Here is a 56,905-nt window from a genome sequence, read left to right as displayed (position 1 = left end):
ACAGGCACAGGGCAAACCAGTGATGCTGGATCTATACGCCGACTGGTGTGTAGCCTGCAAAGAGTTCGAGAAATATACCTTCAGCGATGCAGCAGTACAGGCTAAGCTGGCCAACGTGGTATTGCTACAAGCAAACGTGACCGCCAATAACGCCGAACAAGCAGCGTTGCTGAAACGCCTGCGAGTCATTGGGTTACCAACTATTTTGTTCTTTAACGGTACTGGCCAAGAGCTGGCCGACCAGCGAATTACCGGATTTATGGATGCACCAACGTTCAACGCACATTTGCAAAAAACGGGGCAATAAGTACGGAACCGAATGGAAAGAAGCAGAATGCAACGCAAAGATACAGCATGAGGCTAGCGGCCTGCTGCGCGAAATGGACACCGATACGGTAGCACAGCAGATAGAAATGCTGCCTGAAAAAACTGTGGGTAAAGCACCAGATCCTAGACGTATTGGCCGCCAAACGGCTGGCCGAATATATCTTGCAAATGGGGCGCAGTACCGCAGAAACAGCGCGCTAAGCGGAGAGAACGGATCATGCTGACAGGCCAAAGCGGTGATTCATACGCTCTTTGACTGAAAAACCAGCAACCGTATGCATTTTTACACTTTTAGCACATAAAACCGTTGACGCTTCCCGGCCAATACGGTTTAATGCGCCCCGTTGCCCGGATAGCTCAGTCGGTAGAGCAGGGGATTGAAAATCCCCGTGTCCTTGGTTCGATTCCGAGTCCGGGCACCATCTTCAGAGCCTGGTCGTTAGGGGATGAGATCCCTAACGGGCATGACAGTGGTCCCCAGCATGATGTTGGTAGTTTGCTTACCGCACCATAGTTGAACACGGGACTGTAAAGTCTGGAGGATGTTACGTCCATCCTCCAGACTTCTCACGTCCATTAAATACACATCATAAATGTGTTTACCCTCAGATCATCTCTATGTCAATCCTTTGTAAAGGATTAAATCACTTTATCCCTAGGCTGCATCGATTTGTTCAAGCAAACTTCTAACCTTATTAATGTCGCTCTGTACGTACTGGAGTGTAACTGCAGGAGTGGAATGCCCCAGCAGATCCTGAGCCATCTTAAGATTTCGTTCGGGCAGGCTCATCAGGTTTGTGGCAATCGTATGCCGGAATCGATGAGGACTTACCACAAACCCGCACTCGTTGGATAGACGCCTGAAAAAAGCCCTTAACGGTGGATGATCCATATTTGCGCTAGTTTCTATCTTACGTCCGTCGAAACGAGATAGATTGAACAGCTGATCCTCCATTTTTGCTCCCAGCTCAATTGATCGGTTATACAGCCTTTCCAGTCGTGGCCGGAGGTGTCTGGTAATGGGAACAAGATGTTCACGGTGATTTTTTGCCCCCTCCGGACGCAGATTTATCCAGTTATGAGTTAAATTAACGTCGCAAAGACGGATATGAAGGAGCTGATTTTGTCTCATCCCTGTCCTGCGCAGTGCATCAAGCACGGTTAACCAGAACCAGGCTGGCCGCAGTGCAGATTTACGTATTTCTATCATTCCAATGAGTTCATCAGCCTCCCTCGCTTCCATCAGCAGATATATCTTTTTGATCTGCTCATCGGTCAGGGTTTTTTTACGTTTCACATCTGGACGGGCCACTTTGCCATTGAATGGGTTTTTCTTGTGTGAAACATACCCTTCAGCTATGGCGAAATTAAATATTGCGCGCATGTGGGTAAGTTTATTATTCCATGTAATCCTGGTTAATCCTTCCTCATTAATTACATGCCGACGCCAGTTCAATACCAGTTTATCATCCACACCCTCTGGAGGGATATTCTCCCCTGCAAAAATGAGGAAAGACCTGAGAACCTTTTTGTAACTCCATTCGGTTGCATCCCGCAGGGTTTTACTGAAGAAATAATCATCCAGAACATCATAAAATGAAACACAATCCATCATAAAGACCTCGGTTTATTCACTCATGCAAAGAGCATTATTTTTTCGCTGAAAGCCATATACTGTCCGCCGGACAGCACCCTTTTTTAAAAATAATGTCAGCGTTGATCATGTAGCCTGACACTTTGGTAAAACGACCGCTTTTATCTGGTGTGTCGTATTGATGGTAATGAAACAGCCCCTTACCATTTCGTGAATGATGTACGCCCAGAGACTCAAAACTTTTTTGCAGCCTGTCTTTATCATCTGCCACACCGTCGCCTGCCGTTGCGATGTAGCGGTAAAAACAGGCTGGGGATACCAGAAAAACAAACTGTGCCAGGACGTGCAGCACGCTGTCCTTCTCATTGATGGACAACGTACCGTCCTCAATGCTGTCCTGCAGCCAGGCCAGAAACAATTCACCAATGCCTGTTTCCACTCCCCCGTTTTTCATTACCCCGGCGACTGCATCAGATGGCGTAAGCGGCTTTCCTTCTGCCATCAGATCCAGCATTGACAGGAGACTTCCGGTAGAGGACTCCCCCGTCTGCCCATCAACGGGAGGACTGTCATTGTCTGCGGGGGCGGCTACCTCATCATTTGACAACGCTGACGCCAGTGTCAGTGGCGGTTGAAATTTCATCGCTACCGCTGGAGGCGCTTCATTTTCCGGGGTGGGAGTATAGGGTGATGCGTCAGAAATAATTGGCCCTAGAGGTGCCAAAGCACTGCTGTCACTGGACAATGGCGGCGCATCAGTTTCATATAATTTTGGGGTGATGAGGTCATTTTCTGGCCCCGCATGCACGCTCGCGTGAGGGGACGGCGCAGATAAAACCGCAGTAACAGGCATGCCACACCCATTTCGCGCTTCGCTGATAATGCTGCTCAGCATCCCTGCTTCAGCACGACGTCCGGACAGAAACATCAGCAGGCTGTCAGACAGAACGGGCCAGCGCTGCAACCATATCAGCCCCGCCTCCGGTAGCAGCCTGACTGCCATATACATCCCACTCTGCGTCCCGGCTCCCGGTGCCTTTGGCCGCACCCGCCATATTCCTCCGGGCACGCTCAGACCCGGATACCACCGCCCTCCACCTTTTAGCGCGCCCTCCACCTGCGCCAGCCACTCCAGATTGTGAAGCAACCCGGCCCAGTAAACCGCACAGGCCCAGCCGGGTATCTGTTCAGCCTGCTCTTCGGGTGTCGAGCCCGGTGGCAGCATCATGCCACGCACCCGCCTCACCGCACTCGCCGCCACGTGCAGGCTCAGGTCGGTAAATCCCCCAGCGCCAGAGTACGGGCCATGCCATGCCGCCGGGCAATCCTGTACACACGCCGCCATCTCTTCCAGCGGACGCAGCCACCAGGCCTCGGTCACCTGCGGTGACAGCGGGCTGTTCTCCAACAGCACCCGGATTAGACGTCGCCGCTCTTCCGTCTGTAACAGCGATTCGCCCGCCCGTGCCGGGCGAAATCCCTCATCAGACACCGCGTGGGCGTGTTCAGGCTGCGCCTGAGCGCCTGTCTTTCTGTTCAGTCCGCCTCTTCCTGTTAACCAGTTCAGCCCACGCACGCTCACCTCCGTTGGCATTCTGCCCGTATAAAATGACGTTACGCTAAAAGCCTCCATCAGATTTGCAACGGAAAACCCGGAACAGCCGGCTCTACAAATCCCGCTTGTATAAAATCTCAGGCACCGCTTCAGAGTTTCCGGCTGCCAAGATGCTGACGTGAATGCTCTCCTGCCAACCTCATTTTATTTTTTCGCACTATCAGGAAGTGACTCATGCAGCAGTGCATTGTCGTGGCCGCCCTCCTCTTCTGGTTCGTCCTTTCCGGGCTTGTCAGCCATGTCTATACCGCTCAGTCCACCCGTGGCGGGTTATTCATTGTATGGCCGCTGATATTCAGCCTTCCCTTTCAACTGCGCGTGCTGGGTCGGGCTGAGCGCCTCTTCCGCCCCTCGCTGACGCTGATAAGTCGCCGACGCAGACGTGCGTGGGTACATCTCGCCCCCTGGCAGCCCACCACGAACCTGACGCCTGAGCAGATCCACGCGTTCTGGTGCAGCGTCAATGCCTCAACCTGTCGAGCACTGGCGGATAACCACACCGTTATTATCTCTTCTCACCTGCTGACCGGCAGCCGTGTGCGGCGACTGCTGGCCCACCTGACGGAAAACGCGTGCCCGGTCAGGCACAGGGTGTTCAACGTCCCGTTCTCCCCAGCAGCCAGGGCGGTGATGCAGTTGGAAATCCTCTTCAGACAGTGGCGCTGGCGCAGCCCTGCCCGTACGCAGTGGCCCGTGATGGTGATACGCAATTATTCTTCTGATGCGGGAAAATAATTTCGGCTGTCACCGGCAACAGTGACGCTGCACACTGGATACATGCGAGTAATCGATCTGAACGATCGAATTTCTCTGTTATACATGCGCCGCCGACACAGGTAACGTAATCACAGCGGCTACAAATGAGCATGATTTAAATCTAATCATGGCATTAGCCAACACCAGGGGCTTTATGAACCGTAAAAACATGACAACGCTTCTCTCACGTATTGCGCTGGAGCAGGATGCGGAAACGCAGCAACGGGTCCGTCAGTTTTCCGACGGTAAAAAGACTGGCGGCACGCCAATGGCCATTCGCTTTCGTCCCGCTGTACGGGAATTCATCACGCGGGTATCGCGCAATCTGGGGATTTCTGCCGCCGAGCTGGTCAACATGGTGATCGAGGGGGTCATGCTCCATACACTGACCCCACGTCAAGCCACCGTTACGCATATGTATGACCGCTTCTGGCAGTTGATGGACGCACACAGGCTGAGCCTGACAAACGTGGCTACGCTCCTGGCTGATATGAACATGGGGGTTAGCGTGCTGGAGAGCCGGGAGCGCACGCTGGATTACCTGACCACGCCAGTTATCGGTCATATCGCCGCCTCGTTTGGCGTCTCCCCGGACTGGCTTGACGGCACCGATGACCATCCAGTGAGGCCGGTCATGCTGACCCGTTGGTCCGAGGTGGCTGACCCGCTTTTTTCGGCCAGCGACGTAACCGCTCCCACCATAAACCTGGTGCGCCGGGAAAGCCCCCCGCCAACGTGCGGAACTATCAGCCACAAGGACGATATTATTGTCTGCATCAGCCGCCTGAAGAAGGTCAACGGAATTAACCTCCGGGTGATTGATTTCACCGGCGTCATGCGCAATGCAAAGGCAGAGAATAAAAGCACAGATGCGTTTCTGGCTTTCTGTGAAACAATGAGAAAGGCGGCACGGCTGGGTGCTGTCAATACCCTGCTGGCTCCCGAACACCTTTTCTCAACGCTTGCCGACGGCCGTGAAATACCTGTTTCTGTTTTCATCGCACTGAACAATTACTGTGTTTTTTCAGAAAATAGAGGAGGAGTTCACTGTTGGGGCGTGGACGACATGAAAGGTATTGTGAACAGCGAGTTTTATCTGTCACCGGAATGGGAAGACTACCGTAATAAAATAAGCCGCCATATAAAGTAAGAAAGACATCCATTTTTAAACATAAAACCTAACATCCAGATTTATTGGTGCGTCAGCATCAGGGATTTATTTTGCCTGAAAACATCACTACCGAAAGGAAATAAATGATGAACATTACCATGATTACACGCAGTCTCACTCTGGCTCTGGTAACCACTTCCGTTCCAGCCTTGCATGCCGCCACTACCTGGACGGAAGCGCGTAACGATGCCATGGGGGGCACCGGTGTGGCATCATCCGGGTATGCTGCAGCAGCGCTGGTCAACCCCGCGCTGATGACCCGTCACAATACCCACGACCACGTGGGCGTCATTCTGCCGGGTGTGGGCGTACACGTCAGCGATCCGGATAACCTGCAGGACGGACTGAACCAGGTGAAGGACACCTGGAGCCGGTTCAGTGATCCGGCAGACAGCGGTAACAGCTCAGCACAGGCCACCCCCCTCAAGAAAGCCCTGCTGGACGTTTCTGGCCACAGCGGCCGCGCCAGCGCGGGCGTATCTACGGTGATTGCCATCCCAAATGACACGCTGCCCTTTGCCCTGGTCGTAAAAGGCTGGGGACAGGCAAAAGCACGCGCGCTGGTTACCAGCCATGACCTTGCCTATCTCGATGCCGCGCAGACCGGCATTCTCTCTCCCACTCAGGATAATCTTAACCCACTGACGTCACGCGCTGAGGGTGTGGCCGCGCTGGTCAGTGAATATGGTCTGGCGCTGGCACATCCGTTCACCCTTGTCAGTACACCGATGTCCGTGGGTATCACGCCAAAACTTCAGCGCGTAGATACGTGGAACTACAACGTGTCCATTAGCCATTACAGCCCCTCTGAGTTTCACAGCGGCGAATGGAAGCACTCCGAAAGCGGCGGCAACGTGGACGTCGGCTTCTCCGCGCAACTGACACCGGAATGGGCGGTGGGCCTGACCGGGCAGAACCTGGTCTCACGGAACGTGGAGACCCGCGAGGTTAACAGTCTGAAAGACACCTTTCAGATACGCCCGCAGGCAACCGCTGGCACGGCATGGAGCAACGGCTTCATCACACTGGCGACAGACATTGACCTGACCCCGGCCAGCGGCTTTTCCTCGGATGAAAAAGCCCGGTATGCCGGTGTGGGTGCCGAACTCAACGCCTGGAACTGGGCACAACTGCGTGCTGGCTATCGCGCCAATATGCGCAACAGTGACCACAACATGTTCACTGCCGGCATAGGGATCTCCCCCTTCGATGTCGTCCATCTAGATTTGACCGGCATGGCCGGCACCCATCGCAGCTATGGCGCAGCGGCGCAGCTTGTCTTCACGTTTTGATTAAAAGATAACTGTGTCGAAGTAGTAGAATCTGAATTTGGAAATCATGGCTTTGTTATTGTGAAAGGCGACTCATATCAAAACCGGTAACTCTCAACCTTTCAAGGTCATGTGTCAGATCAAGTCGCGACTAATACAGTTGAATACTGATTTCTCTTTATTTAGTCGATTGCCATCATTTGAACAATTGATTTATACCTAACGGTATGTTCGTCAGGCAGCGCCTGTCAGGGCGCTACGTGCCATGCCCGGTGCACCATAAATAAAGCAGGCCGTAGTAACGGCCTGCCTGGCGTTCGAGTCTGATTTCAGACTGCAACAGCAGTGTTAAAATGTGTGTTCAGGCGCAGTGACCATCCTCCCCAGTGGTGTGCTGGCGTATACAGGACACGCCGTCGCTCATCACTGAGTGAATTCCCGATGACCACTTCTCCAGCGACTCCACACAGCGAAAGCTGTATATAGGCCATCCCAGCCGCCAGCGGATCGATATCAGTTGCCGATACCCAAAGGTGACGGTGAGGAGAATAGCCTGCCTCCCGCAGCACGCTGGCAAAGGCCAGCGTCATGCAGCCCGCGCCACAGGCGGGTTCTGACAGAGTAATAAAGGCTTTGTCACTGAACTGTTCCCCAACGTTGCCGAGCTGCAATTGAGCCATCATCAGGCTCACGCTCCACGGGGTGAAAAACTGGCCACGGTATTTGTCGCCAAGCTCCAACTGCATGAAGACGCGCCCGAGAAAATCTCCCGGAGCCTCTTCCAGGCCATTAACAACATGCCCCAGCAACTGCGCCAAGTTCGATACATCCGGCTTTTGGTATCTGGCTACAATGCGCATATATTTCTGCTCACGTTTGTCGCAGAAATGCAGACCGTTTTGCAATGCGATAACGCTGCAACTGATGAAGTCCTCAAAGACCTGATGACGGTGATAATAACGGGCTGTCTGGTTAAAAAGAGAAATGAAGGCCTTTTCATGGTTGATAGCATTTTTCATAAGTGTTTCCTGTTAAAAAAGGAAACACGCGTCCACAAGGGAAACGATGTTTCCCTTGTGGGGTGAAAAAACGGCCACAGCTTTCGCTGCAGCCGGTGAATGAAGCCGAATGTTCGGCTTTCTGTCAGCGCTAAACGCGGATGTTGCTGTAATGTGCAGTGGTCACAGTAGGAACAGGCGAGGCCTCGGGCGTCACCAGATACATTCGGGCACCCTCGCCGGCGGTGGTCTGTCGCAGTACCTCTGCCGGATACGGCCCGCTGTCGACGTGGTCTCCCTGGTCAAAACAGCTGTAGCCTGATAAGCCTGCCTCTGGTGAAATCCAGTAATGGCGGATTTCACAGTCAAACAGCTGCGACATTTCCCCCATGACCTCACCTGATGGCGGATACCATGGGGATGACAAGGTCAATGTCAGTGAGCCGACGTCCTCGCGACACCAACTGGCCTGATGGCCTGCCGGAAACTCTACACCGAAGAGCTGTACATACAGTTCTGACGTGGTGTTGAGTCCCTTAAACAGGCCACTCTCGCCGTTGAGCTCCGTTGCCAGGCGTGATGGCATCACCATCAACATGTCACACGGGCAAGTCGTCTCCGGCATGACGTTGAACCCTTCCCAACGCTCTTGCGGATCGAACCTGCCGCTTGCAGCGGCCACGCCGAACCAGTCGGTATAGTGCACAGCCATCAGTTGAGCCATGACCTGCCGCGCTGAAGAAGGGATATTTTCCCACTTCAGCGCATCAATGCCGGCCTGTACCCAGATCTTCTCCATTCGGGCGAGCGTCTTGCTGTCAAGCCAGGCGTCCTGCTCCAACAACTCAACAAAGTGCTGGAACGCCTGGTTAGGGGAAGTCGGTGCGCCCGTGCCTGATGCGGTCATCATCGGATAAGGCGCGTAATCCACCGCCTTCACAGGCTTCAATATCCCGGCACAACCGGCCAGAAAAAGCTTTGTTGCCTGCCGGATGGCATGGCGGTACAGCGGGGTTTCCGTGCCGGCAATCCATGACTGCATCACGTCGATGCAGACTGACTTGCCGGTAATTTCCAGACGGTTTTGGCACCATGGAAACATTGTTGTACTCCTCTTTACGGTTGGAAATGAAAAGAGGGCATCCCCCTGAGGAAGATGCCCTCAGGGGGACGACGACGACCGCAGCCGTCGTATTAAGGTCAAGCCACCTGCGCCATCTGACGGCTCAGGGATAGCTTTTGGTGTTGTATGCCACCGATGACGCCAAGCTCGGCGAAAAGGAGCACACTGTCGGTTTCGACAATAAGTTCTTCAAACATTAGGTATACCGTACGGAACCGTCCAACATGACCTGACGGATGCAGTCACGTACGCGGCGCACCGCGTTGTCGAACAACTTGCGATCAACAGATTTTGCGCGCGTTGAGTCAAGCCGAATAACCTGATCCAACACATATCAGAAGGCGTTGCATCCCTCCCTTTTGAGATAAAACTGGACGGAGTTGCGTTGAGGTAAAGCGGATCATCATGCCTCCTGAAAATTAGGTGGAGACCTCCCCGGAAGGGAAGATCCCTCCGGTAAGTGAGTTGATTAATCAAGGTAATTCAGTCAAAACGGCAGCTCAGTTCGGCCATTTGCTGTTGGGTATTATTGAAGCCATGCCTGAATCAATAATTCAAGGCGCATTCATCAACGCTGAGACCGATAAGTATCACCTCGGAGACGTAACGCTGAAAGAGATACTCTGTTATCAAATTCAGCTCACAGGTCTCACCTAAAGCTCTGCAACATGGATAATTTGCCAGGTACGATCCGGAAATTCATCCTCACATGAGGGGAAGCGTTGTCCCGTGGGAATGTAGATAAATCAAGAAGTGGGTTGAATGGACCTTAACCGCCAGGGTCCCTGTTTTCAAAGGTTAACAGGTTTGAACCGCCCGAAAGCGCCATCTCTCAGGTTGTGATGGCATTGGCATGTGATTACCCGAAAGCGTTCCTCTCAAATCACCGGAACATTGGCAGTTGTCAGAGACAACGTAAGCAAATTAATCGTACACAATACGTGCATCTCCGGCAATAGTATCTGCTAAAAGAAAACTCGCTGCGGCTGATTTACAGCATTAGTACACATTAGGACTGACTATTTGGCGTCAACTATTTTCGAAACTCCACCTACACAGCCGTAATCTCTTTTACCTGTAAGTGTGGCAGTCACACTGTAAGAAAAACCAGTATCTACTGACAACCTGAACCACTATGTCTATAATGATAAAAATGACTATAAATCGCCACAAGAAATATTTATTTTTACCTATAAATATCAATTAGTTAAATTTATAAATGACCAAGGTGCTATAATGGAACTCGATTTGGCCAGTATTATCAAGCTATCTCTTGAAGGGAATGATAAGGATTTAAGGCTCTATCTTGCCAAGCATGTACGATCACTTCGAAAAAGTGATCCGTTGCTTGCTTCAAAAGTTGAGGAACTACTTAAACTCCATCCTGCCCGCTCTCATAATGTGATGAGAAAAGAGCCACATTCCTTCGAGTTCACAGGCACAGCTTCGGACGATGTAGTACCTCAGACATTGCTAAAAATGCAACCAGCAATAGAAAACAGGGAACCTCCTCTGTTGCAAGGTCAAGTTAAGAGTCAGCTCGAGCACGTTTTATTGGAACGAGAAAAAAGTGCTCTGTTGGTTCGGCACGGTCTTGTCCCCACTAAATCGCTAATTTTCAGTGGGCCACCTGGCGTGGGTAAAACAATGACTGCGCAATGGCTTTCGCAAAAGCTTGGACTTCCACTTTACACCTTAGACCTAACCACTGTGATGAGTAGTTTTCTAGGCAAAACCGGCAGCAATCTTAGAAGCGTTATTGATTTTGCTAAGTCTCACCCATCTATTCTTTTGCTTGATGAAATCGATGCGATTGCCAAAAAGCGCACAGATGAGTCTGATGTAGGTGAGCTCAAACGACTGGTGACCATTATGTTGCAGGAGCTCGAAGACTGGCCAGTAAGCGGTTTATTGATCGCTGCAACTAACCACCCAGATTTGGTGGATCCCGCCTTATGGCGTAGGTTTGATTTGGAAGTGACATTTAAACTTCCAAATGATTCTCAGGTAGCTGATGCCGTTAAGCGCTTTGCTGGTGATGATTTTGTCGTATTGGCACCTTGGTATGACCTGCTAAAGGAAAGCTTTAGGGGGCAATCTTTCAGCAACATCAAGCGCGAGATTTCACAGCTGCGCCGACTCCATATTCTTCGCCCAGAGCATTTTGAAACTGACCTGATTGCACAGCTTGATTTTGACGCAGGAAGCAAAACTAAAGCAGAAAAAATTAGCTTTGCAGTCAAATTGGTTAGTCAGTATGGGCTCACTCAGCAAAAAGCCGCAAAAATCGCTAATGTAAGCAGGGAAACAATCCGCAAGCGATTGACAGCAAAGGAGATAATAAATGGCTGAAAAGCGTAATTATATTATTGGCAAGGCAGAGGTTCTGGCATCTCATACGCCACCGCCAAAAATTAATCCAAAATCAGACCCGATATACACCTTCCCCGAAGTGATGGAAAGATTGATTCCACAGTTCGAAAAGACTGTAAGTAGACTGAACGACCTCGACGATGAGGTCTGCCCAAAGGATTTTGCTGTTGCCGCTATCACTCTACACCCGTCTTACATTGCAAAAGGACATTTTCCTCGAACCCTTTTTAAGGAAATGGCAGTCAGTTCAATCGGCAGCAAAGGTGTTGAAATCCTGCCCGATCGCTGGACGCGTAATGGTCCACCTGCTAAGTCGCCAACCACAAAGATTTTTGTCGCAGGCAAGCGTTACCGACTGACTGAGTTCAGCCAAGAGTTAAATTATTTCACAGAAGATAGTCGGGGGGCATCCGATCTGTTTCGTGTCTGGAGTGTTACCGAGCCTGACATTGCCGATAAAATTAAACACAACACTGATGCTTACAAAGGATTTTGGGAAGTTGGCCTACAGTTGATGCCAGTTGGGGGCAATGACTTCATTAAAACCTCCTTCATCAACTATGCCGGTGAGCTGGGATTTGACGTCAAAGATAGCATGGCCATCGAGGTGGGCAACCTCTGGTTTATGCCAATAGCCGGTGATGAAGAGTGCCTGCCACGTCTTGCGAAATTTTCATTCCTGCGTGTTATAAGGCCACTGCCTGCCATGCGTTCATTTCGGCCAATCACAAGGGGAATGCCTGTAGGAGCAAATATAAATCTGCCCGACGTTCAGCCCTATGCTTCTGACATTCGCGTCGCTATATTAGATGGTGGATTGCCAGCAAGTCACGTTTTGGAGCCTTGGGTAACCAATTATACCCACGCCGATGCCAGTGCTAGTGATCACCCTGATGGCCCTTCACATGGCTTAGGTGTGACATCAGCTTTTCTCTTCGGCCCGCTATGGCCGGGAGAAAAGGCGAGTCGGCCTTATTCCTATGTTGATCACCACCGCATCCTCGATAGCAACATTGGCACAGAAGATCCGTTTGAGCTTTACCGGACGTTGTCACATCTGGAAGACATTCTACTTTCCCGCCAGTATGAATTTCTGAACCTAAGTCTTGGCCCGGCTTTGCCGATAGACGACGACGAAATTCATCCATGGACATCCCTCATTGATATTTATCTTGCTGACGGGGACACCTTCCTCACCATCGCAGCGGGTAATAATGGCGACAGTGAAAGTTCTCTGGGTCTTAACCGTATCCAAGTGCCATCAGACTGCGTGAACGCGCTATCAGTGGGAGCCACAGATCAGGTTGAAACCGGCTGGAAGCGAGCATCTTACAGTGCCGTAGGCCCTGGACGCTCGCCTGGCCTGGTGAAGCCCGATCTAGTTGCTTTTGGGGGGACACCGCGTCAATACTTCCACGTCCCAAGCGACCTCGATCTTGGCAAGCTTGTGCCGACTTGTGGCACCAGCTTTTCAGCACCATTCTTACTACGTTACGCCGTTGGCATTCGAGCCATTCTAGGCCATGAAATTTCACCACTCGCCATTAAAGCACTATTAATTAATGCTGCTGACCGTGCTGAACATGGAAAAGGAGAAGTTGGCTGGGGAAAGGTGCCTGATTCAATAAGCCAGATAATAGAATCTCCGCCGGGTACCGCTCGTATCCTTTATCAGGGAGAACTTGCTGCGGGGAAATATCTTCGCGTGCCATTACCAATCCCTGAATCAGGCATCAAAGGAAAAGTAAAAATTCGTGCTACTTGCTGTTTCTCAAGTCCCGTCGATCCGCAAGATACGTCGATGTACACCCGCGCTGGCGTGGAAATCACTTTCAGGCCAGACCCAGAAAAAACCCAGTCTTTCTTTAAACAGACATCCATCGCGACTGAAGCTGAACTGCGTGCCGACGCGGGGAAATGGGAATCGGTACTGAGCGCAGATCTAAATAAGATTGGTGATAAATTGATTCGCCCTTGCTTTGAAATTCATTATATGGCTCGTGAAGGTGGCGATCAAATTACAGGTTCGAAAGCCGCGAGCATTCGCTACGCATTTGTAGTCTCACTTGAGTCACCAAAAACTCCGGAAATATTTTCCGGTATCCTACATTCCGACTCACGTCTTGTTGAAATACAGCCGCGCATCCCGGTACCAGTCCCAGTCATACTCTAAAATGAATTCTGGCCCGACATGGGCCAGAATCATTCATTCCAGTTCACATAACCTATTATCTTGGATCAGCGGGAGCATTAGCGCAGAAACTTACGGTTTGGGTAACGACCGGGTAACTGCGATAACTGCCAACCATTGGCGCTACTAAAACGAGGATTTGTGAGAACCTAAACTGCGTCTCTGTTCATATTGTAATATCAACATGTTACGATACTCAAAATCCATTCTCAAAACAAAATTCTCAATTGTCCCGGCCTGCATGAGTTTTGATAGAAAAGATACCGCAACCCTCTTATCGGGGGTATACCAGGCCAGCAATAGCGCGAAACCGTAAATCTTTGTTCAAATGCTCCCGCTGGTCCATCTTAATCGCTATCTACCTTGTTATAAACACGAGTCACGTAATGCCCCCGACCGTCCCCATGACCTAAATCCATGGAAACTAATGCTTCAGCTTCTTTCTGGCTAAATCCCTTTTCTAAATGGTATTTCATTGCATCTATTGAATAAGCATATCGCAAACTGTGCGGGGCATATTTACCCACAAGACCGGCATCTCTGACAATATTGCGATATCGCTCAATGGCAAGGTGGATCCCCGCTTTATCAATCAATTTCCCGTTGTTATTTTTTATAAAGCGTATTGCGTTATTTACGACGCCAAGCAAAGTCTGGCGGTCAATAATTGTCGTGTCGCGAGGTCGCCCCCCTTTCGTGCCGAAAACTATCCTGACTTTTTCAATATCACTCTGAAGGGCCTTTTGCCAGGTCATTAATGACTTAACCGATTGCATCGTTTCCTCCGTACGCAAACCAAGATGTCGCGATAATTCCATAGCGATCGCAGCCCCCGCATCAACTTCACGGATTTTATCAAGAGTTTCTTTATATACATCATCAGGAATGGCGACTTTAGTACCATCTCGACTGGTGCCTGAAATACCTAACGCAGCGTTGCTTAATTTCTCATGCTCTGGATTAGCCATAAACGTTTTACCCGCAGTACGAAGTATCGCCCGGATTGCCGCCATTTCATTTTGCAACGTACGTTTGGATATGTCCTCTGAAAGCCGGCTTTCTATGTAAAGAGTAATATGCTGTGTTTTCAAGTTCCCGGCATCGCGGATCTGAATATTCATTTTTAATAAACGGTCTGCCAAACGATCGGCTATTTTCATTCTGTCGGAAACGGTCTTAAAACTGCCTCCCGCCTGGCGAGCAAGTGTGACCAGGCTTTTATTTAATTTCGCCATAAACACTCCAAATTGACACAAGGTGAGTTAGGCATTCCGTCCCGGTGAACGGAATGCCTAACTCACCGGCTCCCCGGATACTTCAGTCAAAAACATCTCACCCCGACGGCACGGTTAATTTTGCGCTTCCTGCGTCTCAACAGACATCTGTGCATCGGGGCGGCGAAATGTTGAGTTCTTGCGAGGCTCCCCAGGTCTCAGACCTGTTCGCGGCTTACGCCGGGCTGATTTACATCAGTCTACCTCCACACACCAGCTTCCTGGTGTCGCCATCGATGTCGTGTTGATTTACCTCCTCTAATTTAAAAGTTGTCTTCATACATGTTTCCGCTGATAAGACAGTTGGTGAGTGATTAATGACCTGAATGACAGTTAAACGATCTGTTATGCGTTTTAAAACCGTCACTACGTGTTGGTCAGATGGTAGAAATGTTGTTGAAGTGGCAGTACGTCAGTGCTGCCGGTTGTGCGCTGCGCGCGTCACTTGGTACTCGTTTCACTCGAACGCAAGTGACGCCGCGCTCCTCTGCTCTCAATGCTGTCGTGGAAGATGCCCAAATGTGCCAAATGGTCATCCCCACGCCGCAAAGTTTGCAACGGATGCAGTCGTCAAAAATTCGAGACGAAACGAAGATGGCAGACTTAAACAGTCTGCGCGAAGCGCTGCCAAAGGCAGGCTGTCAGTGAAGTAATATCCTTTATCGCTGTTAACGCGATCCCCATTTTCAAAGGCTAACGGGTTTACCGCCCGAAGGCACCGTCTCTCAGGTCATGACAGTTTTGGCATGCAATCACCCGAAGGCGTCCCTCTCAGATTGCCGGGACATTGGCATGTTGCTTATCGCAACGTTACAACAGGAAAGATATTAGATCGAACTGCGATCCTTTTACAAGGTTTTGCAATCATTTCATCGGTTAACTGTTGCTGATAGATCAGTTCCAAAGCATCTCAGAGAGAATTTTTTCTGCTAAAGTCAATATGCCATCCGTAATTGCGTAAAATCAGCATATTGAAGTAGAAGAGACCTTACAGCGATCCCCATTCTCAAAGGTTGACGGGGGTACCGCCCGAAGGCACCACCTCTCAGGTTATGGTGGCATTGGCAGTGCGATCACCCGAAGGCACCCCTCTCAGATCACTGGGACATTGGCATGTTGCTTAAAGCAACGGTAAGAAAGTAAGCATGTTAATCATTCTTGTATGACCAAGGCAAGATCCAGAGTTATTTTTCTTTCAGGGCTTCCACTCTTGGAGTCATCCAGTGGACTACGGGTACTATAAATTCCCCCCATCCCGGATGTTTTGAAACCAATGAAATGATTTTATTAAGAGCAACTGCACGGTTAATACCTAATTCATCTATAATTTTGTCTATATATTTGTGATTATCTTTAGCAAATTCTATTTTTTAGCTGCCTCGATAATTTCAGCTTCTTCTTCTTTTAAATCCTTTATTAAATCAGAGCACAAAAGCGAATGAACATATGACTCTGGATTATGGCCATCAGGGAGATTAAATTGTAGGATTTACTTCCTGCCAATCTCCTCAATCGTTTCGCTTTTTCGTCTTCACCGGTGAGTGCCATATTAATTCTTTCAACTTTAGTTTCTGGTGTACGAAACTCATCGCCATCCAGAACGACGCAAATATCATCGCATGGCTCACCCTTTAATAAAAGCCCAGATAGAATAGTGAAAGCATTAATTGCAGCGCCATATGCGTTAACCGATAAATATTTAGTGGCTTTCATTTTACCTGTTGTGTTTTGTAGGATTCCCTCCGCAAAATCATCCTCCACGAAAACTTCTATTTTCTTTACCGACGCCCCCGTTAATCTATTTATTGCATCAGGTTTTTTTCACTAAAGCATAGAGTTCTTCCGTCAACGTTGACAACATGCCTAATATTCACGATGTGGGAAAGTGAAATAATCATCTCCCTATGTGTTGTGAAAATTATTTGTAGATTTTTTCAATAGCCCTCTCATTAATAGTTGTAATTAGATTTTTTAAGGCTTTGTCATGCAGGAGAAGATCTATTTCATCTATTAATATTAATGAATATTTACCTGCTGAAAAAACTTTATCTAATATAAAGAAAACCTTTTGTTCCCCTGCACTCATACTATACGCAGAATATGTTACACCTTCTGTTTAAACACCAATCAACTTTTTACCATTAACTAGTTTATTCTCATTTATTTTTTTATATTTTTTATTCAGAACATCAGAGGCTTTCTCAAGCAAATTATTTTCCTGTGCTCCTTCCAAAACAGTTGTAACATAATTTATTTTAGATGACCCCTTTACTTTCCCGGACTTTATCATGGGCACACAGCTATCTATTCCAATGTAATAAATCTCTCGAAATGGGCACCTAGCGTATATTTTAGTCCATCGAGATCCATTTTCATCTGCTTTACCGAAAGCTTCCTCCTCTTTGTTTTTTGTTTCAGTACCGCGACGATAAGAGTGAGTGATAATTAAATTGCTACCATTCCATTCTGCATCAGGACTTCTAGGAAAAAAATCATTGAATTTTCTATTTTCACCAACATCTTTGGGCTGATATACACTTGCTAACGCATGTAAAATCGTAGATTTGCCACTGCCATTTGGTCCCAAAATCGCAGTCACTGGAAGCGGTTAAAAATCAATAATGAAGTCATGTAAGCACTTAAGCTGACCAAAATATATGCTGTTTATAACTTGCTGTGTAGTTTTAATTTGTTGATCTTCTGTCATTTTCAACACCTTATTATTAGATAGCTAACTAATATATATAGTTAATGTGTCATTAGGATCTAGACATGAGCGGGGAATTGTCAATAAAAAAACGGTTCTGTCGCATTAAGGTGGCGTCAGGTAATATACTGTTTTTCTTGATGCTCCCTGACCATGTCTCTGATCCGAAAAGCCTTCAGTCGCCTGCATTACCCTGTCGATGTTATCACGCAATGTGTTCGCTGGTATCTCGCTTACTCACTGAGTTTGCGGAACCTGGAAGAGATGATGGCCGAACGCGGTATTGTCGTTGACCATTCAACGCTTCAGCGCTGGGGTATCCGCCTGGTGCCGTTGCTGGATAAGGCGTTGCGTCGGCATAAACGTCTCCCAGGGTGCCGGTGGCGAATGGATGAAACCTACATCAAAGTCAAAGGTCAGTGGAAATATCTGTACCGGGCAGTAGACAGCAGCGGCCAGACCATTGATTTCCTGCTGACCGCTAAACGGGATGCCGCCGCCGCGCTGCGCTTTTTCCGCAAGGCCATCCGCCAGCACGGTGAACCTGAAGTCGTGACCATTGATAAAAGTGGCGCTGATACTGCGGCTCTGGCCACACTCAACACCGGTAAACCTGATGAAGAATCCATTACCGTCAGGCAGAGTAAATACCTAAACAACCTTGTGGAGCAGGACCACCGGAATATCAAACGGCGGATACGCCAGATGCTGGGATTCAAATCGTTTCGACGAGCACAGACGATACTGACAGGCATTGAGTTAATCCGCATGATACGCAAAGGGCAGCTTCATCATCCTGCCGAAGATAGATTGTCCCCGGCAGAATAATTCTGTCTGTTGGCGGGGTCTGAAGCCCAACCGTACGGGAACCCCCTCTGGCTCCGGCCTGTCGGGAAGTGAATATCAGCCTGAGAACCTGGAAGAGATGGCACAGACAGGCCGAAGACCGGCGTCCTGCCGCAGTACGTCCGACCCCGGGCAATAAACTGACGCTGGCGGAGGAACAGCAGGTACTGGCCGTGTGTAACCAGCCGGAATACGCCAGCCTGCCCCCTGCGCAGAGCGTGCCGCGTCTGGCGGACAATGGCATCTATCTGGCGAGCGAATCAACGTTTTACCGGATACTCCGGCGCCATGGTCAGGTTCATCATCGCGGTCGTAGCCGGGCGCCGGTAACCATCAGTAAGCCGACCAGCTACCATGCCACTGCGCCCCGTCAGGTCTGGACCTGGGATGTGACGTGGTGCGCGTCACGGGTACGAGACCGTTATTTTTATCTGTACCTGATAGAAGATATTTTTAGCCGGAAAATCGTTGGTTATGAGGTTCATGAAGAGGAGAACGGTGAGCACGCTGCCGCGATGCTGCACCGTGCCGTGCTGCGAGAACGATGCTACCGGCAACCGCTGGTGGTGCATGCCGACAATGGTGGGCCGATGAAGTCCCAAACGTTAAAGGCAAAACTGAAAGAACTGAATATCACGGGTTCGCACAGTCGGCCTTGGGTCAGTAACGACAATCCGTTCGTGGAGTCATTGTTCAGAACGTTAAAATATGTGCCGGACTGGCCGTCAGCGGGCTTCACGGGACTTGATGAAGCCAGACGATGGGTTGAACGCTTTAGCCGCTGGTATAACGAAGCGCATCGGCATAGCGGCATCGGTTATGTCACACCGGAACAGCGCCACCAGGGACAAGATATAAGCCTGCTGGCAAACAGGAAAGCGGTATATGAAGCAGCGAGGAAAGCCAGACCGGGTCGATGGTCAAGGCAATGTCGTCAATGGCAGCGTGAAGGTGTGGTGATGTTAAATACATAGAACATTAAACAAATTTTTCGTGCTTTCATTTTTCGTCGAGTAAATAAGTAATTAAAATAAGTATATTCATAAAGTTACAGATTCGCATTCAACATAAACGACTTCAACCATAACATTCCGCAGCCTTTGGATATATTTTATATATTTCAGTAGTTAAAATAACCGTATCGTCGTCAAAATTCCGCTCAGTTCTATTAGATGTGTACTCACCTTTACATCGTTTATTTCTCAATAAATGACATATTTTAGTACTATCCCATTTTTTATTGTCAATCAACTTACCAGCAGCGTTCAATTGTTGTGCAATCGTATAACTGCGTATTCCAGAAAGATATAAATCAAATACCTCACGTACTAATATATGATTTTCATTTAGTATATATTTCCCATCAACCACATCAATCCATTTCGGACAGTTTTTGATCATATAATGTCCTTCATCTTTCGCTTTTTTGCGTCGTTTGTCCCAACCTTTCCGTATACGAGTAGACTTTAGACAAGACTCTTCGTAAGAACGTTCGGCGATCATGGTCGCAAAAGTTAGGCTATTAGAGTGCTTGCGGCTAATGATAAGCCGCTTCTCAACATCATGCAGTTCGATTTGAGCACGATCTAATTGAGAAATGTACTCGACACACTTGAAAGGGTTTTCGCGAGAGAACCGATCGAGACTTTCAACGATGAGTACCGAGCCTTTGGCTATGTCACCATCATTAACACGCTTGAAAAATCGTCCTAACCCTGCACTTTCATGCAAATGTTCGGCTTTGAATACTGAACGCCCTTCATCGATAATTAGCTCGTAGTCTGGATCGAAATCCTGCACTGGGGCATTATCTTCAAAATACTTAATGAGCAGTGATTCCTGACGGTTTAGGCCATCGCCGGATACCTGTTGCTCTGAACTTACCCTGATATAGAGGTAACATTTTTTCATGAAAGACGATGCTCAAAAAAGTTTGCTTAAGCTCTATGGTATCAAAATCCGGATAAGCCACAAAACGCATCAGAAAAAGCAGCCTGAAAACTCATTAAGGGTGACAACTTCGTTGACAGCTACCAGGAACGTACGTTAAGTACGTTTTTTGAGCTAATACAAATTAGTTGCTGCTGATTTTAAATTACCCGGACAGCTACCGAAATCCTGTAGCCCTATTTTTTCGCTTTTACTACTTCCGGTTCTGCTTTTCCGGCCAGCAACACCACCAGTTGTTCGTTATGCGCTTTCAACGCCATTAGTTGTGGGAGAGTAATAAAATGTCATACTAAGCTACTCTGTCGCCATTGTTTTTTGGCAAGAGAGAACGGGTCAGAAAAAATAAAGTTTCATACTGAAACGAAAGACAGCTCCAATATGGAGCGAGTGCCGAGTATTAAATTTTCATACTAAAAGTAGTAACCACTTCAAATACTACGCTATGAACCCAAACACCTCCTCTATGTCAGATTCATCTACTTTATTTATATTAAACGCCGCTACTTTATTGCTATTTAATAATACATCACATATAACTGAAAAGTGGCCACACGCATCCGCACAAGACTCGACTTTAGGCTTAGATAAATATCTCGTTGATTGGTGAGCACCGACATGTGAATTTTTTACAGAATTCCTGAAATCCCTTACATCTAACAAGTTATTAAGGGTCGAATAAGCCACACCTGATACATCAGATATTTCAGTTACAAGCCTAGGATTTTTCTTCAACAAAAGAACAAGGTGAACTACATTCAGTAATAATTTATCTTTTATCTCCCTCTTAGCTGTACTACTAAGCTTGCTTTCATCAAATTTTGCAAACCATTTTTTTCTTGCTTTAAGTATTTTATCTGACGATATTTCGAATATTGATCTAATTGAGCAAGCAATTACTGGTAAAAATTCTTCTTTAGACCTGGACGAATACGCTTTATCAATTGCATTGATAAGATCAGAAACGGTTTCTATTCTGACGCTGTAGTTGGAACCTGATTGTATTGTGAATAGAGACTTCTCCTGAACTGTCCCAGAAATGTTGGAAATTTTAAGTTCGAAAGATAGAGTTATCTCTTTCGACACAAGATTTGTTATTGTATCATGATATCTAAAACAAACTTTTTTCTCGCATGGTTCCTCAACCGAGGATAGCACTCTACTACTTGATTTTTCTCCGTCGATTATAATTTCCACTTCGGCATTTTTTACATCCTCGCCGAGACTATTTCTAACTTGAAAGATGTATTCCTCCAAGTCTATTTGCTCTGAAGGCGTGTAATAAGTGGTTGGCTTTTTCCTGTCAACTAATATCAATGCGGTACCATTTTTTTGTTCATTCGCGCTTTCAACGGGCATTGCCTTTCCTGTCGGTACTTTTTTGTTACTCCTTAGACCTTTTTTTAACTCGGCACCCTTAGTTTGAATCAACTTATTAAGACCATCAAGATCTTTAAGCAGAGATCTCGTTAAGTTATTTTCAACAAAGTTTGTTCTATCTGAATTAAATTCAATGTATTTACTCTGACATGTCACGCTAACTCTACCTATCATCTGAGGGAGCGTTTCTCCAGAGCTTTTCTTCCTCAGTACTTCAGGGTCAAAAATAACAGTATTGTTGAAAAGATTTCTATTTATGTATACTAGTGGGTAAAGAGAATCATCATGGGTTCTTCTATTTAATGACGAGACAGACTTAGAGTTTTTACCTTGTTGAAAGTGAAAGATAATCAACTCTAAACTGACTGAATAGTCAGTCCTCTCCAGCTCAAATGGAAAAGACTTTACATGCTCACCCTTGTGATAAAATTCAATTTCATTTTCAAGCGAGTCATATGCAACATAAAACAACTGGTTTTCTTCGTTCTCTTTCTGAAATGAGTTCAACTTTTTTGTTGAAACGACTTGCTGTTGGTTTTCAATATTAATATTAATATTAAATGAGTCATCAATTATTGCTGCTGCTAATTTCTCAACAACCCTATTGTCAGACAAATCTGATAACAGTTCTTCAATCTCACCCTTATTTGAATAAACAGTGATTATTGTTCCGCTCTCAGAATGAGAGTCTGTTATTACTGGTATTACAGTTCCAGCAACATCATCTTTCGCTACCAACTCTGACTTACGTACTGAAAATTTACTACGAACCCCAGTCTTACATGTTACCCATTCAACTTTATCGCCAAATTTGAAAGCGGAAAGAAACCCAAGTCCTTTAGAGCCTTGAGTAAGCCTTCTTACACCATCTTGCTCCACTTCATAACCGTAGCGCTTTGTGCTTTTTGATATATGGAACAGAGACTCAATATCTTCCGTTCCCATACCGTTTCCGTGATCAGTAATTGTTATGGTTTGTTTTGAAAGGGAGATATTGATCACGACGTCAGGCGAAAAAGCGTCGTATGCATTTTTAATAAGTTCATTTAACGCAAATAATGACGAAGGAATCTTTTGCGAAAGTTCCTCAATCAGGTTTCCACTAAATTTTAGTGATGCAGACGACATAAAAAAACCCCCTTATTCTAAATAGCACTTAATTATTAAAACTTACCAAAAAACATGAAAAACAAAAATAGACCAAACTAGTGAAGTTACCCCACCATTATCTCCTCATTATTAAAATTGATTCCTTTCCCATAGTTGACGCTATTTGATTTCTTGTGGCCATTCTCTTCGAAGGTATATCTCGTTCTAATTTATGAACGAAGTGGCATCCTCTGAACTCAAGTAGCTCTCTCATAATTCTATCTAATGGAACCTCAATGTTAGAAATTCTCCTATTCCCTAACGTCCAAATCATATATGCATTATCTCGCAATAAACTTAGAGAATTACATAGAGATAAATCTAAATCATAAACAAATGAAATTAGCTTCTTTATGTTGTCAGGATTAACAGACTTAATCTCTTCAACACTGTTGACCAATGATACAGATCGCATTTTTATTTCTTCATATTTAATTGCGGAATCTTTTAATGACCCCCCCAAGCTCATTGAATCAATAGCACTTTTATGCGCAAGAAGCCCTTCTTGAGTCAAATTATCAATGTCACTCAAATCAATCCACATCAAAGGAAGATACGAGAATTGTCCATATGTGACTGTTGTTTGGTTATCACCATAAGGAGGTGAACTGACTAACAAGTCATACTTTAGTGAGTTTCTTATTTTGTTTGCAGAATTCGCATTTTTGATAATAACATCACTGATTGACGATGCCATCTTTAGCACGTTATTTTCAGTAAAAATCTGCTTTTGATCCTTAATGTTCTCAATGTTTTTTAGAAGTTTTTTCTCAAAAACCTCTCTCGCAGAAGGTGTCGCTTCTATTGCTTCTTCAGTTTTTATGTGCAACTTGTAAGTCGAACTCCTCGAGTTGCATACGGCCCTTACAGTGCTGCTCATGGATAGCCAGAAAATCTTCCTTGCCCATTTCGAAGGTTCAGCTTTAATAGCTCTATATATTGCACTTAATTCGATTTGTGCAGATTTAATAAACCATTTATCGATACCTTCAAAGCTGACTGCAATTTTCTCCGACTCATCATTCTGAATTGCATTTATTAACAGTGCGGCTTTATCATTTAGCTTTTTGGTATAAAGTGGCCCACTTTTGACTTCGCATGCTAAAATCGCTAGTGGATTAATATCTATCCCTAAAAAATCTAACCCCCTGCACATAGCTTCACCGAGAGTAGTACCAGATCCAACGAAAGGATCGAACACTCTGCGTACATTTCGATCTCCTTCCAATACCGCATCAATAAGTTCTCCCTGCATTTCCGGGATCATCATCGCTGGGTATTGGATTAAATCATGACAGTGATGTCTTTTAGAACGACCTCTAAATGACCAATATGCCTCATCCTCCAACGAGTAGGCTTCAATCCTTTTAAGAAGACCTCTATCCTGATTTAGTACATCCATTTTATGGCTCTTTTAAAAGCTTTACTTAAAGACCATCATATCAGTATCAAGCCAAACAAACTAGGTTTGATGTGTGAAAAATAGTTGGCGTATCTTTATGTTTTTTATAGGTTTGATTTGGAATTATTTGTCTATATACCTGTCGTATTATCTGCACTGCCTATGGCATAGGTAGTCCCTCCTCCAGAAAGTCCGGCATTTCGCGGACTCACCAGCCACCGCAGTGCGGGCTCTTCCCACTGTGAGCCAGGGAACTGACGCTGCATCTCTTTACGCGTGCTATCGCTGAAGCTTGCCAGCACGCGTTTACGTAGCCCGACGCTGCTGTCTGACCACAAGGTCTTGCAGGTAGGATAGCCTCCCTGACCGATATCAGCGTAGCCACTGTCTCGACTGTCGTCGTACGGCCATTGGCGACGGGGCGTCATGGACGTGTAGTCGTCGTAATAGTCAGAGGTATTCAGAAAGTAGTCGCTGCCTATCCAACCCACAGAGTTAATGCGGGCAGGTATGATATTATATTTTCAGACCTTTATTTAGAAGATGCTATGATTCCGCTACAATCAAAGCGGAGCTTTCTAGTGTCCTGTGCAGACCGGCTTAACAACAACGGATGGCTGGTCATAAATTATCACATCCCCCCTGACGTTTACTCTCTTTTTTCATATTCATTACATTCGCATTTTAAAGCTGTTCTTAGTTGCACTGCATCCAGTGGTAACGTAATTAATTATGCCAGCAAAACAGATCTTCAAATCCCTCTTTCAAAATACCAGGAATGGGGTAATTCCGATGGTAAGATGTTCAGCTGTGACGTTAGTACATTATCCCGAAGGTTATCATTCTGGCCAAAACCATTTTAATATATTCTCAACCTGCCTTCTGACAACGTGGAATACAATCACGCATTATATGAATGTTGTTCTGGATTCATTTTTTACACGGACGATAACAACCGGATCGCGCTCAAAAAACGGACTATTCGTTATTGCTTTCACAAGATTTTCTCACTATCATTAGGGCTAAAAACAGGTCTTAATTGAGGTTTTAAATGATAACTGCAATCCTTGCTAATCGCTCAGCCACTATCAGTGAGCTAAAAAAAAATCCGACGGCGATAGTGATGTCAGCAGGGGGGCGACCAGTAGCTATCCTGAACCACAGTAAACCTTCGTTCTACTGCATTCCTGCGGAGCTTTATGCGGCAATGCTGGATGCCATTGAAGATCGTGAGCTTGCTAATATTGTCCGTAGCCGCCAGGATGAAGATGAAGTTGATGTCAGTTGGGAGAACCTCTGATTGTCCGGGACTGCCTTAAAAACGCGACTGAAATTTAAGAAATCAGCGCTAAAGGAATGGAATGCTCTGGACAGCAAAATCAGAGAGACCTTTCGAAAGAAATTAAAAAAACGGGCTGAATCGCTGGCAGCACTGACCCCGATAAAACATAAGTTGTCTGGTGTCGAAAAATGTTACAAAATTAAATTGCGTATGGATGGTTTCAGGCTTGTCTACCATGTGCTGGAAAGTGACGATGGAGAGGTTGATGTGGTTATCACCGTCATAACTGTTGACCGTCGGGAAGACGTTTACGAGGCGCTAAAGTCAAAATTAGTGAAGGATTAACCAGCTAGCCCAAGTAAAAGGAGCATTTACCATGAGTAAAAGTGGCTTCGATGCTGACGACCTGAGCATCACTCTGGCACGGTTCGTCGGTAAACGTCGTAACATCGTTTATGACGAAGCAAAGCTGAAATGTAAAGCGCTAGAACCACTTGAATTCTCCAGTGCAACCAATGCATGTGGAGCGGCCATACTGGCTGGGATAGCAGATGTTCTGACTACCTCTCCCGAACGCAAAAAACAAAATGAAGAGTGGAGTGAAAGCTGGGAAGCAGAAAGGGAAGATTGGGAAAACCAAGACAGACAATGGAACGATATCAGATGAACTTCACGTTAAAGCACCGTACGAGCCTGTAATTTAAATTGTGTAATTGCCTGTTTTTGATATGTTCACTCCAACAACGGAGACAGGCAAATTATGGACGACAAGAAACTCAGAGCCCTTGCGGCAGAACTGGCTAAAGGCCTCAAAACCGAAGCCGACCTCAATCAGTTTTCCCGGATGCTGACGAAATTAACCGTCGAAACAGCGCTCAATGCGGAACTGACTGACCATCTCGGGCATGAGAAAAATGCACCTAAAACCGGCACCAACACCCGCAATGGCTTCTCGTCAAAAACGCTGCTCTGCGATGACGGCGAGATCGAACTGAACACGCCGCGTGACCGTGAAAATACCTTCGAACCGCAGCTGATTAAGAAAAACCAGACGCGTATTACGCAGATGGACAGCCAGATTTTATCTCTGTACGCCAAAGGCATGACCACGTGTGAAATCGTCGCCACCATGATAAATATTATTAGAATTACGTCCTCCGCCTATTGAGTTGGCAATGAACTATAGATTTTTCAAAAATAGACAAGCTTACATCTTATCCAAAATATCTTGAATAATTTTGCTCACATAAATACTCTGTGCACCAGTCAGACAGCCTTATCAACGTTCAACTACTGTGCATCACAAGCATTCGGTTAGTAGTATCAGAAACACATCATGTAACTTTTCACAAAATGGCATGCTGCCCGGGGATTTCACAGACGTGATAAGCTTCTTCAGGATGCTGTCGCTGTAATGGCGGGGCCTTCTGCCAACGGCATGTGCGTCCACTTCTTCTTGCACAAGTTTCTGATTTTAGCTCCAATAATGTCTTAAATATTAGGGCTGTCTTTACATATTAGATAGTTGTTAGCGATCCATTCCATCATTGTCAATTGATACTGCTCAAAAGTTGCTGCTTGCAGAGAAATTTAGTAACTTGGCCATATTGAATTAGTATCTTAAAAAGGGCGTGACGATGGCCAGTGACTGGAAAAAAGAATTACATAAGTATGAAAATGGACGCAGCTTTGGCAAGGATTTGAAAGATTCTTTCAGAGTAGCATGTTCTGCGGCGGCGTTGATTGCATCTTTTATACCGGATTCAGCTTCTATAAAGAAAAAAAAGCAGAAAGATGGTTTTCGTGATGGTGCCGAAGGTTATGGCTGGTATGTGGGCGATTCCAGAATCGATAAAGATTATTAGGGACTGCCAGCAAACTTCCTGGCAGTCTTGAAAAAGGGTTTAATTTTTAGAGAATTCTTTTTACACCGGATTTTACTGCCTCCCCCGCCATAGCTCCCCCTTCTTGGCCAGCCTGTTGTGCCTGAGCGCCCCCCTTGATAAACCCTTCCGCAATTCCTCCTATTTTGACACCCACCCAACCCAGCATCCCCACCCAGAACCCAGGAAATACCACGTACATCATTCCCAATACAAGATTCATGATCCAGCCATCACGAGGAGAGCTCAGGAAATCCGCAATGGGCACCCCCGATGCCAGTCCACTTGCGGCCAGGCTGGAATACAAAATGGTGATCAACCTGTCGTCCAACCAACCCGCCAGTTCCCACCAGAAGGTAATGAACTGCAATGCAAACAGTGCAAACGAGATAGTCACAATCGTTTTAGGCTCATAGGCGCTGAACATCACCTGTACCGGTATTACTATGATGATCATCATTTGCAGCAGCGCCTGGATCATCGGCAGCGCCTGCTTTAAGGCATCAAAGCCTGGTAAAGCCTCCACTTGTTTCATACCCAGTCCGATAGTAGAGGTGAAGCGCGACAAGCTGTTCCCAATACCGCTAGCAGTGTCGCCTCTGCCAGCAATGTAAGTTACACCGCTGCCGGACAGGCCAGCATTTCGCGGACTCACCAGCCACCGCAGTGCGGGCTCTTCCCATTGTGAGCCAGGGAACTGACGCTGCATCTCTTTACGCGTGCTATCGCTGAAGCTCTCCAGCACGCGTTTCCGCAGCCCGACGCTGCTGTCTGACCACCAGGTCTTGCAGGTAGGATAGCCTCCCTGACCGGTATCAGCGTAGCCACTGTCTCGACTGTCGTCGTACGGCCATTGGCGACGGGGCGTCATGGACGTGTAGTCGTCGTAATAGTCAGAGGTATTCAGAAAGTAGTCGCTGCCTATCCAACCCACAGAGTTAATGGTGGCATCACTCAGTTGGCTGTTGCTGTTCTTCAGCCTGAAATAGGCTCGGGAATAGCACTGGTTGGCAAAGTCCTGTACCTCCTGCAGCAGCACCGGGTCGCGCAGTTTGGTGTTCTGCACGTCAAAACGCATCTGGCGCAGTTGGGTACCACAGGGGATGGAGGCAATCATGGCCTGAGTGGTCCCTTTCGACATCATATGCAGCAGATACCACCACATTGGCACTTCGGCCGTGCGACCGCCAAAGTCATTCACCAGCCCTTTGTAGCCGGAGTTTTGCGGCGTTGGCACGCTGATGCCACACTGTTTCGCGCGCGCGCTGTCGAACTTGATGGTACTGATATCTACTGGCAGCAGCGGGATGCAGCAGAACAGTATCACCAGATACGAGACGTAAATGGCGTGCTCAATGCGCGGCAACGCCAGAAGCCCTTTGTTGCCCTCATCAGCACCTTCCTCACGCACCTTCAGCCAGACGCCCAACACTTTAAATACCAGCGGCAGAGCAAACAGCCCGGTGTTGCTGAGGATACCCCACAGGGCGTTGTTCATCACCCAGCCAAATAGAACGAGAAAATACTCCAGATAACTGTTCGCCGTCATTTCAATCTCCCTTTGCCACACTCATCCAGGCCACAGACTCCGTGACCAGCATAAACAGTACGCCGAGCCACTCCGTGCGTGGCAGCCGCGCGCGCGTTTCCGGCCAGCGTGCCACTATCTGTGGTCGCACCTTTAACAGCCAGGCTGAAGAGATGCCGGCATAGATGGCCAGCCGCCAGCCGAACAGGCCCCAGCGGTTTTGATGCAGCCAGTTGCGTGTAAGGTGACCGTCGGGGTCATACGCCATAAAAACGGACGCAATGGCGAACATGACCACCGTCAGCAGGAGGAACGACAACGCAACAAACAGGATGCGACCAACACGGCCGCGGTTAAGTATGAATTTCATATCAATTTTCTCCGGATGACGGCGTCTGGCTCATCTGGCTGAAGCCCTGGTCCTGATTACCGGCTTTCTGCTGCAACTGGTTATCCTGATTACGGGTACCCTGCCGCTCCAGCGCAGTGAGCAGGCTGTTATTGCTGATGGACTTGCGCAGTTCCATCTCGTTACGCAGAGCGTTCAGTTCACGGTCAAGTGCATCAATGCGGCGATCCCCCTCGGCTATCGCCTCCGACTGTTCGGCGGCGTTGGGTTCGGATTCACCGGTAGTGAGCATGCGGCGCATGGTCAACGCGGTCTCCACGGTATCGGCCATGGCGAGTTCGCTGGCAAGACGCTGAACCAGCGCCGCTTTATCCGGATCATCGTGTAGCGAATGAATGACGCCACGCGTCACCACCAGGCTACCTGTTTTGAGTGCGGCCAGATTATCTGCGGTGGGCGGCAACTGGCCATCGACCAGTTTACCAAGCTGCTCCAGGTTGGTTTTGGTCGCACCTTCCAGTACCGGTGAGAAGCCGGTGCCGGCAACCGTGCTACCCGGCTGGTTTTCAGTCCCGCCACTGCCACATTCGCGGGTTTCCCGGCAGGTACGGATAGAGCGGTCACCCAACACTTTCACCACGGCCGCAGCGGCTTCATCGGACGACTTATAGCGCTGGCAGACGGTGCCGTTGCAACTGGCAGAGCCCACGCGGCTGTTGCTGGTTACGGGCAGGCTGTTCATCATGTTATAACCGGCTTTCGCCAGGTCCCGGGTCGGCTGAATGGCATGTTGACCTTTGCCCCCACGCTTCTGGCCCCCTACCCAGGTGACGCCTTCCTCGCCAGTGACTTTTTGCAGCTTCTGGTCGCTGGAAACGGCATCACCGCCACTGGTGGCTACGATATCCTTATACTCTTCCGATACCGCCGCCTGCTGCCACTTGCTGCCAAGGGTGTAGTCGGCCAGCCTTTTCGACATGTTCTGGCAGTTGAGCTGTGCCTTGTCAAAGTTAATGCCCGCCTGCAGCACACCGTTGGTGAGCATTTCATACAACCCAGGGTTGGCGCGTTGGATAGCCATCGCTGGCATGCTCATCACCGCGCCGGTGGCCCCTTGAATGACATTGCCCATCAGGTCCTTGAAACCGCTGGTGATGCCGTTAAGCTGGTTGCCCACGGTAGTTTTCAGGTCGAAGTTGCCGCACATCAGGTCACTGCTCCAGCCGCCGTTCAGCCCTAGGCGCGACATGTTGCTGCGGCTCGGCGGCGGTGAAATCACCGAGCCGCCACCAATGGAATAGAAAAGACCGTCATTAATGGCACCATTGACCGACGCGCCGGACGAAGAGTGCGCAGTGTCGGCAGCCAGTGCCGACACTGATGCCACGGTGAACAAGGCAAGCGCTGCAAAGGACCGGCGCAGAGTGTTTCGCTGTGTCATGGTTTATGAGCCTCAGAAAAATCGATGCTGTAAAGGAATGTTTGGCCGTGGCGTTTGCAGCAGCTGTATGGCTGCCAGAGCGCCCAGGCATAGTTACCGTTTTGCGCAACAAGGCCACCGCTATCAGGAAAGACCGCACAACGCTGTGACAGCTGCGGCGAAAGGCGCTGCCACTTGTGGTTCTTAGTGCCGGTGTTTTCCTGTACGGGTTCAGGTGGCCAGTAGCCCGGAGAACGCTGGCCGGTCAGTGGGCCGTAAACATGTAGTTGCCCCTGGCGAGTGATGATGTCTGCCACCCGCTGCACCACAACCGCCGCTGACTTATAGCTGTCGGTCTGTGTAACAAAGCCGCTGCGGGGATACACGTTGCCCCACATATTGCCGGACAGCGTGCTGACGATTTCGCGGCTGCCAGGTATAAGCGCTTCCGGATAAAGCGACTCCGGCATACCGGTACGCCAGGCGAGTGCGTCAAGGGCGCTGGCGAAATACGGCATAAAGGGCGTGGCGGCGCTGTCGCAGGAATAGCCGGGAAACATTCCGCCGATAATCTTTGTCGCCGGATGGCCATACGCATCACCATAGTAAAAATGCAGATTCTGCCTGCGCATACCGGGCGCTTTCATCTCCTGGCGACCACCACCGGTTTCCACGCCTGCCGCTCCCCCAAGAAGCGCACTTTCCATGCCGTCAGCCGTCGCGCTGGCTGCTGACATTTCCGTCCAGGGATTTTCTCCCGGACTGAGATAGGCGGAGACAACAGCTTGCGGAATAAAATGCGTGACCTTGACGGATGTTTTGACCGAGCAACCAAACGGCGTGCAGAACAGCCAGTAACAGATGCCGCTGACTCGCCAGCTGATGCAATCCGGGCTGGCGGCACTGGCGAGCAGGCTGGCAGTATTGACGCTGGCCAGGGTGCCGGTGCAGGCGATTAGCGTGGCCAGCGCCAGCCGACGCGGGCGAAAGAGAGTCATGCTCATCGGGCTTTCTCCTTCCAGGCATTCAACTGATGCGTGGCCACGGCAACGTCGGTGGTGCCGTAGACTACCCACTTGTCGTCAAACACCACGGCAGGATATTTCTCCAACCCCAGAGACCAGGCACGGGTGACACCAGCATACTTCCCGACAAGTTGCTGCAGGCGCTGCTGAAAGACAGGCGAAGCTATCACCGCCCGCGCTTGCTGCTCTGCCTGCGCAGGGTCAGCGGGCAGTTCGCCAAACAGCTGCGCCTGCAGACGGTCGGGGGCATCAAGCTCCACAACGGTGACGTCGGGACCGATGTCACCGACGACCAGGTGCGTACTGTCGGTATAAATAACGGTGCCGGCAATGGTGCCGGAAGAAAGGAACAGTGCTGCCAGGCAGCAGACGGGTAATTTCATCAAGAACACTCCCAGAGTGAGTAACCCACTCAGGGTGCGATCTGCGGCGCATCAGGTCAGTAATTAACTATAAGCACGAAACTGATAATTTCTGCAGCGACTCCAGTCCCACAAACCCAGACTGCCCGAGTCGATGAACTTACAATTGCTCTGGAAAAAACAAGAGAAAAGGCAACGTAGCAAGCAGAAGCAGAAAGTGTCCAAGCTGGTCAACGAATGCTTGAAATAAACGATAGCTTAGTAAGATGATCGTTATAAAATTCAGAGTCATTACAATGAATGATGGCTATTAGTACCGGAAAATAATGAGATTAAGGAATGAACGGGTTAAATTGGAGTATTAAATAACATTGTAGCCAAATCAAATTGACAGATTGGCCAGTTTCGATATCCTTTATCATAAGGAGCCAAAATTTGGCGCCAAAAAAAATCAGGGTTAATTATGATGAGCGCCTTAGCAAGTTATCGTACCAGTCTCCGCCTAACAAATACACAATACAACAGCATCTCCCGACTGTGTCAGCTTGATGGTGGAAAAATCACTATGAGCGCGTGGATTGCTCAGGCAATCAACGAAAGAATTCAGCGTGACATTGAGCGTGCAAATACCCACCTGAAATACACCAGGCAGTCAGAGCGGTGTTTTTATGAGTTTTTTGCCGGTGGCGGGATGGCCCGCGCCGGATTGGGTGCTCAGTGGGATTGCCTTTTTGCTAACGATTTCAGCCCAATGAAAGGCCATGCTTACAGGAGTAATTGGAGCGGTGGCACAGATTTGCTGGTCGAAGATATAAATAACATCACTAGCGCACAACTCCCCGCACAGGCAGACCTGGTATGGGCATCCTTCCCTTGCCAGGATCTGTCTTTGGCTGGCGTTTATAAAGGGATCGGCAGCGAAGATGACCATAATCAGACCCGTTCTGGTACATTCTGGCCATTCTGGCGACTTATGCGGAATCTTATGGATGAAAGGCGAGCCCCTCAGATTATCGTGCTCGAAAATGTCTATGGCATCATGACGTCAAATAAAGGGAAGGATTTTACCTCTATCGGGGCCGTTCTATCCGATGCAGGCTACCGTTTTGGTGCAATGGTCATAGATGCCCAGCACTTCGTGCCGCAATCGCGTTCCCGTGTTTTTATTGTGGCCGTACACCCTTCAGCAAAAGTACCTCAGCATCTCATTTCCCCGACTCCTATCAGTCAGTGGCATCCAGAACGAATGGTCACCGCTTTTAATGGGCTGTCAAAAAAAGCGCAGCAATCATGGCTATGGTGGAATTTACCTCTACCTGAAGAGCGATTGACGACGTTTAGTGACATCATTGATGAGAATCCAGAGGGTGTAAAATGGGACAGCGCAGAAAAAACCAGGCAATTACTGGCAATGATGACCCCTGTTAACCTTCTTAAAGTTCAGTCAGCCCAGAAATCTGGAAAACGTATTGTCGGAGGACTCTACAAGCGTACCCGGATGAATGATAACGGCGAAAAAGTCCAGCGGGCAGAGGTCCGATTCGATGGCATTGCGGGGTGTTTGCGTACCCCGGCAGGGGGTTCCAGCCGTCAAAGTATCCTGGTCGTTGAAGGCGATAAGATAAGTTCACGTCTCCTATCCCCAAGAGAAGCCGCTCGCCTGATGGGGCTACCCGATACTTACAAGCTTCCTCATAATTATAATGATGCCTATCATATCGCTGGCGATGGTGTCGTTGTGCCGGTGGTCCGTCATCTTGCCAGATTCATTTTTGAACCTGTCCTTTCTGAGTCGTACCATGCTGTATCTGCTCAGAAAAAGGTTGCGTAATGAATACCCTACCCTCTGCAATTAATACTGTACTGGAAGCATTTGCTATAAACAACGCAGTAAATGGTAATAAAGGACCTATTGCAGCTCTGCTGGTCATCAACCGGCACGTACTTGAGAAACAAAAAGCAGGAACACTGGAGTGGCCGTTAAACAGCGATGACTGGAAGACAGGTAAACAGGGTCAGGTGAAAGGACTTGGTGGCCCGGCCACACAAAAAGTGTTAAGTGACCATGGGCTCATGCGAATGTTAGCCAGCGAAGGAGGCCGAACCAGCCGCGGCAGCATGCAGCTCATGATGGACTACATCGAGTTACTGAATCAGCTCCACAAGAACAATGGTACCTTAGATCTACTTGCATGCGAGTGTTTCTGGATTGCTAAAGCCAAAGACTATTTTGAACGAAGACCGTTTATTTTGAGTATCGATCCACTATGGGGAGTTCGCCGCGCTATCCGCCATTTGCTGTCACAGGCGCAGAACAGGCAGAATGAAGGGACAGGTTCCAAGTTCGTTGGTAGTCTGATGCAGCATATGGTTGGGGCCAAACTGGATGTGCTGCTGGGGGAGGGGAATATCAAGCATCACCACTCCAACCAGAACGATTCCGGTTCCAGCCGTCGTGGTGATTTTGATTACGAAGACATGGTGCTGCATGTCACTAACATGCCAACGGAAGCGCTGCTGAGCAAGTGCATTACAAACCTGGAGGGTGGGTACAAACCGCTCGTCATTACGTCCTCTAAAGGTACCGTTGTATTAGAAGCCTTACTTGAAACCTTCGGAAATGGTGCATACGACGGTCGTGTTGACATCCTTGAGTTTGAACAATTTCTCGCATCAAATGTCATTGAGCTCGGTAGGTTCAATGCTGCTGGCCGTAAGGCATCGCTCAGTAAGATCATCGAAGCTTATAACCGCATTATCGAAACAGTCGAATATGATCTCAGCATGAAGATAGAATTGGGAGATCAGTAAAAGCGGGCTCTATGCCGCCCGCACCCGCAACCTCCGTGTTTGTCAGACAGCTGAACTTCGCTGCCTGACAAACACGGAGGGTCGGTTTAATTACCCCCCTGCCCACCCGTTACCCTGTCTATTTCCTTCAGCATCCACAGCATGTCGGTGGCATCGGGTACGCAGATATTCCAGCGTAGCCCGGTCCTGAACTCCGCCTCACCCGGCCACAGCGTATTGCCGGTGACGGTGATAAGGATATCCAGCGTTTTATCATGCACATCTGCAAGGTGAACGGCCACGCAGCTGCGTCGGCCAACGCGGTGCGGATAGGCCGACAGCAGCACCGGTTGCTCCAGCCGGTTGAGGATTTCCCCCTGCAACTGCTCAAGCGACTGGCGATCAGACTGACCAATCGATGCCCCACCCTGTGGCGGCACGGTAAAAATAACGGAAGCAATCAGCGCCTTGTCAGGGAGAACCCTCGGCGGTGTCATGGTCAGCTTTTTCATCATGTCCTCTGTCAGATAACCATACCGCGACTCTCGTCGAGACGCCGCGCAACATGAAAAGCAGCCTCAAGCTCTGAGCACTGATGTTCATTCATAATCGACCGCCTTTCGGCTTTCTCTTCTTTTTCTGTCATCCCCAGCGCCAGATACAGGCTGGGCGGCACGGCACGAAACAGCGCCTGCACCTTACGGGACAAGATCACGCCCTCGGTGTATTTTCTCGGTAGTTTGGTGGCTGACAGCAGCATGGTCTTTTGCTCATCCGTCAGCGTCTTAAAGCGCGCTATCTGCTCCACCTCGTCCGGTGGCATGACAAGACACACCCACCATTCCGCCATGTTGAGCATCTTTTTTGCCGTATCGGGAAAGTCCGACAGGTTCTGAGTAAACAGCCATAGCCAGGCACCGAGCTTACGCCACATCTTGACGATCTTGGTGGCGTAAGGCCCCAGCAGCGGGTTGGCGGTGACGATATGCGCTTCGTCGATCGGTACAAGGGTTTCTCTTTCACTGTACTGCTCGCGCTCGGCGATAGTGTTGATGGTATTAAGCAGAGAGATCACCGCCACCGCCATCTGGGCCTCGTACCCTTCCCGCGCCAGCGTCCCCAGATCCACGATGGTGACATCGGCCTCCGGCCAAGATGTGCCAGGACGGTTAAACAGCTCACCCTCAAAGCCCTCGGTAAACATGCGCAGCGCTTCCGACATCTCCTCAGCCCGCGCGCGACGCGCGGCCGTGCGCTTCTCCCGACCATCGTCACCGGTGCTGACATCACGCGCGATATTCTGTAGCGCATACATCAGGTCTTCTGGCAGCATCTGGCGGGTTGCGTCAAAAGCGGTTCTGGCCGCAATCAGTATCGCCTCGCGGATCATGCCGCGATCGGCGCGGGTCATCCTCGCTTCCTCCGCCGCCTCCCCACCGGTAATCATCAGGCGTGCCGCAATCTCCATCTCACCCAGCACGTCACGCTCTTCATCCTTGTCCTCATCGTCTTCCACATCCTCATCGATATCCGGCAACGCCTCTTCGCTGACAAGCCACGCATCCGGCTTTACCTGCATCAGCAGGTGCGAATCACCAAACGGAGCCAAAGAGATCACCTTGCCGGGCTTAATGCTGACGCGGTGTACCTTCAGCCCCAGCGAAGCGCAGTAATCCCCAAACAGGCCAAAGCTGTTGCCTGCCTCAAGCAGGAAGATACGTGGCCGATAGATGGCCATCATCTGCGCCAGCTCACAGAGCGCGGTGGCCGACTTACCGGCACCGGTCGGGCCGAACAGCAGCTTGTGCGCGTTCTGTGTGCGGTCATTTTTATTCAGCGGATCGACACACAGTGGGCCGCCGCCGCGGTTAAAGAAGGTAAAACCCGGATTGCCAGTGCCGGTATCGCGACCGTACACCGGTGCCAGGCAGGCAAAGTGCTGGACAAACATCAGGCGCGTATACCAGTGATGGCGATCCTGCTGTGGGTTAAAGCACATCGGCATAGCACGCAGGTAACTGCTGAGCGGCCCGATATCATGTTCCGGGTTTACCGGCTCCAGGCCGCAGTTCAGCAGCTTGCTGCTGAGGTCGAGATAGCGTTTGTCCAGGGTTTCCAAGTCCCGGGCCTTAATCAGCAGCGAGATGGCCGCGCGATAGATCTTGTGCTTGTTCCCCAGGAAGGTCCGCGCTCTGGCGGCATCCTCGCGTGCGCGTAGCGAGTCGACGTTCTCCCCCATCGAGTCGCGGCTCAGACGGGAAAAATTCTCCTCGAGCCTGTCCTGCGGCTGGATAATCAGCGTCAGCGTCAGCACGGTGCCCTGCGGCAGCAGATCCATGATGGCGTTAATGTTGTCGCCGCGTGTTACCTCACCGGTCAAATGGCCGGTGGACGGGGGATTGCGCAGGCGGGCAACCGGTACCGCCTTGTGAGCCACATCATCAAACCACCAGACGCCTTTCTCCGCATCGCTGCGCGGACGGGTGAACCACAGGCTTTCGCTGAAATCATTGAGCAGCGGCAGGTCTCCCGGGGCATCATCACTGTAACGGGCGCAGCGATATAGCGTCGCCTTGTCAACCCACTTCGGTTCGGGATTGAACCAGCGCAGCAGCCAACTGTGGATCTGCTCGCCATTCTGTCGCTGGCTCTGGATGCCAGCACCGCTCATGGCAGCGATCAGGCGGTCGCACACCTGATTCAACAGCACTTCCGGTGCCATCGGGTCACGGTATGGGGTTTCCACCCAGCGATAGACCACCATGCGGGTGCGGCGCATCTGACCCCGCCAAGGGGCTCCGGTCACCGCGTCATCCATAAACAGCCCCTGTTCAACGGCGACGTTTTGCAGGTGACGCGCCTGTTCGCAGAGCCAGGCCTCGGTAAACGCGGTCCCCTGTGCCCATGGCTTGACGTAGCCCCTGACCTTATCCATGTAACAGGACAGGTCAGATTCATCCTGGCAATAAAACTGCACCACCCACTGATGTGAGTCGAGCTCCGGTAGGCTGTCCTGCAGGGCATTCTCCACCACGTCGCGAATCTCTGCCAGCCGGGACGCGGGTCGACCCTCGGTGCCAACCGGCGTAATTTCATAGACCGCACCCACCGACACGCCGTCATCAAGCAGCAGGCACTGGTGTTCAGCGAGGTACTCCCCCCATGGCACATGATCGATAACAGACGGCGCAGTGGCGTACAGGCGCGCTTCGTCCGAACGCGTCAGACGTCCATCCCGGGTCAGGGGTTGGTGGCCGTTAACGGAAAACGGCCCGTCGCCATGTTGGTGAGCGTCCTGTCGCTTTTGCCTGCGGCGGAAAAGACTGAATGTCATCAGAGATCCTCCGTGCGCTCGCCGGGCAACGCATAGTGCACCTGACGGTAGAAAGGAAACACCGTGCTGTAGCCCGGTACCGGCGTGTTGCCCTCCGCCAGATGCGGGAATACATACATCACCATGTCAGGGTTGGGCAAGCGGGGAAACGTCTGCTGGATCTCGTTTTCCTGGCTGCGGCTGGAGCTGTTGCGCGCCTGCTGTGCACGCGTGCGTTCGCTGTCTGTAACCGGCCTACGCAGCGTGGTGCGGCTTTCCACCGTAGCGTGCGTGGCCGACGCACCCGCGTTCCACAGCGCCAGCATGGTACTGTCACCCGGGGGCAACATTTCGTCTTTCGAGGTGCTACAGCCCGCAAGCATGAGCAACATGGTCGCCACACAAGCAGAGGTGGCCAGAAGCTTGCGCCGGTGCATCCCAGGGTTGTTATTTTGCATCATGTTCCCCATCAGTCCATGCCCGTGCCGTTTCCGACCAGGCTAAAGTCATATTTCACCTTGCGGCCCCTCTCTTCATAATCGATGGCCAGTTGGCGCGTGATATGCAGCGCCACTTTTTGGCCAGGGGGTACGTAGACGGCATCAAAAGTCTGGCCATAGCGTGCCTTGACCCAGTCAACGGTTTCTCGCATGCCGCCGGAAAACGCCTTGCCCAGCACGGCCTGGCCCGCATCGCCCGTCAGGCTGGCGGTGACGCCGCCATAGCCGTTGGTCTGGGTGGTATTCTGGTTCTGTGCCAGCGTTTCACCGGCCGCGCCAGCGGCGGCAAGTACGGCGAGGGTAGGCAGATAAGTAGAGGCATTACTTTTGCGCGTACCGGAAATACAGGGGATGCCATTGTCGTCCGACAGCCAGCCGATGCTGTTGTTATTGCCGCTGCCGCCCTGGCCGTTCTGATTACCACCGCTGCCGTTCGGTGATGGCAAGGTGCGAACGGTGCCGTCAGTAAAGACGAAGGTGATACTGGTAATGGCACCGCGTACACAGGAGAGCGTCCAGTCACCGGTTGCGGTTCCCGACACGATGGCCCCCTGCACGTCAGGCAGCTCGATGCCGTTGGCCGTGAGGTTGTCTTTGCCAATCATCACTTTGAAGGGGTACGGATCGGTGACCTTGCCGTCAACAGGCACGCGCCCCAACAGCGCCGTCATGGCCTGGCTACCAACCAGGGTGGCGTTCTCCGGCAGGGTATAGACCGGATCAGTGGCCTTCTCGTCCGCTGACAGCGTATCCTGTACGACCGAGCTCACCGCTGCGCCCGCCTGTTTGGTGGCATCGCTTACAGCGCCAAAGGTGCTGGCAAAGGCAAAGCCGGTGGCATTATTGCTGTTACTGCCCGATAGCGGACGGCCGTTGGCATCAGTGGAAATGCCATCATTCGGCTCTACCCACCTCAAGCTATCTGACGATAACGCGTTGTTGGCACCGCTCAGTCCGTTGTCATAACCCAGACCAACCGGGATATCGCTACCGGGAGCGGTATTTTTACTGGCCACTGTCGTGCTGGCCCCGCCATTTTTAAGCTGGTTCATAAGCTGATCAACCTGCGCACTCAGGTCGGTCACCTGCGCGCTGAGCTGTGTGCGCTTCTGCACCTCTTCGGCACGGGCGTTGCCCACGACCTGGCTTATCTGTTCATCAACATTGCGGTGAGTCTTTTTGAGCGCCTTGTTTTCATCGCTGAGCTTTTTATTGTCATCAGCGAGGCTATCGAGGCGATCCTGCACTTTACGGAAGTTGCCCACAATGGTACGCAGCGTATCCTGAGGCGTATCCCCCTCAATGCCCAGGGATTTCAGGTCTTCGGGCGTCAGGTCCTTTAACGCCACGTGGGTATTTTTCTGCCCACCCGTGGTCTGGCTTCGGCTTTCAGAGCAGGATTTGACGCCGAGCATGATAGTGCCCGACAGCACCAGGGGAACGGCGATCTTCACCAACATATTTGAAGCAGGTGCTTTCATTTTTTCGCTCTCCTGCTGCCTTTAACCGCCTTTTGCATCGCCGGTTCAGCGATAAATGCCCCCTCCGGCCGCCCGGCGGTCACCAGATACAGCACGGTGGTATCTTCCGGCGTGCCAGCACGACCCAACCAGCGGTGCTGGAAGGTTGCCGTGACGAACTGACCTTCCAGCACCCGCGGATCGAGGATGACCTTGTCCGCAGAACGGTTACGCACCTGTAGCGCGATCACGCTACTGCCCTGAAGGCTCCAGGCCGCCATGGGGGTAAGGGTCACCGGTTCGGACGGCATCAGCGTGGTGAGGGGAGACGGCAGCTTGAGAGAGACCGGGCTGATGCCCGGTACCGCTTCCACCGTACGCGGTGGGCCGTACATGTTCTGCGCCGCATATCGTGTCAATACCACGGGCAGTGGAGCGTCGAGCTTTGCTGGCTTACGGCTGGCCCCCACGTCGCGCTGGGATGACTGGCGGGCGCTGCTGTCACCGCTGACCGTCTGCTTGTCGTTCGCAGTGGCATTGGCCACCTCACCGTCATAGACAAGCTTCACCGGCTCGCGCGTCGTTTTACCGGGTTCGGCGCTAACGTCGAGCAAAATGATTTCACCGTTTTCCTTGTTCTGCAATTCAAGGCGCGTCACCGGAAACGTCTCCTTTGCAGCGAGATAGACCACGCCGCCGGTGCTCTGGATGCGCAACTTGTCATTCAGTGACGGCGGGAAACCCACGCGCACATTTTTATCCACGAAAACGATGCGCTCCTGGCCGACAGTCAGGGGTATTTGCAGCGGAATACGCTCCCACTTCATCAATTCTACAGCCCGTGCTGCGCCTGACGTCAGCAGCAGAGCCAGCAGTATCAGAGAATATCTTTTCACTTGAACGCTCCTGACTTTTTCTCCGGTTCAGGCTGCGCGATAGCCTCCAGACGCTGTGGGATGGCGGCATAGCAGTCCAGCGCCAGACCAAACGGGTTGCGTTCAGGATCGCCCTCCCAGCGCACCACCTTCAGCGGATAACGCACCAGCGCCCGTTTGACCGGTTCGGTGTGGTAATACTCATCCGCCACCAGGTCGAGCCGGGCAATCCAGTTATCCTGATCGAGCAGGGTAACGCTGCGGCGGCTGTAGCCACGACGCGGGATTTCATACACCACACGTACGCGATCGCGCAGCTCGTCGCTGTTCTTACGCATCTGCGCATCTTTATTAAGAAAATCCTGACAGGACGGCGTCAGGTAGGCACTCATCTGCGCAATCTTTGCCAGGTAGTCCACCTCACCGTTTTTTGGCCATGCGTTGAGCTGCTGGAAGATATAGAAAGCAAAGCTGTATACCGTTGACGGCGGCACCTCCCACCATTTACGGGTACTTCCGGATCGCAAATCAGGCGGATTGTGGATGGTGAGTTCAGATGGCGCACGCATCCAGCCTATACCGGTAATCAACATGCCAGCGAACAGCAGTACGCAGGCAATGCGCAACGAAAAGATATGATTATCGCGTGCGGTCATACCGTTACGAAACCGGCTCATGCCTGACCTCCGCGTTTGACTGCCGAGGTTCGCTTCAACTCCCACGTCCGGCTGTCAAGGATCAACGAGCGCGACAGGCGAGCACGGCAGCGCAGCGCCTCGAGGCGCTGCCAGATATAGTTCTCCGGCTTGCCACGTTTGTAGCCGGCAATCCAGCCGCCGCCGAGAAACACCACAACCAGCGGCGTCAACAGCATGCAGATGGGGAACGCCAGCCATCCGATAAACGGTAGCAGCGACAGCAGCACGGCCAGCGGAATGCCGGCCAGCATACCGATGATGGCGGCCAGCAGAAACTCACTGGAGGTGAACCCTTTCCACACCACCGGTGGGTTGTTCAGTCTGTCAGGAAGAAAGTCGATGACGGCCATGGCAACTCCTTAAATGATATTGGCTGCTTTGGTGGCCAGATAGATAACCAGCAGGATGAGGCCGATACCGACCACCAGATAGAGCAGAAACTCGGTCCAGGAGCCCTTGCCGCGACGGATATCGTGGAAGGAAGTAATGACAGCGTGAGCCACGGCGAGAAACGCAGCCACGCAGACCAGCAGGCCGAGCGCCAGACCGCCCATTTTGATGTAGCCCATGACGGTGTTATAGGTCCCCCCACCACCGCCTGTGGTGGGCTGTTCAACAGAGGGCAGATCTGCCAGCACCTGGCCGCCCCAGCACAGCCCCGGCAGCAGCAAGAGTCTGGCGCGCCGCAGTGCAGCACGGTATAGCGTTACTAATGTGGCTTTCATAACAGTGTCCTATCAGTGGAAGAAGAAAAACAGGGTCAGGAGGATGAGCACGATCAATCGTATCAGCAGTTCGTTGAACTGGCGGAACATCACGGCTTTGCTGGCAAGCCCACGATAGGCCTGCACCATCGCCCAGGCGGCAAACAGAAACAGGACAATGGCCAGGGAACCCAGAATCAGCGTGTTAAGCTGTGCAGGCGTCAGGCTGTTGCCGGTGCCGGCACTCCAGCCGGAGAGCTGGTCTCCGTTCATCGCCATGATGGCTCCTCGGCACGGTACTGGCCGCTAACCGATGCAGAACGGGATGAGGGCTGGGCTCGTGACGGCTCCAGGTAAGTGGAAATACCCTGCTTCATGATGGTGATATCGCGCGTAGCCTGCTGATAGTCGAAATAAAAACGCGCATCCTGTTCCTGGTTGGCCACCACGCGTGCACGGTCAAGACTGGCCTGCACCTGGTCAAGTTGACGCATCACCAGCGCCAGTTCGTCTTTCTCAGAGGCCTGACAATGCAGCGCCGGCAGCGCGGCCAGCAGCAGTAAAAGAAGGGGGTTGATGTGACGCATAGGCGGCTCTCCCGGGTAACTGATGGTCGGGAGAGTGACGCAAAGCTGCGGGGGTTACAGCTGGAAATTGTTATCGCTTTGGTAAAAATAAAACCGTGGGCGGACAATAACGACTAGAGATATTTCTTAAATGAGGCTGTGACCACCGCCAGTACCCCACCAACCAGCAGTGCCGAAGGGAGCAGCAGCAAGTTCGGCCACACGGCTGTCGGCCATGCCAGATAAAACATACAGGGGCCATACAGCGCCGGTTTGATAAAGCGTTTCGCGTGGTGATACACAAAGCTCGATTCATATCCTGCCCCGTATCGTCGCAGGTCGCGCCGCACCAGCCCCTCCACCACCCCGGTTATCACGACCAGCAAGAAAAGCGGCAGGCTTAGAAACAGGATCATCACCCGGATAAAGAAAATCAGCGTGACCCATATCGTCGCCTGCAGGTACACGCCCAACCCACTCACCAGTGAGGCTCCCAGCCCATTGAGCGCGGGAATAATCCCGCTGCCTTCCTCGCTCAGCGTTTTAAACGACTGCAACCCGCCGCTGAGTCCGCTGTCTACAAAAAGCCACTGCCAAGCAGCGTAAACCCAGTGACAGACCGTGGTCACCGGGGTAGCCATCAGCAGGCTGCGGGTGTATCCCTCAGACAGCCAGCGGCTTTCCGCTACCATCACACGATAGCTATGTGCAGCCCCCTCATCCGGCCACAGCAAGGCGATACAGACATACTCAATCAGTAGGCTGGCCAGCAGAGAGCCGAACAAAATACCGATAAGGCTGATTGGCAGATCCCACAGCAGCAGGCCAAACGGCCCGGCCCGCTGCTGACGTGCCGGTGCGCTGCGCCGGTCATGATCGACATTATGGTGCGACATCCCCCCCTCCCGCGAACGACATATCACCGCCGGTCCACCAGGTTTCGTCGGTGCGGTAGTTTTTCTCCATGTTGTCGGCCAGTTGCTCAAGACTTGCTGGCATATGCGGATCATCATTGTCGGCCGGCAGCGGCATGCGGATTTTCCACAGCCGCCCACCTTCCAGCAGCGCATAGGCTTGCCCCTTGGGCAGGTTGATGATATCGGCGGGGCTTATCATCGGCACTTTGACCAGGCTCACCTGGTCATTCACGTTGCTGTTAAAGTCCGTTTTCTCACCGGGACGCGATACGTCCGTCACGCCGGAGGTCAGTGTTTTCTGATACACATCGACGTCGGGCAGTTGGTCGGTGAGCAGCATGGCGGTATTTTTCTCCCGCACGCGCAACATCACCAGGGTGTTGAAATTCCCCACCACCTGATTCGCTTTGGCCGGGCTGCCAATGCGTGCCTCAATGTCGGAGAGCGTCTGGGTGTAGGCGGTCACCTGAAAGCCCGCCCCGCCACCTTTGTTGATAAGCGGGATAAACTCATCCCCCATCAGTTCGTTAAACTCGTCACAGTGCAGGTTGATGGCCACCTTGCCGGATCTCCCCTTGTCCTCATCGCCAAGGCCAAACTTATAGATGTGCCCTCCCTCGGACACCAGATCGGCGAACATGCTGTTGCCGACCGCCGCAGCGACCACCGGGTCGGATAGCGCATCTAGACCAACGTAAACCACGCCGCGTGCCTTGATGATGTTGTGCCAGTCCAGTATGGGCCGGGGATCGTCAAGATCGGTGTAATCGGGTGCCAGCAACGCCGCGGTCTTGCCGGTAGTGAGTTTCTCCAGCAACGGCAGCAGCGACGCGACGATTTTATCGAAGTAGGTACGGTCGTACTGGACGGCGCTACGCAGCCCATCCAGTACCGGATCCCAGAGTTTTTTGCCCTCCGGGCTACCCAATACCTGCTCGAAAACCCAGATTTTCAGGCCGTTGGGTCTGTCTTGCAGGTGACGCGGCAGATCCTTCTCGCTGAGACCACTCTGCATCATGGCCTCAACGGTCGTCATCAACTGGGGGGCCTTTTCTCTCAGCAGGTTTTCCACATAGGTTTCATACAGTTCGCTGATGTTGGTCACATAGCGCAGGATAAGGCCGTAATCGGGTCTCTGGCCTAGCGCGACCAGCGCCCGGGTAATGATGTTGACGAAACGCCAGGCAAACTCGCGAAAGGCGGCAGAATTGCCCTCGCCGGAGAGCTGACCGGCCACGCGGGAGGCCACTTCAGAGATGCGACTGAACCGCCCAACGGCATTGTAACGGGCGCTGATATCCGGCCAGCCGAGGTGGAAAACCCAGAAGTTATCCTGCCGACCGACGCGATGTGACTCGGCGTACATGCGCCGCAGCAGATCAGCGTCGCCTTTGGGGTCAAACACGATGACCACCTCATGCTCGCCCGCTACGTTTGTACGGCGGATATCCTGGGTGATGAGCAACTCTGCCAGACGGGTTTTGCCAACGCTGGTGGTACCGATGACCAGCATATGTCCCACGCGTTCATTCAGATCATAGGTCACCGTCGTTTCGTCCAGCTCCACACCATGGTATATCGGGCTACCCCCCACCGGTGGCAGCGGGCGTAACGGGTTGAGCGCCGAATCCGAGCGGGTCAGCCGACACAGCCAGGGAAGACTGAACTCCATCTTTTTTTCCATCTGACGCGCCATGCGGTACAGCACGGAGGGCTGTACGTAAACTTCACATTCCGGGCGACGTGCCTCCATCAGGCGCTGGGTGTGACGCGGCGACCACTGAAATCCTCTGCCGAGAAACAGCTGGCGGCGGCTGACCGGTATCTGATCGCTGGTCAGCACGTAGCGTGACAGACGACGGATGTTGCGACGATAGCGAAGGATTTTCATGCCCTGCGCGGTACGTCTGAGCGCCAACACGCCAAAACCGGCAGCGGTGACCCAACTTACAGACGGAGCGAGTGCCACCGCCCAAGGAGCGGTCAAGCAAATGTAGGTGGCGCTACCTGCAACAGTAGCGGAATACAGCTCTACGGCGGGGCGCAGCAGAGACTCCATGACATGGCGATTGCTCATCTTCCGCTCCCACTTTCGCCACAGGTGTTTTCTTGCCACGGCCAGCCGGTCAGTCGGTGCAGTATGGAGACCAGTTCAAACATCAATCCCGTCATAAACAGCCAGGGCCACATATGCGGTATCAGGTGCGCCCCCCTGACAACTCCGGCCATTGCCGCAGGCTCCGTAAATGACGGGCTGATAAAGACGGCGACGGGTATCGCCGTCAGTAATACCAGCAAAATGCAGCAGATAATCAGCAGCGGCCGGAAGATGATTGCCCTGAAGGTGAAATTCAGCAGCTCAGCGATAACGGCGAATATAAAACTCTTACGAAACGTAATCGCCCGGTCATAGATGGATTTACTGGACAGACGCATGATGACTCCTTAGTACATTGACGGGATAAGACTGAACCGGTATCTGTTGATGCGCTACCTGGGTGTAGTACGCCGTGGTGCTGGCTGTTTGCGGGAATGCTGCCAGCGGTCGTCACCTGACAGCAGCATCAGCAGGTTCTGACCGCTGATAAGGGTGATAGCCGGGTAGTGGCTGAAAGCTTCACGGCAGACAGCGCCGGTCCGGCCGGTATGAATAAACAACCCGCGACAGCCTTCACGCCGTACGAGCAGGCCAAAGTCACTGACGTGAGCCGCGCTGAGGGTGGCGGCGTAGCGTTTGGCCTGAATCAGCCAGCGCTGCCCGTCAATCCAGACCTGGCCATCGACACCGCCATCGCCGCTGTAACTGGCGTTGCGTTTGATCCGGTGTCCCTGGGCGGACAGCGCGCTTAACAGCATTTCTTCAAACACGTAGGGATTCATTTTCCTCAGCCAGACGATGCGCGCCGCATCGTCACGCAGCTGCGGCAGACGCTGCAGTGCCCGGGCTGCCTGTTCCTGATAGCGGCGATGCCTGCGATGCCGCGCCGTGAACAGACCAAATGACTGAAGCGCCAACAGCAGCACAAGTACCACGAGCACCGCTGCTTGGAACGGATGCGCCCACAGCATCTGTGCAATAAGATCAACAGGCATCACTGCTGCATTCCCGAAGCGGTAATGAGTACAGGGTAATGCGCCAACTGTAGACGACGAGCCAGATCGCCCCCGCGCACGGGGACCAGGCTGAGACCCGGTGCAAGCTGGCGCAGCGCGTTCAAATTGGCCTCATCGCTCACGTTGACCACCATGCCGGTGGCACCGCTTTGCCGCAGGCTGGCTGCATGAGTTTCCAGCCACTGACGTGAGCTGGGGTCATCGCCGACTATAAATACCGGCGGCATACCGGGTAGATTTAACGGTCTGGCAGCAACCTGTCCGGGGGTCATCTCCGGCGTGCTGACCGGCAACATGTCAGAAATGGATAAGGACTTGGGCGGTTGCTGCAGTGCCGGGCGGTTCGCTGGCGTGGCACGGGGGCCCGCATTAATCGCATCAAACAGCGGTGCGGTTGACTCACCGCCGAGGTCACCGACCACGGTCAGGGCCAGCGCAGTACCGGCACTGCCAGTGCCAACCAGCAGCACAGCACAGAGCAACACCTTCAGGGAACAGCGTTTTTTCATTGGGGTTCAATCCAGGTAAGAGAGGAGATGGCCAGCGTGACCGACTGGTCTTTGAATGCGGCGGAATCGGCTTGCGCTATCTGGCTGAGCTTGCGTCGCACGATAGCCATATAGTTTGCGGCGAGCTGACCACCTGCGGGGTGGTGGTAACAGCCCGCTGCCCTGACCCAACTGCCTGGACGAGCGTCATAGCAGGCACGGAGAATTTGCGCCGCCGCGCGCAGATTGAGCCGGGGGTCAAAGGCATCGCATATGGACGGGAAGAAATGGCCGTTCCAGCCAAGGTTGACCTGCGCCACGCCGACATCGATGCGTTTTAGCGGCCAGCGTTGCACAAACCCCAACAGCGCAACCATGGCCTCCTCGCGCGTGTCATAGTGATATCCTTTTCCTGCTACGTTAATCGTCCAGGGCCATGGCTTTGAGCCCCAGGCGGTTTTGCGCGTACTTTCGACCATGGCCAGCGCATAGAGCGACTCGGCCGGTACACGCTCCATGGCCGCTATCTGGCGGTAGGCATCGGGAACGGCCTGCACACTGCCGCCATCGACAGGCATTGCGGTGCAGGTAGCACTGGCAAACCACAGTGCGGCGGTGACCCTCATCAGAATGCGGCGAGCTGCCATCCGTTTTCCCCCTGCTGCAGGATCACCGGCATCTGGCCCTGCCCATAACGCAGCCACAATCCTCCGTCACGGTTTAGCGTAATCTGTCGGCTGCGCACTTTATCAATCGGAATAGTGTGGCGCACGGCCCAGATACGGATAAATTCGTCACTGTCGCCGCCCACCAGGTAAATATCAACGGGTCGGTTGTCTGCCAAAACGGCTGCCAGGCGCGTATCACAGCGGGAGCAATTCTCTTTTACAAACAGCGCGAGACGCCCCCGCGTATCGTGCGCGATACCGGCAGTGTTGCTACCCATGTTTACGGCTAGCGTCTCTGGATGCAGGCGCAGCCAGGCGGCGTTAATTTCTCGCTGGAACGCCAGTTCTTTTTCGCTGCGCTGATATTCATGTTTTACCCAGAGTTCGGCCAGGCGGCGGCGCTCGGTGCTGTTATCGGTTTCAACACCGAGCGCTGTCAGAGGATCTAAGCCCGGCGACATTATCCCGCGCGCGCCCTTCATCAGCGTCTGATAGCGGCTCCAGTCGCTGTCAGACAGCCCCCACTGGGAATTCTGCTGTCCAGTGGCGGACTCCTGCAGTGCAGAAATGCCGCTCTGTGCGGAGGGCGTTTGCACCATGGCAGCCATGGATATCAGCGGAACACACAGGGTTGCCGATAGAACTGTTTTTTTTATCACAGACATTTCTCCCTTACTGAACCAGCAGCCGGTGCTCGCTGCCGCTTACCAAAAACAGAGCCGCGCGTTTGCCTTCAGTGGCCCGCAGCGTCCAACCCATCATGCCGTCTCCTGGTGAGAGCAGGTGCATGGCTGATATCTCCGATACCCCACGCGGAATGATCACGGCGAAGGTTTGCCCCCCACGATGCTCAATGCCGGTCAGCACAAAGGGGGCAACCGGCGTCGCCGCTCGCCTGGCTGACCGGTTATTCTTTTTTACAGGCGTCGCCGTATTTTCGATCGGGGCAACTTTCGCCTTTTCCGGTTCGACAGCTTTCTGCGTAAGCTGTCGGTTTATCTCACCTAACGCTGCCGCGGACTGCTGCACATCGTGCTCAAGCGTGCTGATGCGCGTCAGCACCTGCGCCACGTCCTGGCGGTTGCCGATGTCAGCATCACGCAACTGCTGCAGCGCTTCACGCAGGGTGGCCTGTGCCTCGCTGTTTGACTGCACCTCAGCCGGGAGTTTCGCCAGCTCGGTAACCTGCTGTTCGAGTGTGTTTAGGCGTATTTCCATGGCGGTGACATTTGAGGTGAGCTGACCAATCTGGCCACTGCGAAAGGCGGCATCAAGGGTATTGACGCGAATAGTCAGCTCAGAAAGCTGACTGACCAGTACGCATGCCGTGACAAGAGACCCGGTAAGCGCCACAACCAGCAGGGCAACGGCACCGGTACGGGCAATGCGTCTGATATTTATGTGTGTGCAGCGAAAAGCGTTGGGTAAGGCCTCCTCTGGAGGCAATTCCCCGCCAACCCTTTCGTCTTGTATGGCATCACTGAGCGACATTTCTGAATTCCTTATGGCTACTGCAGAATGGCCATAAGGTGCTAAAAGCGTGATTGATTGGCGATGTTTAACTCATCAGCCATTACTGAAGATTTTTATCCGGTGGGTTGAATGTTCGCCTAAGCGATAGTTACGGGTTGCAAACAGCTTTCCTGGACTTTGCCATTTCTGTTACCAGTAAAGCATTCATTCGCGAAACCAGTGTGAAGAACACGGAGTTTCGCATCTAGCCGTGCAGGCCTTAAGTTACAAGTTCTTACTTGCAGGTAAAACAAAGGGTGCCCATTTGCGGACACCCTTTGCTGCAATAAGTGTTTAAAAAGAATGACTGACTTTGCTCAGTTCCCTAATCCGGGCACTGAATACATCGGGTATTACTCACCTCTAACTCAGGCGTATCTGTCTTCAACGGAATGAACATTCTTTTTTTTTAAAAATGATCCGCTCAGCTTCTTTTCCAGATAACGGTAAGAGACCACGGCCAGCAGAATCGACAATACCGAGGACGCAATAAAGCGCGGCATGCCATCTTCAATGCCGAGTGTCGCAAACCTACTGCCAATACCGTCATTCATCAGGCCATGGATTAGGTAAAGAGAGAAAGAGGCATTCCCTGTGAGAATGAAGAATGAAGGCGTATATTTCTTAAACAGATCCTCATTTATCACGCAGGCCATTAGCAACAAAGCCAGATACCAGCCCGAACCGTCTATGCCGTGACAGATACGTTGACTGACAAAGATAAAGTAGATACTACAACCCACCGCTGCGATCAGTATCAGCCGTTTTAGTGTCGCAGGTATGCTGTTAAGGTACGGATATGCCAACCCCAAAAACACACCGGGGATAAACATCACCATCAGCGGGTTTGTTAGCAACTGGAGGTAAATTGACCAGAACTGATATCCCTGTGTAGCCAGTGAAGGCTGCTGACCAGAGAGTGATGGCAGGATGAACTGTAGGAAACAGAAAGCCGTGAAAAGTAAGTACCAGCGATATTTACTAAACAGGCACAATGACATCATGCCATAAAATGCCAGCTCATAATTCAGTGTCCACCTGACGCCATAGAACCCACTGTCGTTAACATAAAAAGGTGCATGATCGGGCAGTACAGGATGAAACAGCAAGGCACTCATCAGGTTAATAACTTTATCCTCATAGTGAAAAGTGCTCATTGCGCCGCAAAGGAGGAATGAGACAACAAGGATAAAATAATAAACCGGCAGAATCCTCACTAGCCGGTGTTTGATAAAATGGACAACAGCTGGCCAGCCTGGCTGCAAATTTTTTGCCGACAGCACCAGTACAAAGCCACTGACGATGAAAAACAAATCGACACCCATCGCCCCCCAGCCAAACAAGGCGTCACCAACGTTGGGAGAAACGAGGTTAATATTCCATCTGAAATGAAAAAACATAACCGCCATCGCGGCCAGTCCCCTGAGCATCTGAACACTTACTAACTTGTTAATTTTTACTTCCCCTTTAAACAAGTAATCCAACCATGCCAGACGGTATAACTTAACACAAAAGCACAGAATATCATTTTCCGCAAAGGGAAACCGCACGCCTCCCCACGGCTTTAAGGCGTGTTTCCATGGCGGTGAGATCAGAGGTGAGGTGACCAATCTGGCCGCTGCGAAAGAAAGCATCGAAGAAGGTATTCATACGTAAGTGCTGGAGGATAGCGCTGTCTTAACTTGTCAGGGGGGCAATAAAGTTCAGGGGAAGTATTTAGGTCAGGTATCCCCCGCCGCCATGTCCAACAGGGTAGAATAAGGCTGCAAGCCATGAATAACAAAATCAGAACAATTTACCGAGGTTATAATGAAGTACCGTAGTGATATTGACGGACTACGCGCCGTAGCCGTTACCCTGGTAATACTTTTTCATGCAGGATGTAGCACCATCGCCTCAGGATTTATTGGTGTAGATGTCTTCTTCGTGATATCCGGTTATTTAATAACCAGAATAGTTCTCGGAAATTTCGAATCAGGAAAGTTCAGTATTAGTGACTTTTATAATCGCCGTATATGGCGCTTACAGCCTTCCCTTCTTGTAATCGTACTTTTATCATTGATTATTAGCGGCATTTTTTACCTGTCCGATGATTTCAACACATTTCTTCACAGCGTCAAAAATCTCCTATTTTTTACCTCAAACAAATATTTCTCAGATGTAACAACCAGTTATGCATCAGAAGATGCAAATTATCTCATATTGCTTCACACGTGGTCTCTCTCTGTGGAATGGCAGTGGTACTTGTGCTTTCCGCTAATCATGCATCTCGCATTAAAGTACGTGGGAAGAAATAACACATTTCTGGCCTGCTGTGCTGCAACACTGCTTCTCACCTTTATGACAATATATCTGTCATTAACATCACATACCGACAGGTACTATGACTTCCTCTCCAGATGTTTTGAGTTGCAGATAGGAAGCTGCCTCGCGTTTGGCAGGCTCAAAATAAGCAAGAAAGGGGCTCATGTAGCTAGCGTTGTATCGCTGTTAGGTATTATCGCGCTGGCAATCAAAACCGATGTGATTGCCGGGTATCCCAATGGGTATACGATCATTATCGTTCTGGCCTCCGGTGCTCTTATTATATCCGGAGAACACAAACAAACCCTGATGTCACATTTACTTTCTAACCGCGTTTTAACAGGCATTGGCAAGCGTTCGTACTCGCTTTACCTCTGGCACTGGCCAGGTCTGGCTACTCTGCACTACCTGAACATGTTCAGTAACACAATAGCCCTCACCACAGTGCTTTGCGCGTCACTTCTGCTGGCGTGTGCTTCGTACAGTCTAATTGAAATGCCCTTGAGGAAAACACAGACAAGCTTATGGATCACCTCAGGACTGCTCATCGTGCTTCCACTGTTAATAGCAACCGGAATTTACGAGGCAGGCAAAAAATTTGAATTCTATCCGTGGCGTTTTGGTAGCACATTCGCGCATGCAGTTCACATGCAGAATGAATACAAGCAGTTGGCGGGTAACCGGCCGGACTGCCTGACCGATGATGCTGAGGGTAAATACTCAGACGAGCATTGCACATTCGGCTCATCTCATCCTACCAGCAAAGCATTTTTTATCGGCGACTCCAATTCAAATCATTACTGGATGTTCCTGAACGTTCTTGCGCGGGATGCTGGACTGGCCGTGACCGCGCGCAGTACGGCAACATGCCTGACGCTGCCCGGCCTCTACCAATATGACTGGTGGATACACCACAACACTGTTTACAGCCAGTGTCATATAAATACGAATGAGTATTACCGTAAAATAGCCTCCGAGCATTTCAATTACGTCATCATCGGAGAATTATGGCCCATGTACGTCAGTGATAAAATTATTAATCATCCCTCTGACGCCCGAAGCCCTGAACTGGCGAAAACCCGACTGGATATCGCCCTTCGGGACGCGTTCAACATCATAACTAAATCAGGCGCTGTTCCTGTGGTCATGAAAGAGATATTTACTAGACCCACCGGATATGAGTCATGCATGAAGGAAAAGATTATACACAGGGAAAGTTACCAGGATGGTTCCTGTAATGTCCCGAGTGTTGCGGTTCCGCCGCGTTCATGGTTTGACGAAGAGTTTACTGCACTGAAAAAAGATTATCCGTCTTTGATCGTTATCGATATAAAAGATGTACAGTGCGCCGATAACCACTGTATGACCGAGGTTAACGGCATATCTGTTTTCCGGGATGTGGGGCATCTCAATGACTATGCGGCTCACGTTTTTGGTGAACAGTACCTTCAACTGAAAGGTAACCCCTTTAGGGAAGTTCATCCCTGAAAGGGGATGCAGAGCAGCAACAGCTTACATGCTCAATGCTCAATGCTCAATGCTCAATGCTCAATGCTCAATGCTCAATGCTCAATGCTCAATAATACGGATGAAATTGACTTGTTTGGGTTCCCATTTTCCGCTGATGGCAAACTGGTTTTCGGCGGTAGTAGCATCCCAAACCATTACTGTCGATTGTGCATTGGACGAAATTTCAATTGGCGGCGGAGGCCATGTTATTCCGGTTCCGATGGACATCCTAAATGGAGTACTTCTACTGGTATTGGCTGAGCTGCCGCATGCCTAGAACGACTATTACTAGTTATGTGATCTATGCCCATAGGTAACTACTGATATGTATAAGCAGTGAACCTGCCTGGAGAACATCCCTCACTGGGTAAAGGGTTAGAAGTAATTGAGTAACTTGTATTGGCTGGAACTTGGAATGAAATTGTTCCAGGTTTGTACCATGATGGGTTATTATCTGCCGCATTGGCCACAGTCACTCCACCCGCATTACCAGATAGCGCCCACGTGTTACTACAACCATCACCATGACCCAGATCTTTATTGACGATTGAGTTACCACCCAAAGCATACACAGTAATGGTGGCGTTGCTTGAGTTGAAGCCATTATATTGTAACGTGTAAGTACCTAAGCCAATGTAACGCCCATTGCTTTTTGCACCACTCCACACACCGGATTGACAGGAAAGTATGGCACCAGCCGCATCGCGACTCACCAATCCATTGGGTGAACACCCTGCATCGACTGTGTTGACGCCATCAAGCTGAAGAACATCTCCCGTAGACAAACGCCCGTCCGCGCGAATGCTGTCGCCACGCACCTGTCCTGCGGTATAAATATTCTTGTTGTTGAGTACCCTGACCCAATCATTATCCGACATGTAAAATCCGCCTCCGTAGGTCTCATTGATCCAACCCTTTTCGCCACGCGTAATAAACCACCCGTTATTTGAACGAATATCGTTGTTAGCTGTGATCGCATTGCCAAACGCGCCGGTCACGGCATTAACTGTGCCGGTGTTATTCAGGTTGTTACCGCCCATATCGATGCTGGTATGCATGGTGTTCAGGTCTGGCTTACCCGTCACTGAGAAGCGATAGAGACGGTCATTCTCGCCACGCGCTGCGCCCAGCTCGTCACTGGTCAACAGTGCCGCAATATGCCCCTGTGTGGCGTTGGCACCAAAGCTCGCCAGCGGCACGGTCCAACTGCTCATGGCCCCCGTGGCAATGCCTGAGATCCAGATATAGCCGCCCATCCCTGTGGTGATATCCATCGATATCTGACGCAGCGCCAGGAACGGCAACGCCGCGCCATCCTGGGTATAGACCAGCGCCTGTAGCTGGTCGGCATTCGTGGCGTTGCGCACAATAGCCGCACGGTAGCTCTGACCGCTGAAGGTGGTCTCGCTGAAGCCCTGCTCCAGGAAGCCAGTGTTTTTCAGCATCGCAGGAGTCACCGTGACCGGTGCCGTTACGGTGGCGCTGCTGAGCAGCGTGTCGTAGTAGCGTCCCGTGTAGCTTTTCACCGCCTGGGTGTAGCGCGAGACCTGTGCAGCAGTGGTCATCCAGGTGCGTTTTGCCAGCCAGTCATTCACCAGCGAATATCCCCAGACGCTGACCAGCAGCAGGATAATTAACGCGGCACCGGTGCTGAGTATGGCCCAGCCCCGGTCAGTATTTTTGTGTGCGGCCATCAGAGTCACCATGTTATCAGGGGCTGATAAAGCGTAAACAGAGTCAAGACAAGTGCACCGGCACAAAGCCAGGGTCCCATCGGTCCACCCTCGGTAGTACGGCGCACTGACAACTGCCACAGTACAAAAAGCACTACGCCGGTAAGCAGCGCATACAGTCCCAGGCCACCAAGCCAGGCACAGATGCCGCCAGCCAACCACATATCTCCCAGTCCGATGGCCTCCTGACCGGACAGTTTTGAGGCCACAAAACGCCAACCGCCGAATATCAACAGTGCAGAGGCTGAAGACAATGAGTGCTCCCAAAACCCTGGCACGCCGAGAGCCGCTATCATGCCTGCCAGCAGGCAGCTCACTGTCATTTCACGTGGCAGAAATCCCGTCAGGGCGTCAGTGAGCGTCATACGAAACAGAAACAGGCTGAGCAGCAGGGGGATCAAACGTTCTACGGCAGGCACCGGTGCCATTATCATGCCTGTTGCCGCGGCGGCATACAGCCAGATGATCACGGCTGTGATGCAGTCATTCCACGACGCAAACGTCACAAGCGTAGCGCGAACCTGCTGTGCCATCACATGAAAGGCGAGCAGGCAAAGCGGATAAATGACCACCAGATAGGGCCACGGCATACTCAGCGTCAGCAGCGTCATCATTTAATTTCCCGTTCCTGATGCAAAAGTCTGCGGTAGATAGCGTAAATACGGTTGGCATAAGACTCACGGGTTTCATGTCGGTCTTTACGAAAACCGGCGTTGTAAGAGCCGAGGCAGTTCCAACTGATGCCACAGACCTGAAAATGTTTCGCCAGGATCCATGTCCCGATTTGTACATTCAGGCAGGGACGGGTCAGCAGTTCCTGCGCACTGCCAATATAGCCCAGCGCAATCAACCTCGGGATATGCGTGGAGTTCACCTGCATCAGCCCGTAATCGATACTCAGTGCGCGGCCAGATTTTTTATCACTATTTGTATTGGTAATTTCTGCATGCAGGGTGCTTTCACCAATAGCGATAGCTTTTATGAGAAGTGGATCAATATGGTATTTTGCGCCTGCCGCCTCAAAGCAGAATGCCCCCGCATGGGGGCAGAACAAAATTATCAGCGGAACAGCAAACAGGCGCAGCATGTCATCAACCATTATGGATAAAAACGAGCGTGTTGTTACCGGTCATTCCCGTGTCAGATGAACAGGCCTTGCCGGCAAGTTCGGTGCTGACGACGCCATCATTGTATGCCGTGCTGTTGATGGTAATCGCGCTAAAGGCACCTGCGGAACCGAGCTGCGTGGCAATCGCGATACAGTCTGCCTGGGGGACTTTATGCGAGGTAACCGAAAAGCCATTGTTGAATCCGTTCGCGGCTACCGGGGCAATGACAACCTGACCACCGTAGCTGTTCCAGAGCGTTGCAGTGCCGGAACTGGTTGTTCCCTGAACAGTCATCCCCTTCGGGGCACCGCCGATTTGAATCAGCGTGCCGGTCATGGTGGTACCGCTGGTAAAGTTATACCCGCCCTGGCCCTGTTTAAGCTGCTGAGCATTCGTCACGATGGCCTGGAGATTTGATGTTTCCACCGCGACAGACTTTTTCCCCCACAATCCCCATACCATGGCTCCCACAATGGCAAGTACTACAATTGTTACAAGGGCAATGCTGCCGTGTTCAAGAATGCCCCATCCACGGTCGGGCTTTGGCTGATGACGATCTGATGTCTGAACTAACATGGTTGTTCCTTATTGTACGTTGAAAGTGTTCATCTCCTGAATCTGCATCACCATCTGCAGGATGAGTAAGAAGAAACTCATAATCAGAACCAGGGA

56 protein-coding genes, 1 tRNA gene and 3 pseudogenes (2 of these 60 running past the window's edge) are annotated in these 56,905 nt (G+C 51.0%); 19 read left to right on the top strand and 41 right to left on the bottom strand.

Translation table 11 applies throughout. The annotated features are described in order from the left end of the window. Both SYMBAF_RS02030 and SYMBAF_RS02025 read left to right on the top strand, forming a co-directional pair. Window positions 1-307 carry the 3' portion of a protein-disulfide reductase DsbD gene (locus SYMBAF_RS02030; RefSeq protein WP_040264671.1) on the top strand. 1,385 nt of this gene lie to the left of the window's left edge, so 307 of the gene's 1,692 nt are visible here — the last part of the coding sequence; the start codon falls outside the window, past its left edge; the stop codon is at window positions 305-307. A gap of 366 nt (window positions 308-673) precedes the next feature. Then, a tRNA-Phe gene (locus tag SYMBAF_RS02025) sits at window positions 674-749 on the top strand. Between the two features lie 233 nt (window positions 750-982). On the opposite strand, the gene SYMBAF_RS02020 is transcribed toward SYMBAF_RS02025, so the two are convergent. Then, a complete protein-coding gene (locus SYMBAF_RS02020) occupies window positions 983-1,939 on the bottom strand; it encodes a tyrosine-type recombinase/integrase (protein ID WP_419789506.1) in 957 nt (318 codons plus the stop codon). A gap of 37 nt (window positions 1,940-1,976) precedes the next feature. Next, window positions 1,977-3,497 carry a TraI domain-containing protein gene (locus SYMBAF_RS02015; protein WP_040264722.1) on the bottom strand — a complete coding sequence of 507 codons (1,521 nt, stop codon included), beginning with the start codon at window positions 3,495-3,497 and terminating at the stop codon, window positions 1,977-1,979. 213 nt (window positions 3,498-3,710) lie between these two features. Here SYMBAF_RS02015 and SYMBAF_RS02010 point away from each other — a divergent pair, with 213 nt between their 5' ends. From SYMBAF_RS02010 to SYMBAF_RS02000, 3 genes are all read left to right on the top strand, one after another. Then, a complete protein-coding gene (locus SYMBAF_RS02010; protein WP_040264668.1) occupies window positions 3,711-4,271 on the top strand; it encodes a hypothetical protein in 561 nt (186 codons plus the stop codon). 175 nt (window positions 4,272-4,446) lie between these two features. Further along, a complete protein-coding gene (locus tag SYMBAF_RS02005) occupies window positions 4,447-5,442 on the top strand; it encodes a hypothetical protein (protein WP_040264667.1) in 996 nt (331 codons plus the stop codon). Window positions 5,443-5,546: 104 nt separating this feature from the next. Continuing rightward, the gene (locus SYMBAF_RS02000) at window positions 5,547-6,755 is read left to right on the top strand and encodes a conjugal transfer protein TraF (protein WP_082026893.1); all 1,209 of its coding nucleotides are present in this window, start codon (window positions 5,547-5,549) and stop codon (window positions 6,753-6,755) included. Between the two features lie 308 nt (window positions 6,756-7,063). Here SYMBAF_RS02000 and SYMBAF_RS01995 read toward each other — a convergent pair whose 3' ends face one another. Both SYMBAF_RS01995 and SYMBAF_RS01990 read right to left on the bottom strand, forming a co-directional pair. After that, a complete protein-coding gene (locus SYMBAF_RS01995) occupies window positions 7,064-7,753 on the bottom strand; it encodes an N-6 DNA methylase (protein WP_040264665.1) in 690 nt (229 codons plus the stop codon). 130 nt (window positions 7,754-7,883) lie between these two features. Beyond that, entirely contained in the window at window positions 7,884-8,834 is a 951-nt protein-coding gene (locus SYMBAF_RS01990) for a DUF1281 domain-containing protein (RefSeq protein WP_040264664.1), read from the bottom strand. A 444-nt stretch (window positions 8,835-9,278) separates the two neighbouring features. Here SYMBAF_RS01990 and SYMBAF_RS01985 point away from each other — a divergent pair, with 444 nt between their 5' ends. The 3 genes from SYMBAF_RS01985 to SYMBAF_RS01975 all read left to right on the top strand — a co-directional run bounded on the left by SYMBAF_RS01985 (window position 9,279) and on the right by SYMBAF_RS01975 (window position 13,401). Next, on the top strand, window positions 9,279-9,512 hold the full coding sequence (locus tag SYMBAF_RS01985; protein ID WP_040264663.1) for a hypothetical protein: 234 nt from the start codon (window positions 9,279-9,281) through the stop codon (window positions 9,510-9,512). A 579-nt stretch (window positions 9,513-10,091) separates the two neighbouring features. Next, window positions 10,092-11,207, top strand: a complete 1,116-nt coding sequence (locus SYMBAF_RS01980) for an AAA family ATPase (RefSeq protein ID WP_040264662.1) — start codon at window positions 10,092-10,094, stop codon at window positions 11,205-11,207. Then, a complete protein-coding gene (locus tag SYMBAF_RS01975; RefSeq protein ID WP_040264661.1) occupies window positions 11,200-13,401 on the top strand; it encodes a S8 family peptidase in 2,202 nt (733 codons plus the stop codon). The genes SYMBAF_RS01980 and SYMBAF_RS01975 overlap by 8 nt, the downstream gene beginning before the upstream one ends. 365 nt (window positions 13,402-13,766) lie before the next feature. Here the strand turns inward: SYMBAF_RS01975 and SYMBAF_RS01970 are convergent, their stop codons facing one another. Then, window positions 13,767-14,654 (bottom strand): integrase domain-containing protein, encoded by an 888-nt coding sequence (locus tag SYMBAF_RS01970; protein ID WP_040264660.1) that lies wholly within the window; start codon window positions 14,652-14,654, stop codon window positions 13,767-13,769. A 429-nt stretch (window positions 14,655-15,083) separates the two neighbouring features. On the opposite strand from SYMBAF_RS01970, the gene SYMBAF_RS01965 reads away from it, so the two are divergent. Next, entirely contained in the window at window positions 15,084-15,341 is a 258-nt protein-coding gene (locus tag SYMBAF_RS01965; protein ID WP_040264659.1) for a hypothetical protein, read from the top strand. Between the two features lie 768 nt (window positions 15,342-16,109). Here the strand turns inward: SYMBAF_RS01965 and SYMBAF_RS01960 are convergent. The 3 genes from SYMBAF_RS01960 to SYMBAF_RS17455 all read right to left on the bottom strand — a co-directional run bounded on the left by SYMBAF_RS01960 (window position 16,110) and on the right by SYMBAF_RS17455 (window position 17,292). Continuing rightward, window positions 16,110-16,454, bottom strand: coding sequence for a hypothetical protein (locus tag SYMBAF_RS01960; protein WP_082026892.1), 345 nt, complete (start codon window positions 16,452-16,454; stop codon window positions 16,110-16,112). A gap of 157 nt (window positions 16,455-16,611) precedes the next feature. After that, window positions 16,612-16,779: an ATP-binding protein gene (locus SYMBAF_RS17460; RefSeq protein WP_226019899.1), complete on the bottom strand. Its 168-nt coding sequence runs from the start codon at window positions 16,777-16,779 to the stop codon at window positions 16,612-16,614. 30 nt (window positions 16,780-16,809) lie between these two features. Further along, window positions 16,810-17,292: an AAA family ATPase gene (locus tag SYMBAF_RS17455; RefSeq protein WP_226019898.1), complete on the bottom strand. Its 483-nt coding sequence runs from the start codon at window positions 17,290-17,292 to the stop codon at window positions 16,810-16,812. A 261-nt stretch (window positions 17,293-17,553) separates the two neighbouring features. Between SYMBAF_RS17455 and SYMBAF_RS01950 the strand changes: the two genes are divergently transcribed. After that, a complete protein-coding gene (locus SYMBAF_RS01950; protein ID WP_040264658.1) occupies window positions 17,554-18,228 on the top strand; it encodes an IS6 family transposase in 675 nt (224 codons plus the stop codon). Window positions 18,229-18,275: 47 nt separating this feature from the next. Then, window positions 18,276-19,220: pseudogene (locus tag SYMBAF_RS01945) on the top strand (IS3 family transposase); the annotation flags it as partial. Between the two features lie 103 nt (window positions 19,221-19,323). On the opposite strand, the gene SYMBAF_RS01940 reads toward SYMBAF_RS01945, so the two are convergent. From SYMBAF_RS01940 to SYMBAF_RS01925, 4 genes and pseudogenes are all read right to left on the bottom strand, one after another. Further along, window positions 19,324-20,157: a recombinase family protein gene (locus SYMBAF_RS01940; RefSeq protein ID WP_040264656.1), complete on the bottom strand. Its 834-nt coding sequence runs from the start codon at window positions 20,155-20,157 to the stop codon at window positions 19,324-19,326. A 474-nt stretch (window positions 20,158-20,631) separates the two neighbouring features. After that, a complete protein-coding gene (locus SYMBAF_RS01935; protein WP_082026891.1) occupies window positions 20,632-22,701 on the bottom strand; it encodes an ATP-binding protein in 2,070 nt (689 codons plus the stop codon). A gap of 97 nt (window positions 22,702-22,798) precedes the next feature. Continuing rightward, window positions 22,799-24,124, bottom strand: a complete 1,326-nt coding sequence (locus SYMBAF_RS01930) for a TRM11 family methyltransferase (protein WP_040264655.1) — start codon at window positions 24,122-24,124, stop codon at window positions 22,799-22,801. Between the two features lie 134 nt (window positions 24,125-24,258). Further along, window positions 24,259-24,630: pseudogene (locus tag SYMBAF_RS01925) on the bottom strand (conjugal transfer protein TraG N-terminal domain-containing protein); the annotation flags it as partial. A 545-nt stretch (window positions 24,631-25,175) separates the two neighbouring features. On the opposite strand from SYMBAF_RS01925, the gene SYMBAF_RS01920 reads away from it, so the two are divergent. The 5 genes and pseudogenes from SYMBAF_RS01920 to SYMBAF_RS01900 all read left to right on the top strand — a co-directional run bounded on the left by SYMBAF_RS01920 (window position 25,176) and on the right by SYMBAF_RS01900 (window position 27,271). Then, window positions 25,176-25,424, top strand: a complete 249-nt coding sequence (locus SYMBAF_RS01920; RefSeq protein ID WP_040264654.1) for a type II toxin-antitoxin system Phd/YefM family antitoxin — start codon at window positions 25,176-25,178, stop codon at window positions 25,422-25,424. Beyond that, complete coding sequence (locus SYMBAF_RS01915) at window positions 25,425-25,751, top strand: type II toxin-antitoxin system RelE family toxin (protein WP_152609074.1); 327 nt, start codon at window positions 25,425-25,427, stop codon at window positions 25,749-25,751. 31 nt (window positions 25,752-25,782) lie between these two features. Next, entirely contained in the window at window positions 25,783-26,073 is a 291-nt protein-coding gene (locus tag SYMBAF_RS01910; protein WP_040264653.1) for a hypothetical protein, read from the top strand. 93 nt (window positions 26,074-26,166) lie between these two features. Beyond that, window positions 26,167-26,535 (top strand): annotated as a pseudogene (locus SYMBAF_RS01905) (transposase); the annotation flags it as partial. A gap of 508 nt (window positions 26,536-27,043) precedes the next feature. Continuing rightward, window positions 27,044-27,271: a hypothetical protein gene (locus tag SYMBAF_RS01900; RefSeq protein WP_040264652.1), complete on the top strand. Its 228-nt coding sequence runs from the start codon at window positions 27,044-27,046 to the stop codon at window positions 27,269-27,271. Window positions 27,272-27,317: 46 nt separating this feature from the next. On the opposite strand, the gene SYMBAF_RS01895 is transcribed toward SYMBAF_RS01900, so the two are convergent. From SYMBAF_RS01895 to SYMBAF_RS01875, 5 genes are read right to left on the bottom strand one after another with little or no spacing between them, the layout of a single operon-like run. Next, on the bottom strand, window positions 27,318-28,838 hold the full coding sequence (locus SYMBAF_RS01895; protein ID WP_040264651.1) for a conjugal transfer protein TraG N-terminal domain-containing protein: 1,521 nt from the start codon (window positions 28,836-28,838) through the stop codon (window positions 27,318-27,320). Window position 28,839: 1 nt separating this feature from the next. Beyond that, window positions 28,840-29,187: a hypothetical protein gene (locus SYMBAF_RS01890; RefSeq protein WP_040264650.1), complete on the bottom strand. Its 348-nt coding sequence runs from the start codon at window positions 29,185-29,187 to the stop codon at window positions 28,840-28,842. 1 nt (window position 29,188) lies between these two features. Then, entirely contained in the window at window positions 29,189-30,607 is a 1,419-nt protein-coding gene (locus SYMBAF_RS01885) for an integrating conjugative element protein (RefSeq protein WP_052447689.1), read from the bottom strand. Beyond that, window positions 30,604-31,590 (bottom strand): TIGR03756 family integrating conjugative element protein, encoded by a 987-nt coding sequence (locus SYMBAF_RS01880; RefSeq protein WP_040264649.1) that lies wholly within the window; start codon window positions 31,588-31,590, stop codon window positions 30,604-30,606. Before SYMBAF_RS01880 ends, SYMBAF_RS01885 begins: the two co-directional genes overlap by 4 nt. After that, window positions 31,587-31,994, bottom strand: coding sequence for a TIGR03757 family integrating conjugative element protein (locus tag SYMBAF_RS01875; protein ID WP_040264648.1), 408 nt, complete (start codon window positions 31,992-31,994; stop codon window positions 31,587-31,589). Before SYMBAF_RS01875 ends, SYMBAF_RS01880 begins: the two co-directional genes overlap by 4 nt. A 544-nt stretch (window positions 31,995-32,538) precedes the next feature. On the opposite strand from SYMBAF_RS01875, the gene SYMBAF_RS01870 reads away from it, so the two are divergent. Beyond that, entirely contained in the window at window positions 32,539-33,804 is a 1,266-nt protein-coding gene (locus SYMBAF_RS01870) for a DNA cytosine methyltransferase (protein ID WP_082026890.1), read from the top strand. After that, window positions 33,804-34,784 carry a DUF4928 family protein gene (locus SYMBAF_RS01865; RefSeq protein ID WP_040264647.1) on the top strand — a complete coding sequence of 327 codons (981 nt, stop codon included), beginning with the start codon at window positions 33,804-33,806 and terminating at the stop codon, window positions 34,782-34,784. The genes SYMBAF_RS01870 and SYMBAF_RS01865 overlap by 1 nt, the downstream gene beginning before the upstream one ends. Window positions 34,785-34,870: 86 nt before the next feature. On the opposite strand, the gene SYMBAF_RS01860 is transcribed toward SYMBAF_RS01865, so the two are convergent. From SYMBAF_RS01860 to SYMBAF_RS01770, 19 genes are all read right to left on the bottom strand, one after another. Next, window positions 34,871-35,275: a hypothetical protein gene (locus SYMBAF_RS01860; protein ID WP_040264646.1), complete on the bottom strand. Its 405-nt coding sequence runs from the start codon at window positions 35,273-35,275 to the stop codon at window positions 34,871-34,873. Between the two features lie 11 nt (window positions 35,276-35,286). Beyond that, complete coding sequence (locus SYMBAF_RS01855) at window positions 35,287-38,097, bottom strand: conjugative transfer ATPase (protein ID WP_185899912.1); 2,811 nt, start codon at window positions 38,095-38,097, stop codon at window positions 35,287-35,289. Continuing rightward, on the bottom strand, window positions 38,097-38,513 hold the full coding sequence (locus tag SYMBAF_RS01850) for a TIGR03751 family conjugal transfer lipoprotein (RefSeq protein WP_152609072.1): 417 nt from the start codon (window positions 38,511-38,513) through the stop codon (window positions 38,097-38,099). The genes SYMBAF_RS01855 and SYMBAF_RS01850 overlap by 1 nt, the downstream gene beginning before the upstream one ends. A gap of 32 nt (window positions 38,514-38,545) precedes the next feature. Beyond that, window positions 38,546-40,057: a TIGR03752 family integrating conjugative element protein gene (locus tag SYMBAF_RS01845; protein WP_040264273.1), complete on the bottom strand. Its 1,512-nt coding sequence runs from the start codon at window positions 40,055-40,057 to the stop codon at window positions 38,546-38,548. Next, entirely contained in the window at window positions 40,054-40,932 is an 879-nt protein-coding gene (locus SYMBAF_RS01840; protein ID WP_040264276.1) for a TIGR03749 family integrating conjugative element protein, read from the bottom strand. Before SYMBAF_RS01840 ends, SYMBAF_RS01845 begins: the two co-directional genes overlap by 4 nt. After that, a complete protein-coding gene (locus SYMBAF_RS01835; protein WP_040264278.1) occupies window positions 40,929-41,588 on the bottom strand; it encodes a PFL_4703 family integrating conjugative element protein in 660 nt (219 codons plus the stop codon). Before SYMBAF_RS01835 ends, SYMBAF_RS01840 begins: the two co-directional genes overlap by 4 nt. Then, complete coding sequence (locus SYMBAF_RS01830) at window positions 41,585-41,959, bottom strand: TIGR03750 family conjugal transfer protein (protein ID WP_040264280.1); 375 nt, start codon at window positions 41,957-41,959, stop codon at window positions 41,585-41,587. The genes SYMBAF_RS01835 and SYMBAF_RS01830 overlap by 4 nt, the downstream gene beginning before the upstream one ends. A gap of 9 nt (window positions 41,960-41,968) precedes the next feature. Continuing rightward, window positions 41,969-42,334 (bottom strand): TIGR03745 family integrating conjugative element membrane protein, encoded by a 366-nt coding sequence (locus SYMBAF_RS01825; protein WP_040264282.1) that lies wholly within the window; start codon window positions 42,332-42,334, stop codon window positions 41,969-41,971. Between the two features lie 12 nt (window positions 42,335-42,346). Continuing rightward, entirely contained in the window at window positions 42,347-42,592 is a 246-nt protein-coding gene (locus tag SYMBAF_RS01820) for a TIGR03758 family integrating conjugative element protein (RefSeq protein WP_040264284.1), read from the bottom strand. Beyond that, window positions 42,583-42,900, bottom strand: a complete 318-nt coding sequence (locus tag SYMBAF_RS01815) for an integrative conjugative element protein, RAQPRD family (protein WP_040264287.1) — start codon at window positions 42,898-42,900, stop codon at window positions 42,583-42,585. Before SYMBAF_RS01815 ends, SYMBAF_RS01820 begins: the two co-directional genes overlap by 10 nt. Window positions 42,901-43,013: 113 nt before the next feature. Further along, window positions 43,014-43,775: a TIGR03747 family integrating conjugative element membrane protein gene (locus SYMBAF_RS01810; RefSeq protein WP_040264289.1), complete on the bottom strand. Its 762-nt coding sequence runs from the start codon at window positions 43,773-43,775 to the stop codon at window positions 43,014-43,016. Further along, window positions 43,762-45,873 (bottom strand): type IV conjugative transfer system coupling protein TraD, encoded by a 2,112-nt coding sequence (traD, locus tag SYMBAF_RS01805; RefSeq protein ID WP_040264291.1) that lies wholly within the window; start codon window positions 45,871-45,873, stop codon window positions 43,762-43,764. Before traD ends, SYMBAF_RS01810 begins: the two co-directional genes overlap by 14 nt. After that, window positions 45,870-46,232, bottom strand: coding sequence for a hypothetical protein (locus tag SYMBAF_RS01800; RefSeq protein WP_040264293.1), 363 nt, complete (start codon window positions 46,230-46,232; stop codon window positions 45,870-45,872). The genes traD and SYMBAF_RS01800 overlap by 4 nt, the downstream gene beginning before the upstream one ends. 54 nt (window positions 46,233-46,286) lie before the next feature. After that, on the bottom strand, window positions 46,287-46,889 hold the full coding sequence (locus tag SYMBAF_RS01795; protein ID WP_040264294.1) for a restriction endonuclease: 603 nt from the start codon (window positions 46,887-46,889) through the stop codon (window positions 46,287-46,289). Next, entirely contained in the window at window positions 46,889-47,419 is a 531-nt protein-coding gene (locus tag SYMBAF_RS01790) for an integrating conjugative element protein (protein ID WP_040264296.1), read from the bottom strand. Before SYMBAF_RS01790 ends, SYMBAF_RS01795 begins: the two co-directional genes overlap by 1 nt. Then, window positions 47,416-47,976: a transglycosylase SLT domain-containing protein gene (locus SYMBAF_RS01785; RefSeq protein ID WP_226020414.1), complete on the bottom strand. Its 561-nt coding sequence runs from the start codon at window positions 47,974-47,976 to the stop codon at window positions 47,416-47,418. The genes SYMBAF_RS01790 and SYMBAF_RS01785 overlap by 4 nt, the downstream gene beginning before the upstream one ends. A gap of 47 nt (window positions 47,977-48,023) precedes the next feature. Then, entirely contained in the window at window positions 48,024-48,674 is a 651-nt protein-coding gene (locus SYMBAF_RS01780; RefSeq protein WP_264082056.1) for a TIGR03759 family integrating conjugative element protein, read from the bottom strand. 64 nt (window positions 48,675-48,738) lie between these two features. Further along, on the bottom strand, window positions 48,739-49,557 hold the full coding sequence (locus SYMBAF_RS01775) for a kinetochore Spc7 family protein (RefSeq protein WP_082026863.1): 819 nt from the start codon (window positions 49,555-49,557) through the stop codon (window positions 48,739-48,741). Between the two features lie 389 nt (window positions 49,558-49,946). Beyond that, entirely contained in the window at window positions 49,947-51,212 is a 1,266-nt protein-coding gene (locus SYMBAF_RS01770) for an acyltransferase family protein (protein WP_040264300.1), read from the bottom strand. 175 nt (window positions 51,213-51,387) lie between these two features. On the opposite strand from SYMBAF_RS01770, the gene SYMBAF_RS01765 reads away from it, so the two are divergent. Further along, the gene (locus tag SYMBAF_RS01765; protein WP_040264302.1) at window positions 51,388-53,370 is read left to right on the top strand and encodes an acyltransferase family protein; all 1,983 of its coding nucleotides are present in this window, start codon (window positions 51,388-51,390) and stop codon (window positions 53,368-53,370) included. Window positions 53,371-53,708: 338 nt separating this feature from the next. Here SYMBAF_RS01765 and pilV read toward each other — a convergent pair whose 3' ends face one another. The 5 genes in view from pilV to SYMBAF_RS01740 are tightly spaced (at most 9 nt apart) and all read right to left on the bottom strand, a layout consistent with a single transcriptional unit that may run on beyond the window. After that, window positions 53,709-55,085 (bottom strand): shufflon system plasmid conjugative transfer pilus tip adhesin PilV, encoded by a 1,377-nt coding sequence (gene pilV, locus SYMBAF_RS01760; protein ID WP_040264304.1) that lies wholly within the window; start codon window positions 55,083-55,085, stop codon window positions 53,709-53,711. Window positions 55,086-55,090: 5 nt separating this feature from the next. Next, a complete protein-coding gene (locus tag SYMBAF_RS01755; RefSeq protein WP_040264594.1) occupies window positions 55,091-55,735 on the bottom strand; it encodes a prepilin peptidase in 645 nt (214 codons plus the stop codon). Further along, window positions 55,735-56,211: a lytic transglycosylase domain-containing protein gene (locus tag SYMBAF_RS01750; RefSeq protein ID WP_040264595.1), complete on the bottom strand. Its 477-nt coding sequence runs from the start codon at window positions 56,209-56,211 to the stop codon at window positions 55,735-55,737. The genes SYMBAF_RS01755 and SYMBAF_RS01750 overlap by 1 nt, the downstream gene beginning before the upstream one ends. Window positions 56,212-56,215: 4 nt before the next feature. Beyond that, complete coding sequence (locus SYMBAF_RS01745) at window positions 56,216-56,809, bottom strand: type 4 pilus major pilin (RefSeq protein ID WP_006709174.1); 594 nt, start codon at window positions 56,807-56,809, stop codon at window positions 56,216-56,218. 9 nt (window positions 56,810-56,818) lie between these two features. Beyond that, window positions 56,819-56,905, bottom strand: the 3' end of a protein-coding gene (locus tag SYMBAF_RS01740; protein WP_040264305.1) for a type II secretion system F family protein. 1,029 nt of this gene lie beyond the right edge of the window; the window shows 87 of its 1,116 coding nt (coding positions 1,030-1,116); its start codon lies beyond the right edge, outside the window; it ends in the stop codon at window positions 56,819-56,821.

The organism is Serratia symbiotica, assembly GCF_000821185.2.
GTDB lineage: Bacteria > Pseudomonadota > Gammaproteobacteria > Enterobacterales > Enterobacteriaceae > Serratia > Serratia symbiotica.
The sequence above is the reverse complement of the archived record's forward strand: the minus strand, read 5'-3'. Positions and strand labels throughout refer to the sequence as shown.

Excerpts from the sequence above, each read along its gene's own strand:
- SYMBAF_RS01865 (WP_040264647.1), top strand. The coding sequence starts at position 33,804 with ATGAATACCCTACCCTCTGCAATTAATACTGTACTGGAAGCATTTGCT.
- SYMBAF_RS17460 (WP_226019899.1), bottom strand. The coding sequence starts at position 16,779 with ATGAGTGCAGGGGAACAAAAGGTTTTCTTTATATTAGATAAAGTTTTT.
- SYMBAF_RS01935 (WP_082026891.1), bottom strand. The coding sequence starts at position 22,701 with ATGTCGTCTGCATCACTAAAATTTAGTGGAAACCTGATTGAGGAACTT.
- SYMBAF_RS02000 (WP_082026893.1), top strand. The coding sequence starts at position 5,547 with ATGATGAACATTACCATGATTACACGCAGTCTCACTCTGGCTCTGGTA.
- SYMBAF_RS01795 (WP_040264294.1), bottom strand. The coding sequence starts at position 46,889 with ATGCCTGTTGATCTTATTGCACAGATGCTGTGGGCGCATCCGTTCCAA.
- SYMBAF_RS01970 (WP_040264660.1), bottom strand. The coding sequence starts at position 14,654 with ATGGCGAAATTAAATAAAAGCCTGGTCACACTTGCTCGCCAGGCGGGA.
- SYMBAF_RS01810 (WP_040264289.1), bottom strand. The coding sequence starts at position 43,775 with ATGTCGCACCATAATGTCGATCATGACCGGCGCAGCGCACCGGCACGT.
- SYMBAF_RS02020 (WP_419789506.1), bottom strand. The coding sequence starts at position 1,939 with ATGGATTGTGTTTCATTTTATGATGTTCTGGATGATTATTTCTTCAGT.
- SYMBAF_RS01790 (WP_040264296.1), bottom strand. The coding sequence starts at position 47,419 with ATGAAAAAACGCTGTTCCCTGAAGGTGTTGCTCTGTGCTGTGCTGCTG.
- SYMBAF_RS01895 (WP_040264651.1), bottom strand. The coding sequence starts at position 28,838 with ATGACGGCGAACAGTTATCTGGAGTATTTTCTCGTTCTATTTGGCTGG.
- SYMBAF_RS01770 (WP_040264300.1), bottom strand. The coding sequence starts at position 51,212 with ATGCTTTCTTTCGCAGCGGCCAGATTGGTCACCTCACCTCTGATCTCA.
- SYMBAF_RS01755 (WP_040264594.1), bottom strand. The coding sequence starts at position 55,735 with ATGACGCTGCTGACGCTGAGTATGCCGTGGCCCTATCTGGTGGTCATT.
- SYMBAF_RS01785 (WP_226020414.1), bottom strand. The coding sequence starts at position 47,976 with ATGCCTGTCGATGGCGGCAGTGTGCAGGCCGTTCCCGATGCCTACCGC.
- SYMBAF_RS01920 (WP_040264654.1), top strand. The coding sequence starts at position 25,176 with ATGATAACTGCAATCCTTGCTAATCGCTCAGCCACTATCAGTGAGCTA.
- SYMBAF_RS01860 (WP_040264646.1), bottom strand. The coding sequence starts at position 35,275 with ATGAAAAAGCTGACCATGACACCGCCGAGGGTTCTCCCTGACAAGGCG.
- SYMBAF_RS01850 (WP_152609072.1), bottom strand. The coding sequence starts at position 38,513 with ATGCACCGGCGCAAGCTTCTGGCCACCTCTGCTTGTGTGGCGACCATG.
- pilV (WP_040264304.1), bottom strand. The coding sequence starts at position 55,085 with ATGGCCGCACACAAAAATACTGACCGGGGCTGGGCCATACTCAGCACC.
- traD (WP_040264291.1), bottom strand. The coding sequence starts at position 45,873 with ATGAGCAATCGCCATGTCATGGAGTCTCTGCTGCGCCCCGCCGTAGAG.
- SYMBAF_RS01940 (WP_040264656.1), bottom strand. The coding sequence starts at position 20,157 with ATGAAAAAATGTTACCTCTATATCAGGGTAAGTTCAGAGCAACAGGTA.
- SYMBAF_RS01885 (WP_052447689.1), bottom strand. The coding sequence starts at position 30,607 with ATGACACAGCGAAACACTCTGCGCCGGTCCTTTGCAGCGCTTGCCTTG.
- SYMBAF_RS01835 (WP_040264278.1), bottom strand. The coding sequence starts at position 41,588 with ATGAGCCGGTTTCGTAACGGTATGACCGCACGCGATAATCATATCTTT.
- SYMBAF_RS01900 (WP_040264652.1), top strand. The coding sequence starts at position 27,044 with ATGGCCAGTGACTGGAAAAAAGAATTACATAAGTATGAAAATGGACGC.
- SYMBAF_RS01875 (WP_040264648.1), bottom strand. The coding sequence starts at position 31,994 with ATGAAATTACCCGTCTGCTGCCTGGCAGCACTGTTCCTTTCTTCCGGC.
- SYMBAF_RS01845 (WP_040264273.1), bottom strand. The coding sequence starts at position 40,057 with ATGAAAGCACCTGCTTCAAATATGTTGGTGAAGATCGCCGTTCCCCTG.
- SYMBAF_RS01975 (WP_040264661.1), top strand. The coding sequence starts at position 11,200 with ATGGCTGAAAAGCGTAATTATATTATTGGCAAGGCAGAGGTTCTGGCA.
- SYMBAF_RS02005 (WP_040264667.1), top strand. The coding sequence starts at position 4,447 with ATGAACCGTAAAAACATGACAACGCTTCTCTCACGTATTGCGCTGGAG.
- SYMBAF_RS01825 (WP_040264282.1), bottom strand. The coding sequence starts at position 42,334 with ATGAAAGCCACATTAGTAACGCTATACCGTGCTGCACTGCGGCGCGCC.
- SYMBAF_RS01780 (WP_264082056.1), bottom strand. The coding sequence starts at position 48,674 with ATGGCTGCCATGGTGCAAACGCCCTCCGCACAGAGCGGCATTTCTGCA.
- SYMBAF_RS01910 (WP_040264653.1), top strand. The coding sequence starts at position 25,783 with ATGAGTAAAAGTGGCTTCGATGCTGACGACCTGAGCATCACTCTGGCA.
- SYMBAF_RS01820 (WP_040264284.1), bottom strand. The coding sequence starts at position 42,592 with ATGGCGATGAACGGAGACCAGCTCTCCGGCTGGAGTGCCGGCACCGGC.
- SYMBAF_RS01855 (WP_185899912.1), bottom strand. The coding sequence starts at position 38,097 with ATGACATTCAGTCTTTTCCGCCGCAGGCAAAAGCGACAGGACGCTCAC.
- SYMBAF_RS01965 (WP_040264659.1), top strand. The coding sequence starts at position 15,084 with ATGTTGTTGAAGTGGCAGTACGTCAGTGCTGCCGGTTGTGCGCTGCGC.
- SYMBAF_RS01990 (WP_040264664.1), bottom strand. The coding sequence starts at position 8,834 with ATGTTTCCATGGTGCCAAAACCGTCTGGAAATTACCGGCAAGTCAGTC.
- SYMBAF_RS01830 (WP_040264280.1), bottom strand. The coding sequence starts at position 41,959 with ATGGCCGTCATCGACTTTCTTCCTGACAGACTGAACAACCCACCGGTG.
- SYMBAF_RS01870 (WP_082026890.1), top strand. The coding sequence starts at position 32,539 with ATGAGCGCGTGGATTGCTCAGGCAATCAACGAAAGAATTCAGCGTGAC.
- SYMBAF_RS01745 (WP_006709174.1), bottom strand. The coding sequence starts at position 56,809 with ATGTTAGTTCAGACATCAGATCGTCATCAGCCAAAGCCCGACCGTGGA.
- SYMBAF_RS01950 (WP_040264658.1), top strand. The coding sequence starts at position 17,554 with ATGTCTCTGATCCGAAAAGCCTTCAGTCGCCTGCATTACCCTGTCGAT.
- SYMBAF_RS01890 (WP_040264650.1), bottom strand. The coding sequence starts at position 29,187 with ATGAAATTCATACTTAACCGCGGCCGTGTTGGTCGCATCCTGTTTGTT.
- SYMBAF_RS01815 (WP_040264287.1), bottom strand. The coding sequence starts at position 42,900 with ATGCGTCACATCAACCCCCTTCTTTTACTGCTGCTGGCCGCGCTGCCG.
- SYMBAF_RS01880 (WP_040264649.1), bottom strand. The coding sequence starts at position 31,590 with ATGAGCATGACTCTCTTTCGCCCGCGTCGGCTGGCGCTGGCCACGCTA.
- SYMBAF_RS01980 (WP_040264662.1), top strand. The coding sequence starts at position 10,092 with ATGGAACTCGATTTGGCCAGTATTATCAAGCTATCTCTTGAAGGGAAT.
- SYMBAF_RS02010 (WP_040264668.1), top strand. The coding sequence starts at position 3,711 with ATGCAGCAGTGCATTGTCGTGGCCGCCCTCCTCTTCTGGTTCGTCCTT.
- SYMBAF_RS01930 (WP_040264655.1), bottom strand. The coding sequence starts at position 24,124 with ATGGATGTACTAAATCAGGATAGAGGTCTTCTTAAAAGGATTGAAGCC.
- SYMBAF_RS01765 (WP_040264302.1), top strand. The coding sequence starts at position 51,388 with ATGAAGTACCGTAGTGATATTGACGGACTACGCGCCGTAGCCGTTACC.
- SYMBAF_RS01995 (WP_040264665.1), bottom strand. The coding sequence starts at position 7,753 with ATGAAAAATGCTATCAACCATGAAAAGGCCTTCATTTCTCTTTTTAAC.
- SYMBAF_RS01800 (WP_040264293.1), bottom strand. The coding sequence starts at position 46,232 with ATGCGTCTGTCCAGTAAATCCATCTATGACCGGGCGATTACGTTTCGT.
- SYMBAF_RS01750 (WP_040264595.1), bottom strand. The coding sequence starts at position 56,211 with ATGCTGCGCCTGTTTGCTGTTCCGCTGATAATTTTGTTCTGCCCCCAT.
- SYMBAF_RS01775 (WP_082026863.1), bottom strand. The coding sequence starts at position 49,557 with ATGTCGCTCAGTGATGCCATACAAGACGAAAGGGTTGGCGGGGAATTG.